The following is a 55344-nucleotide window of genomic DNA, read 5'->3' on the forward strand; positions in this document are numbered from 1 at the left end:
AATAAAAAAAATCTAAAATCTAAAATCTAAAATCTAAAATTTAGAAATTATGTTACAACCAAAAAGAACCAAATTCCGTAGAGTTCATAAGATGAAGATGAAGGGGAATGCCCAGAGAGGTAGTCAACTTGCATACGGAACTTTTGGGATCAAAGCAACAGAAGGAGCTTGGATCACTGCAAGACAGATTGAAGCAGCTCGTATCGCTGCGACAAGATATATGAAGAGAGAAGGTCAACTATGGATCAAAATCTTCCCGGATAAGCCAATTACTAAAAAACCAGCGGAAGTACGTATGGGTAAAGGTAAGGGTGCTGTTGAATATTGGGTAGCTGTAGTAAAACCAGGTAAAATTATGTTCGAAGTTGGAGGAGTTCCTTACGAAATTGCGAAAGAAGCTCTTAGACTTGCTGCACAAAAATTACCAGTAGTTACTAAATTCATCGTTGCTAACGATTTTGTTAAACCTCTTTAATCTTTGAATACAATGAAAAAAGCTGATATTAAAAATTTAAGCGCGGGTGATATTCAAGCTCAATTAACTGAAGCAAAAGCTCAATATTCTAAATTGAAATTGGCTCATGCAATCAGCCCAATTGAAAACCCGATTCAAATCAGAGATTTGAGAAAAACAATCGCTAGACTAAATACTGAGTTAACTAACAAACAATAATTTCATTTTACAATGGATAGAAATTTAAGAAAAGAAAGAATCGGAGTGGTTTCCAGCAATAAAATGGAAAAAACTATTGTTGTTAGCGAAACTACAAGAGTAAAGCACCCGATGTACGGTAAATTCGTTTTGAAAACGAAAAAATATACTGCACACGACGAGAACAACGAATGCACAGAAGGTGATACAGTTTTGATCCAAGAAACTAGACCTTTGAGCAAGAGCAAGAGATGGAGATTAGTAAGAATCATTGAAAAAGCTAAGTAATAATGTTACAAACAGAATCAAGATTAAAAGTTGCTGATAACACAGGTGCTAAAGAAGTACTAGTGATCAGAGTTCTGGGAGGAACCAGAAGAAGATATGCTTCAGTTGGTGATAAAATCGTTGTTACGATCAAGGATTCTACACCATCTGGAAACGCTAAAAAAGGTCAGGTATCTAAAGCTGTAGTAGTAAGAACTAAAAAAGCTGTAAGAAGAAAAGATGGTTCATACATCAAATTCGACGACAATGCTTGTGTATTACTAAACGCAGCGGGAGAAATGAGAGGAACGCGTGTTTTCGGACCAGTTGCTCGTGAGTTGAGAGACAAAGAATATATGAAAATCATTTCATTAGCTCCTGAAGTACTTTAATTTTAAAAATTTTTAAAAGAAATGTCAAAGTTAAAAATAAAAAGAGGAGATAACGTAATCATTACTACTGGTAAGAAAGATATCAAGGGTAAGACTGGTGAAGTTATTGAAGTGATCAAGAAAGAAGGTAGAGACCCAAGAGTAATCGTTGCAGGACTTAACATCGTTAAAAAACACGTTAAGCCTTCAGCTTCTAATCCTCAGGGAGGAATTACTGAAAAGGAAGCTTCTATTCATATCTCAAACGTAGCTTTAGTTGGTAAAGACGGAAAAGCTATCAAAATCGGTTACAAAATCGAAGGAGATAAGAAAGTAAGAATTAACAAAAAAACGGGTGAAACTTTATAATTTGAATTAACATGGAATATATAGCAAGACCCAAAAAAGCATATAAAGAGACAATTGTTCCTGCAATGATGGAAGAATTCGGGTATAAGTCAGTAATGCAAGTACCTAAATTAGAGAAAATCGTTGTATCACAAGGTTTAGGTGATGCTACTGCAGACAAAAAAATCATTGATTATGCTGTAGAAGAGCTTACAAATATCACAGGTCAAAAAGCTGTTGGTACAATCTCTAAGAAAGACGAAGCTGCTTTCAAATTGAGAAAAGGTATGCCTGTAGGTGCAAAAGTTACTTTAAGAGGAAATCAGATGTATGAATTCTTAGACAGACTTACTGCTTCTGCTTTACCACGTATCAGAGATTTCTCTGGTATCAAAGCTGATGGTTTCGATGGTAGAGGTAACTACAACTTAGGTATTACTGAGCAGATTATCTTCCCTGAAATCGTAATTGACAAAGTGAAAAAAATCCAGGGGATGGACATCACTTTCGTTACTACTGCGAAAACAGATAAAGAAGCTAAAGCATTATTAACTCACTTCGGTTTACCATTTAAAAAGAACTAAGAAATGGCTAAAGAATCAATGAAAGCGCGTGAGCGCAAAAGAGAAGCACTAGTTGCTAAATACGCTGCTAAAAGACAAGCTCTTAAAGAAGCTGGTGATTACGAAGGACTTCAAAAATTGCCTAAAAATGCTTCTCCTGTAAGATTACACAACAGATGTAAACTAACAGGTAGACCAAGAGGATACATGAGAACGTTCGGTATTTCCAGAGTAACTTTCAGAGAAATGGCAAACAACGGTCTTATCCCAGGGGTAAGAAAAGCTAGTTGGTAATAATTACTAATTAAAAATCGGGACAATTAAGTTGTCAGGATACTAAAGAATAAAAATATCAGACCGAAGATTTCTGAAGTCTGATATTTTACTCTTCAAGTCTTTTCAATACTGATTGTTCTTTAACCAATAATTTATAAAAGAAAAATGGTAACAGATCCAATTTCAGATTTCCTAACAAGAGTAAGGAACGCACAAAGCGCAGGCCACAAAGTGGTGGAAATTCCTGCATCGAAAATCAAAAAGGAGATTACTAAGATCTTATTTGATCAAGGGTATATCTTAAACTACAAGTTTGAAGATAACGCTGTTCAAGGAGTGATCAAAATCGCTTTAAAGTATGATAAGCAAACTAACAAACCGGCTATCAAGTCTATCCAAAGAGCTTCTAGACCAGGTTTGAGACAGTACAAAGGTTCAGCTGAGCTTCCAAGAGTACTAAACGGTTTGGGTATTTCTATCATCTCTACTTCTAAAGGAGTAATGACTGACAAGAAAGCTAGAGAAGAGAAAGTAGGCGGTGAAGTAATCTGCTATGTTTATTAATTTTTAATCACAGGAAAATGTCAAGAATTGGTAAAGCAATTATAACAATTCCAGCAGGAGTTACAATCACTGAAAACAACGGTGTAGTAACTGTAAAAGGAGCTAAAGGAGAACTTTCTCAGGAGCTTACAGCAGGAATTACTTTAGAACAAAAAGATGGTGAACTTAACGTAAACAGACCATCTGATTCTAAACAACACAAAGCGCTTCACGGTTTATACAGAGCGTTGATCGCTAACATGATCGTTGGTGTATCAGAAGGTTTCGAAAAGAAACTAGAACTAGTAGGGGTAGGATACAGAGCTTCTCACTCAGGTCAAAAACTTGAGTTAGCTTTAGGATTCTCTCACGGTATTGTATTAGAACTTCCAAGTGAAGTAAAAGTTGATACATTGACTGAAAAAGGTAAAAACCCAATTATTACTTTAGCGTCTCACGACAAGCAACTTCTAGGAATGGTTACTGCAAAGATCCGTTCTTTCAGAAAGCCTGAGCCATACAAAGGAAAAGGTGTAAGATTCGTAGGAGAAATTGTTAGACGTAAAGCTGGTAAATCTGCTTAATAAATTATAAGTATTATGGCATTAAGTAAATTAGAAAAAAGAATAAGAATCAAAAGAAGAGTAAGAGGGAAAATCTCTGGATCTTCTGAATTGCCAAGATTATCTGTATATAAAAGTAATAAGGAAATTTACGCTCAGTTAATCGACGATAAAAATGGTAAAACTTTAGCATCAGCTTCTTCTAGAGAAAAAGGTGTAGAAGCTAAAGGTACTAAGACTGAAATTTCTGCTGCTGTTGGTAAAGCTATTGCTGCTAAAGCTATCGCTGCAGGAATCGAAAGTATTGTATTTGACAGAAACGGATTCGTTTACCATGGTAGAGTGAAAGCTCTTGCTGATGGAGCGAGAGAAGGTGGACTTAAATTCTAATCATTAAATTTCGGAAAATATGTTAGGACTAGATAATATAGAAAGAGTAAAACCGGGAGGATTAGAATTAAAAGATCGTCTCGTAGCTGTTAACAGAGTAACAAAAGTAACAAAAGGAGGTAGAGCTTTCGGATTTTCTGCTATTGTTGTAGTAGGAAACGAAGAAGGTGTTATCGGTTTCGGTTTAGGAAAATCTAAAGAGGTAGCTTCTGCAATTGCTAAAGCAGTTGAAGACGCTAAGAAAAACCTTGTGAAAGTTCCTGTAATGAACCATACCATCCCTCACCAAACTACTGCTAGATACGGTGGTGCAGATATCTTCTTAAGACCTGCTTCTCACGGTACAGGATTGATCGCCGGAGGTGCGGTAAGAGCGGTATTGGAATCTGCTGGTATTCACGATATCCTTTCAAAATCTAAAGGATCTTCTAACCCTCACAACGTGGTGAAAGCTACTTTCAAAGCGTTATTAGATATCAGAAGACCTGAAGAAATCGCTAGAATGAGAGGAATTTCTCTAAGTAAAGTGTTTAACGGTTAATAATTAAAGCAATGGCAACAATTAAAGTAAAGCAAGTAAGAAGCGCTATTGGTAGAACAAAAACCCAAAAGAGAACGCTTGAAGCATTAGGATTAAAAAAACTTCACCAAGTTGTAGAGCACGAAGCTACTCCTTCAATCTTAGGAATGATCGCTGCAGTAAGCCACTTACTTGAAGTTCAAAAATAATTTTATAAAAGAGAAATTAAAATGAATTTAAATAACATACAACCTGCTGCAGGATCTACTTTCAACTCAAAGAGAATTGGTAGAGGTCAGGGTAGCGGAAAAGGAGGTACTTCAACAAAAGGACACAAAGGTCAGAAAGCTAGAGCTGGTTATTCTCAAAAAATCGGTTTCGAAGGTGGACAGATGCCTTTACAAAGAAGATTACCTAAATTCGGATTCAAAAACGTAAACAGAAAAGAGTTTAGAGGAGTTAACCTTGATACTATTCAAACTTTAATCGAGAACAAATCCATCACTGGAGATATCACGAAAGAAGTTTTAGTAGCAAACGGGATAGTTTCTAAAAACGAATTAGTGAAAATTATGGGTAGAGGAGAATTGAAATCTGCGGTTTCAATCTCTGCTGACAAATTCACTAAATCTGCTGAAGAGCTTATTGCTAAGGCAGGTGGAAAAGCAATTACCTTATAATACTTACTAATGAAAGAATTTATACAAACACTTAAAAATATTTGGAGTCTTAAAGAACTTAGAGATAAAATTCTCTTTACTTTAGGTATTATCCTTGTGTATAGATTCGCATCTTATATCTCGCTTCCTGCAATTAACCTTGCAGAGGTGGGAGATCTCTTAGAGCATTATAAAAATCAAGGCGGTAACAAGCAAGGAGCAGGTCTCCTTGGCTTGCTTTCGTCGTTTACGGGGGGAGCTTTCAGCCACGCTTCCGTAATGGCGTTGGGAATCATGCCTTATATTTCTGCTTCTATTATTGTTCAGTTGATGGGGATGGCTATTCCTTATCTTCAGAAGCTTCAGAAAGATGGAGAGTCAGGTAGAAATACATTGAACCAAATTACAAGATGGTTAACAATTGGAGTTTGTCTGGTACAGGCACCTTCTTACTTAACTTCTATTACTCAATTATTCTTACCATATGCTCAGTTCCAGTCTGCATACTATGTAGAGCCAAATTCAATCATGTTCTGGTTGCCAAGTATTGTTATTTTGGTTGCCGGTTCAGTATTCGCAATGTGGCTGGGTGAAAAGATTACCGATAAAGGAATCGGAAATGGTATCTCTATCCTTATTATGGTGGGGATTCTTTCAAGATTACCTGAGGCATTCGTACAGGAGATGGCCGTGCAGAACGGAAAAGGAGGAATGGGATCTATCATGATCCTTATTGAAGTATTATTCTGGATGTTGGTAGTTCTTTTAGCAGTAATCTTATCAGTAGCTGTTAGAAAAATTCCAATTCAGTATGTAAGCAGAGCTCAAGCAAGAGGAGGTGTAAACAGAAATCTTATGCAGGGAGCAAGACAATGGATTCCATTGAAAGTAAATGCTGCTGGTGTAATGCCGATTATCTTTGCTCAGGCACTGATGTTCGTACCAGGACTATTAACAAAATTCGATGAGTCTAATACTTTTCTTGCAGGTTTCAAGAATGTTTTTAGCTGGCAGTACAACGTATTGTTTGCGCTATTAATTATTATCTTCTCGTTTTTCTATACTGCAATTACAATCCCGGTAAACCAAATGGCTGATGATTTGAAGAGAAATGGAGGTTTAGTACCGAAAGTAAGACCAGGAAAAGAGACGGCTGATTATTTAGATGATATTTTATCAAAAATTACCTTGCCAGGTGCAATATTTTTATCTATCTTTGCAATCCTTCCGGCAATTGTGCACGGAACCTTTGTTCAGACAGATGCGTTTGCCCTATTTTTCGGGGGAACGTCACTATTAATTATGGTGGGTGTAATTTTAGATACAGTTCAACAGATTAATACATATCTGCTGAACCATCATTATGATGGCTTAATGCAGTCTAAATTATCAAGAACGACTGGATATTAATTTATGGCAAAACAAAAACATATTGAACAAGACGGCGTTATAACGGAAGCACTTTCGAACGCTCAGTTCCGTGTAGAACTAGAAAATGGGCATATTCTTATCGCTCATATTTCTGGTAAAATGAGAATGCATTATATTAAACTTTTACCTGGTGATAAGGTGAAACTAGAAATGTCTCCTTATGATTTATCAAAAGGGAGAATCACATTTAGATATTAAACAAATGCCAAATGGAGTCTTAGGATTTCCATTTGGCTATTGTTAAAAAATAAATACTATCAAAATGAAAGTAAGAGCATCAATTAAAAAAAGAAGCGCTGATTGCAAAATCGTACGCAGAAAAGGTGTACTATTCGTAATCAACAAGAAGAACCCAAAATTTAAACAAAGACAAGGTTAATTAAATTATGGCGAGAATTGCAGGTATTGATTTACCAAAAAACAAAAGAGGAGTTATCGGTTTAACTTACATCTATGGAGTTGGAAGAAGTACTTCTTCTGAAATCCTTAAAGCTGCCGGTATCAGCGAAGACAAAAAAGTCAACGAATGGAATGACGATGAATTGGCTGCAATCAGAACTTATATCTCAGAAAACGTAAAAGTAGAAGGAGAATTAAGATCTGAAGTGCAATTGAACATTAAGAGATTAATGGACATAGGATGCCAACGAGGAATACGTCACAGACTTGGATTACCTTTAAGAGGCCAGAGAACGAAAAACAACTCTAGAACCCGAAAAGGAAAGAGAAAAACTGTTGCTAACAAGAAAAAAGCTAGTAAATAATCGTTAGGAATTATGGCAAAACAAACTAAAGTAGTTAAGAAAAGAAAAGTAAAAGTTGAAGCTATTGGTGAAGCTCATATTCAGGCTTCTTTCAATAACATCATCATTTCTTTAACAAATAAAAACGGAGAGGTTATCTCTTGGGCTTCTGCCGGTAAAATGGGTTTCAGAGGTTCTAAAAAGAATACTCCATTTGCTGCTCAGATGGCAGCTGAAAATTGCTCTGCTGTAGCTCACGAAGCTGGTTTAAGAAGAGTAAAGGTGTTTGTGAAAGGACCAGGTGCAGGTAGAGAATCTGCTATCAGATCTATCCACAATTCAGGAATTGAAGTTAGCGAAATCATTGATGTGACTCCTATGCCACACAATGGATGTAGACCACCAAAAAGAAGAAGAGTTTAATTTTTAGAATTTACCCATTATGGCAAGATATATTGGACCTAAAACTAAGATTGCTAGAAAGTTTGGTGCTGCAATCTACGGAGATGATAAAAACTTCGAAAAAAGAAAAAACCAACCGCCAGGACAACACGGTCCTAACAAAAGAAGAGGTGCTAAAAAATCAGAATATGCAGTTCAGTTGGCAGAAAAACAAAAAGCTAAATATACTTACGGTATTTTAGAAAGACAGTTTGCTAACTTATTTGACAAAGCACACAGAAGTAAAGGTGTAACAGGGGAAGTTCTATTACAACTTTGTGAATCAAGATTGGATAACGTAGTATACAGATTAGGTTTTGCTAAAACAAGATCTGGAGCTAGACAATTGGTTTCTCACAGACACATCACTGTGAACGGAGAGATTCTTAACATCCCTTCTTACTTGGTAAAAGCTGGTGATGTAATCACTGTAAGAGAAAAGTCTAAGTCTCTTGAAGTTGTTACCAATGCATTGGCTTCTAAGTCAAACTATGAGTGGTTACAATTCAACGATGAGAAGAAAGAAGGAACTTTCATTTCTGCTCCTGAAAGAATCCAGATTCCGGAGGACATTAAGGAAAACCTTATCGTCGAACTTTACTCTAAATAATTTTTTAATCAAATTTTTGCTCAACCCAATAATATGGCAATTTTACAATTCATAAAACCCGATAAAGTAATTTTACTTAACTCTGATGAATTTAAAGGTCAATTTGAATTCAGACCTTTAGAACCAGGTTTCGGGCTTACAATCGGTAATGCTTTGAGAAGAGTGTTGCTTTCTTCTCTGGAAGGATACGCTATTTCATCTATCAAAATAGAAGGTGTAGAGCACGAATTTTCAACTATTCCAGGAGTAATCGAAGACGTTACCGAAATTATTCTAAACCTTAAGCAGGTAAGATTAAAAGCTGCAGCAGAAGGCCAGGCTAACGAGCAGGTTGTTGCTAAAGTTTCAGGTCAAACGGTTATTACTGCTGGTGATTTAGGAAAGTCTATCAACGGATTTGAGGTTTTAAACCCGGATTTGGTGATCTGCAACCTAAACAGTGATGTAACTTTCGAAATTACTTTCAATATTGAAAAAGGTAGAGGGTATGTTCCTTCTGAACAAAATAAATCAAACAATGCTCCTGTAGGAACTATTGCAATTGACTCTATTTTTACGCCGATCAAGAAAGTACAATATAGCATTGAAAATTATCGTGTAGAGCAAAAAACAGACTACGAAAAACTTGTATTAGATATAGAAACTGACGGGTCTATCAGCCCTCAGAATGCTTTAACTGAAGCTTCCAAGATATTAATTTATCACTTCATGTTATTCTCTGATGAGAGAATCACGCTTGAAACTGAAGCTGTAAAAGCATCTATCCAGTACGATGAAGAAACTCTTCACACAAGACAACTTCTTAAGTCTAAATTAGCAGATATGGATCTTTCTGTAAGAGCCCTTAACTGTCTGAAAGCAGCTGAAGTAGAAACTCTTGGAGAATTGGTTTCTTACAGTAAGTCTGATTTGATGAAATTCAGAAATTTTGGTAAAAAATCTTTGACAGAACTAGAAGAATTAGTGCATTCAAAAGGTCTTAACTTCGGTTTCGACGTTGCAAAATATAAGTTAGACGCTGATAAATAATTAATAATGAGACACGGTAAAAAATTCAATCACTTAGGAAGAACAGCTTCTCACAGAAGTGCTTTACTTTCTAATATGGCTTGTTCTCTAATTGAGCATAAAAGAATCAACACTACTGTAGCTAAAGCTAAAGCTTTAAGAGTATATGTTGAGCCTCTATTAACAAAAGCAAAAGAAGATACTACACACAACAGAAGAGTAGTATTCTCTTACCTTCAAAATAAATTTGCGGTTGCTGAATTATTCAGAACTGTAGCTCCTAAAATCGCTGAAAGAAACGGTGGTTATACAAGAATCATCAAGACAGGATTCAGACCAGGTGATGCTGCTGATACTGCTCTTATCGAATTAGTAGATTTCAACGAGCTTTACAACCCGAATGCAGAGGAGAAAAAAGCTACAAGAAGAAGCAGAAGATCATCTGCTGCACCTAAAAAAGCTGAAGCAGTAGTTGCTGAAGCTCCTGCAGTAGAAGAGAAAGTAGAAGAAGCTAAAGCTGATACTACTGAAGAAAAAACTGAAGAGTAATATTCATTCAGATATACATAAAAACCATCCGTTTTCGGATGGTTTTTTTATTTTCCATAATATGGATAAAAGCTATATTGAGAAACAATGAGGATGGTACCTGATAAAATGTCCCTCAATATTGAAGGACATTTTTATTTAGATTTTTGTTCTTTTCAGCTCAATAATATTATTACCCTGTTCAAGGTGAAGACTGTCTCCTTTTACCCTTGCAGTCATATCATCTTTTTTGTAAATCGTTTCATCACCTTTAGTTTCTGATTTAGGTAATGTAAATGTTTTCTTATTGCTGGTAATGGCTACTGTACTTTCCTTCGGATCATTTTTGAATACTACCTTTACTAACGTTCCGTCTGTAGCTTTATAAACAAAATCTGTTTTCTCAGTCTTCTGACCGTTGATATCTACTGTCGAGGAGCTTTGGGTTACAGAATCTATTTTTCCGTTATGGTCTGTAACCACAGTTTCTGAACTTTCTGTTTTGATCACACTTTTGTTTCCGCTTTCACTTTTTTTACAGCTCACTACCGCTAGTGCCAGTACAGCACTTAGTGCTAAAAGACTTTTTTTCATGATTATATTATTTGATATTCAATATGATTTTATACTTTAATTTTACAAAAATCATGCCTTACAATATGAGAAATTTTAACCGATATTCATGCTATTTCTTTTGTTTTTCTCTTTGAATACTAGGCTTAGCAAAAAGAAAATTTTTAAATTAAAGAGAGGCAGTTCTTCTTATCCAATGAAAAAAATTCGGAAGATATTGGAATATTACAGCAGGTCATCAGTAAGCACTTTACATTCCTGGAATATGGTTTAAGAAAGGTAAGAACCGGATTCAGATCTTTGAGTGGATCAAATTCCATAATACAATAAGCCGTATTAATTAGTAAATTTTTAATCATATTGTGAAATAATTGTTAATTTAAAGCGATTTATTGTTTCTTATTCGTTTTTATTTTTAATTTATTGTGAAATATTTAGATTAATCTTGTTTTTAAAGTGAAAAAATGATTAAATTTAGTAAAAACTAAAAGACTGAACCATAACTTCAAACTCAAACTCTAATATTACACAAAGGTGTAATTGATTTCAAATTGTTTTCTGTTGAAATTTGCTTCAAACAAACAAAGTCATGAGCATTTCCATAGCCATAGTAGAAGACGAAAAAAACTACAACAATGCGTTGAAGAAGGTAATCAATTATCAGAAGGATATGAAAGTAATTGCTCAGTTCTTTGATGGCAATGATGCCATAACGAATTTGCCTGATATTTCTCCTGATGTTGTGATGATGGATATCCAGTTACAGGATATGCTCGGAATCGAAATCATAGAAAAATTACGAAAAGAAATGCCCGATACACAGTTTATTATGTGTACCAGCTTTGATGATGATGAAAAGATCTTTAATTCTTTAAAAGCTGGGGCTATGGGATATCTTGTAAAAGGTGAAAGTATGGATAAAATTCTTTCTTCCATACGGGATGTATATCATGGTGGTGCACCTATGAGTTTTTCCATTGCAAGAAGAGTATTGAACCATTTCGAAAAAAAACTTCCGGAAATAAAAGGCTTTGATGAACTTACCGAACGTGAAAAGGAAATTCTTGAGCTTCTTTCACAGGGACTTCTCTACAAAGAGATCGCAGATCAGAAATTCATCAGCATTGATACCGTGAAAAAACACGTAGGAAATATTTACAGAAAACTTCACGTAAACAACAAAGTGGAGGCAGTCAATAAATTTAATCAATCAAAAAACTAAGAAATTATGGGAAAAAATGAAAATCAGTTAGAAATTCTAAGTATTGCATCTCAAAAATTATTTGGAGAAGATTTTTTTTCTCCTAATAAAGAATTGACAGAAGAGGAGATAATCGTTAGAGATTTCATAGAAAGGCATCGAGATAAAAATCGATATAAAATTAGAGTTCAAGAGCCAATACCTGATTATATAGTATTTGAAGACAATATGAATTTCCTTTCTAAATTGCCTAACGATGTATGTGATCTCTATTTAGACTTCCCTGTATTTAGCCAAAAGGTGAAATATTATGAAGCTTTAGGATTTGATGAAATATATTTTTCATTTGTAGAATTAAATGATACTTTATTAAGCAATATATCTAATTCTGATGACAAAGACGCTCTTGCTAAATTTAAAAACGAACTTTATATCATTGTAAAATTTAAGAAAACATCCAATAATACTGTGATAAATTATTTTTTATTTAATGTTCGTTATGCAGAACGTGATTCAAAACTTATCTCAGACAAAATGATAAATGATTTCGGCAAAACAACAACTGCTCTTAAGCTTAAAAATATTTCGAAGAATAATTACCTTACTTGTGAAATTAAATATGATTTGGTAAAAGTTTCAAGATATATGGACACGTTAAATAAATATTGCCATGATTTTAATACAGATATTATTAAGATTGGATTTACATATTGCCTAGGAGAAAAACCATCTGCAAAAGATACTAAGGAAGCATTTTACTTAGTTTCCCTCCCGATAGATCATAGAGGATCTCTAAGCTTTTTTCCATATTATGATCAAGGAAGTCTAGAGCCATAAAATGCTTATTACAGCCTACTATATAATTTCTTTTATTGTTTTGATAAAAGGAATCATAGTTTTGAGAGGAAGAAAATTGTCCTCTCAAGACTATTTTTTGTTGTATTTAATAGTCAATTTTGCTGTAGATTTTTTTTCAGAAATTAATCTTATTTCAACTAAATCAATTCAGTATAATTATCTGAATTTTTTCAATAGCTTTTATTTTATCATCTTTTATTTCAGGTACATTAAAAATAAGAAGATAGCGGTTGTAGTATCCATAGTAGTTGTAATAGCTATACTCCTGAATATTGAGCTTTTTTATGTTGATAAGTATAATCTGAATATTGCGATTACCTATTGTGTTATCAATATACTACAGGTATTATATTGGTGCAGTTATAAACTAAACAATATCAGTGAATCAAAAATTACGGAAGATCCCGTCTTTTGGATTTCAACTTCGATACTTTTATGGAGCTGTTTTTTTCTTTTCAGAATTATTCCGATGTATCTTTTGGATGAAATTGATAAACCGTTTTTAAAACTGCTGAAACAGATATTAAATATAATCAATATGGTATGCTGTGTCTTATTCTTTATTGCATTACACAAATATAAATCGATGAATAAAAAATGAAGTCTTTACCTTCAGAAATAAAACTTATTTTTTTAATAGCATTACTCCTGGTTGTGCTTTTGGTTGCTTTTACCATTTTCATTGTATTAATGTACAACAGAAAGCAGCTTTTATACCTGAAAGAACAGCAGCTCAAAGAATCAGAACACCAAAACCAGCTTCTTCAGAAAGAACTGGAAAAACAAAAAGTGCTGGAACAGGAGCGGGAACGTATCTCCCACGATATGCATGATGACCTTGGAGCCGGAATTTCTGCATTGAAACTACAGGCAGAATTTCTGAAACAGAAAGCAGAAGACGATGATCTGCAAAAAGACATCGATGAGCTTCTGAAAACCTCTGAAGAAATGAACATCTCCATGAGAGAAATGCTTTGGAGTCTGAATTCAGGAAATGATACTCTGGGAAGCTTTGTAGACTATGCTATCCTTTACACCGGAAACTTTTTGAAGAAAACAAAAATAGTGGTGCAGTCAGAATATGAAGGTATCATAGCAGAAAAGCCTATTTCCACAGAAATGAGACGTAATCTTTTTCTCTGCTTAAAAGAAGCTGTCAATAACGTGTACAAACATAGTCATGCAAATATTTTGAAACTTTCATTTTCACAGGAAGGAAATAATTTCTCTATGAAAATATCAGATAATGGAATCGGGATTTCTGAGGTACATAAGCAAGGAAACGGCCTTCGGAATATGAAACGAAGAATGAGCGAATTATCCGGTGAATGTGACATCATAACCGAAAACCCCGGAACTAGTATGGTTTTCAAAATAACAGTATAAATTACCCTTTTGTGTAATTGATAGATCTGGTTTTTAGATGGAAATTTGATATATAAAATTAAAAGCCATGAAAACTCTTATTAACGACAGTATCGGAGATTTGGAAGCTGCTTTAAAAAACAACAGTGATCTTCAGGAGAAATTTAAAACCAACCCTGTAGAAGCTATAAAAAATGTAGAGATAAGAAATCCGAAGGACACCGATTATTGGATCTACAGAATTATTGTTCTTATGCTGGGGCTGGCGGTGATCGCCATTATTGCAGGACTTATTATTCTTTCCGTTCATAGTAAAGAAAAGCCGGATAGTCAGCTGGTAACAATCTTTGCTACTATTTCATCAGGAGCAATAGGTGCGCTGGCCGGTCTTTTATCTCCTTCTCCCAGAAAATAATAGTAACTTATGTAACGTATGATAAAGCTCACTTTTTAAGGTGAGTTTTATTTATATTGCCCCATTTTAAATTCCTGATCTATTGGCTTTAAAATAGGGAATTATCATAATATAAATTAACTAAAATTTAACTCGGATTTATCTCAAAAAAATCCCGTGAAATACCCCTGAAAGTTAAATTTTGATTAAATTTGTCTAAACTAAAAAAAAATAAAAAATGAGTGCAATTTCTTACATAGAAGCAAGACAGATTTTAGACTCCAGAGGAAATCCTACCATTGAAGTAGATGTATTCACAGAAAGTGGGGCAATGGGCCGTGCAGCTGTACCTTCAGGAGCATCTACAGGAGAACACGAGGCGGTAGAATTACGTGACGGTGGTTCAGAATATCAAGGGAAAGGAGTTCTGAAAGCTGTTGAAAATGTAAAAGAAGTAATTGCAGAGAATTTAGTAGGACAGCCGGTTTTTGAACAAAACTATATCGATCAGATTATGATTGATCTTGACGGAACGTCTAACAAAGGAAATCTTGGTGCTAATGCTATTCTTGGTGTTTCTTTGGCGGTAGCCAGAGCTGCTGCTGCTGAATTGGGAATGCCTCTTTATAAATATGTTGGCGGAGTGAACGCAAACACTCTTCCTGTTCCAATGATGAATGTAATTAACGGTGGATCTCACTCAGATGCTCCTATTGCATTCCAGGAATTCATGATTATGCCGGTAAAAGCAGATTCTTTCTCTCACGCATTGAGAAAAGGAACCGAAATTTTCCACAACCTGAAATCGATCCTTAAAGGAAGAGGTCTTTCTACAGCAGTAGGGGATGAAGGAGGTTTTGCGCCTACTTTCAACGGAACTGAAGATGCTTTGGATACCTTACTTCAGGCGATCGAAAAAGCAGGTTATAAGCCAGGTGATGACATCATGCTGGCATTAGACTGTGCTGCTTCAGAATTCTATAAAGACGGAACGTACGATTACAGAAAATTTGAAGGAGACAAAGGAGCTCACAGATCAAGAGAAGAGCAGGTTTCTTACCTTGCAGAATTGGCTGCTAAATATCCAATTATCTCTATCGAAGACGGAATGCAGGAAGATGACTGGGAAGGATGGAAAATGTTAACTGATAAAATCGGTGACAGAGTACAGCTGGTAGGAGATGATTTATTTGTAACCAACGTAGACAGATTATCAAGAGGAGTAACCGAAGGTATTGCTAACTCAATCCTTGTAAAAGTAAACCAGATTGGTTCCCTTTCTGAAACAATGGCCGCTGTACAAATGGCTCAGAATAACAAATTCACTTCAGTAATGTCTCACAGATCAGGAGAAACTGAAGACTCTACAATTGCTGATTTAGCAGTAGCAATGAACTGTGGACAGATCAAGACAGGTTCAGCTTCAAGATCAGACAGAATGGCAAAATATAACCAGCTGTTAAGAATTGAAGAAGCACTTGGTGAAACTGCAATTTTCCCGGGTTTAGGAGCATTTAAAATTAAAAGATAATCGAATTTATAAATAACGGCAAGCGATAATTTTTGTTTGCCGTATTTTATGGAAAGTAGTATATTTAAAAAAAATAAATAAATAATGTCAGACAACAAAGTAATATTGAATTACGACGGTAATTCATATGAATATCCAATTGTGGATAGTACTATCGGAGACAGAGGGATTGATATTTCAAAATTAAGAGACCAGACAGGTTTGATCACTCTGGATTTAGGTTACAAAAATACAGGGGCTACTATTAGCGACATCACTTACTTAGACGGAGATAAAGGAGAATTATTCTACAGAGGTTATCCAATCGAACAGATTGCTGAGAAATCTAACTTCACTGAAGTAATGTATCTTTTATTACATGGAGAATTACCTACTCAGGACCAGTTTACTTCATTCGACAACAATATTAAAAAATATAACTTCATCGCAGACGAAATGAAAAAAATCATTGATGTTTTTCCTCGTTCTGCTCACCCTATGGGAGTTTTATCTTCTTTAACTTCTGCTTTGACAGCTTTCAACCCGAAAGCCGTTAACGTAAACTCTAAAGAAGAAATGGATCATGCTGCTGAGCTTATGATCGCTAAGTTCTCTCACCTTTGTGCCTGGACTTACAGAAAAACTCAAGGTTTACCATTAAACCACGGTGATAACAACCTGAACTACGTAGAGAACTTTTACAAAATGGCATTCAGATTACCAAACGCTGATTTCGAAATCGATCCGGTAGTGGTAAATGCTTTAGATAAATTATTAATCCTTCACGCAGACCACGAACAAAACTGTTCTACTTCCACAGTAAGAATGGTAGGTTCTGCTCACACAGGTCTTTTCGCTTCTATCTCTGCCGGAGTATCTGCACTTTGGGGACCACTTCACGGTGGTGCTAACCAGGCGGTAATCGAAATGCTTGAACTAATCGAAAAAGATGGTGGTGACGTATCTAAATATGTTGCTAAGGCTAAAGATAAGAATGATAACTTCCGTTTGATGGGATTCGGACACAGAGTTTACAAAAACTTCGACCCAAGAGCGAAAATCATCAAGAAAGCTGCTGACGATATCCTTACTGCATTAGGTATTCAGGATAAAGCTCTTGACATTGCAATGCAGTTAGAAAGAGTTGCCCTTGAAGACGAGTACTTCGTAGAAAGAAAACTATATCCAAACGTAGACTTCTACTCAGGCATCATCTACAGAGCATTAGGAATTCCTACAGAAATGTTTACTGTAATGTTTGCATTGGGAAGACTTCCGGGATGGATTTCTCAGTGGAAAGAAATGAGACTGAAAGGAGACCCGATTGGAAGACCAAGACAGGTTTACCAAGGTGCTCAGGAAAGAAACTACATCGACATCGCAAGCAGATAATATTTGCTTACAATATAAAAGAATCCCAAAGCTTGCTTTGGGATTCTTTATTTTTACAACTTATTCAGTAATAGCTAAAGCCGTAATAAGATCGTTCTTCGTTCGGAAATGAAAATTCAGTATTACCGGACTTCCATCAAAAGAACCGGAAATATTAATTCTTAAAACGGTTGTATTATCCTTCACCGAAAAATCTTTTACCTCAAACAAGGTTTTGTATTCATTATTGGATTTTTCATTCCATTGTCTTATTTCCTCTTTTCCGGTGTATATTTTTCCTTCATCAAATACGGATGCCTGTTCAGAAAAACAGTTAGAGAAAGAAATACTGTCAAAAAGTTCCTGCGCCTTCAAGAATTCCTGTAAAATGTTAGGTAAGTTCATATTGTTATTTTTAAATGATTAAACAGTTGGAATAGTGCCGCCATCTATTACATATTCGGTCCCGGTTAGATATTGTGCCCGTGGAGAAACTAAAAATCCAACAAACTCTGCAATATCTTCTGGCTGGGCAGGTTTACCAATGGGAATTCCACCCAACGCATCCATGACACTTTGAGTAGCCTCTTCTATTGAAGTTTCTGAACTTTCAGCAATGCGTTCCATCATTCGGATGGCAGATGAGGTCATGATCCAGCCTGGAGAAACGGTAAGAACACGAACTCCCTTTGGAGAAACTTCTTTTGATAAACCTTTACTATAATTGATCAATCCGGCTTTGGCAGCAGCATAGGGTAATGTTGAATCAAATAAAGGTAGCCTTCCCTGAATGGAGGCAATATGAATGATCACTCCCGTTTTTCGTTCCAGCATTTGCGGCAGAAATCCTCTGTCTAAACGAACGGGTGCCAATAAATTGGTCTGAATTGTATTTTCCCAGTCTTCATCACTTAAAACAGAGAAGCCACCACCTGGCGTTTCTGAACCACCCAATGTATTAATTAAAATATCAAGCTTGCCAAAAGTAGACAACACTTCTCTTACCAGCTTTTCAGTACCTTTTGCCAGGCTGAGATCTCCTGAAATAAAATGAAGTTGATTATTCATCTCTTCAGGCTGATTTCTTGCAGTGACAATTACAGTAGCACCAGCAGTGAGTAATCTTTCGGCAATAGATTTTCCGGTTCCTCTTGTTCCTCCGGTCACCAAAGCAATTTTACCTGACAATTCGTTGTTGAAATGAAATGATTCTGTCATGATTTCTTTTTTGTACAAATTTCATGAGTATGACGGGCTCTTACAAGTACGGTCTTACGAATCGCATAGGGATAAATTAATCCCCTATTGTGATCTCATCTCATTGTGTTACATTTGTTTTATGTACGAAAGAAAAATCCCACCCAATCTGAATTGCGGTCTTGATCTGATTGCTGAAGTGCTCTATGGCAAATGGAAGATCCGTTTGCTATGGTTTATTAATGAAGGATTTCAAAGGCCAAGTGAATTACAACGGAAAATTCCTGATGCTTCCCGCAGAATATTGAATGTTCAGTTAAAAGAACTGGAAGAGCATGATCTTGTCACCAAGAAAATTTATCCTGTTGTGCCACCAAAAGTAGAATACAGGCTTACGGAATTCGGACAGACATTGATTCCGGTAATTGCCACATTAGGGAAATGGGGTGATGATCATGAAGAACGCTTACGGATATTGATATTGAGAAGGCTTGAAAACTTCTCACAAAGTGAGAGAAACAATATCTGATATTAGCTTTTTTGATTTAATATCAGGTGAAAAAATCTATAAAATAGTAGAAGAAAACCTGCTTTTTCAAGCAGGTTTCCGTTTTTTATTATGGACATTGGCATCTGTCACATGTCCAGATATAGCAGTTTCCTGCATCATCCCATTCACAGCATCTTCTGCCAGTGGAAATCGGAGCGCCTCCCATTACAGATTTTTGTTGATCTCTTCCTAATTTTTGTGCGTTTTTCAGCACCAGATTGTTCTTGTTCATGACTTTGATTTTTTGGTGTTAATAGTTACGTTTTATTGTTTATAATTTCGCGAAAATTATATCACTAATATAGGAAATTAAATAATATAATTATCTTTTTTTTGGTTTTTATGTAGATGGAAAATAGTAAGTTGTAGATGTTTTTGGGACTATTCACTACAGTTGGCCGGATATACAAGGAAATTTTATTGAAGAGTGCTGATTTTAGAAATTAAAATTAATACATAAAATAATCCAAAAGTTTTCTAGGTAGAGACCTTTACTTATATTTGTAGTATTGCATAAATCTTTATGAGACTAAATATTAAAAACGAAACAGGTAGGCTGAAGTCAGTAGTTCTAGGCCAGCCTAATTCATTGGGACCAGTTCCTACATTAGAGGAAAGTTATGACGCGAAGTCATATTACTCTATAGAACACAACATTTATCCTAAAGAAGAGGATATTATCAATGAAATGAACGCTTTTGAAGCGGTTTTAAAAAAGTATGGCGTTGAAGTTCTACGTCCTAGTATCATCAAAGATTACAATCAGGTTTTTTCAAGAGATGTAGCCTTTGTGATTGATGACAAGATGATCATTTCCAATGTGATTGCAGACAGAGCAGATGAGCAGGAAGCCTACAAAAGCGTTTTTGAAAAAGTAGCATGGAGAAAGATCATCAACCTTCCGGAAACCGCACACATTGAAGGAGGAGATGTAATTGTATGGAATGATTTTCTTTTCATAGGAACCTGCTTCAGTGAAGATTACAGAAATTATAAAACGGCAAGAACCAACGAGTATGCTATCGAAATCCTGAAAGAATATTTTCCAAAGAAAAGAATCATAGATCTGGAACTGAAGAAAAATGATAAAGTTCCTTTTGAAGGCATTCTGCATCTGGATTGTACATTTAATCCGGTAGGTGAAGACAAATGTATTATTTATAAAAACGGATTTGTAGATGAAAGCGACTACCGTTTAATCATTGATATTTTTGGAGAAGAAAACTGTTTCCATATCAATGATGAAGAAATGTTTGAAATGTTCCCGAATATTTTCTCCATTTCTCCTGATGTTGTCGTTTCGGACAAAGCATTCACCAGAATGAATGACCACCTGAGAAACGAGTGGGGAATGACTGTTGAAGAAATTCCTTACAGAGAAATCTCTAAAATGGGAGGCTTGCTGAGATGCTCTACAATGCCGCTTGTGAGAGAGTAATTGGGTAGGAGTGTTTTAGGGTTTGAGAGTGGAAGTGTTTTAAGGTCTGGAAGTTATAGTGTTGGTGGGTTTAAATATTTTTTTAATTTTAAAAAAATATTAGGGTATGTCAACAATTAAATTTCATCAGGACTTAAAAGTGTATCAAAAATCATTTGAAACAGCACAAGTGATTTATGAACTCTCAAAATCCTTTCCAAAAGAAGAACTTTATTCACTTACAGATCAGATAAGAAGATCATCAAGATCTGTAACGGCAAATATTAGTGAGGCCTGGGGAAAAAGAAAATATGAAAAATCCTTTATTGCCAAGCTTACAGATTCAGAGGGAGAAGCAAGAGAAACCCAAACATGGCTTCAGTTTGCTTTTGCCTGCCATTATATGAATGAAGAGCAATATATTAATTCGCACAACAAGTATAACCAAATAATAGGGATGTTAGTTAATATGATGAGTCAGTCAGAAAAGTGGTGCTCATTTTCTTCGATTAATAAAGAAGACAATAATTTGTAAACCGCTGTTCAGACCCTCAAACTCTTATACACTAACACCCTCAAACTTAAAAAAAATGCAAACAACAGATACAGTATTAATGATAGAGCCGATTGCATTCGGTTACAACGCTGAAACAGCGAAAAATAATTACTTTCAGGTAGAACAGACGGGTTCTGATATCCAGTCAAAAGCATTGGCGGAGTTCAATACCTTTGTTGGAAAGCTGAGAGAAAAAGGAATTAATGTAATTACTATAAAAGATACTTTAGATCCCCATACTCCGGATTCTATTTTTCCGAATAACTGGGTAAGTTTTCACAAGGATGGAAAAGTGGTTTTATATCCCATGTTCGCTTCCAACAGAAGAGTGGAAAGAAGAGAGGATATTATTGAAAGCATCAAAGAGCAGGGCTTTGAAGTTGCTGAAATTGATGACTGGTCTTTTCCTGAAACTCAGGGGCATTTTCTGGAAGGAACAGGAAGTATGATTTTTGATCATGATAACAAAATTGCTTACGGTTCGGTTTCCTTGAGACTGGATGAAAAACTGTTCAGAGAATTCTGTACAAAATATGGATTTACTCCCGTTGTTTTCCATTCTTTTCAGACCGTAGGAACAGAAAGACTTCCAATCTATCACACCAATGTCATGATGTGTGTGGCAGACAAGTTTGTCGTAATCTGCCTTGACTGTATTGATGATGAGCTGGAAAGAGAAAAAGTAGTGGAAACGATTAAAGGTTCAGGAAAAGAAATCATCGAAATTTCTGAAGAACAGATGCAGCAGTTTGCAGGAAATATGCTCCAGGTTCAGAATAAAGACGGTAATAAATTCCTTGTGATGAGCCAGACCGCTTACAAGTCCTTGTCTTCAGAACAGGTAGCTGCTATTGAAAAATACTGCGAAATTATCTATTCAGACCTGAATACCATTGAAGTAAATGGTGGAGGAAGCGCAAGATGTATGCTTGCAGAGGTTTTTCTTCCAAAAAAATAATATATTTACGAAAAAATTAATTGAAACCATTATCAAGTAAAGGTTTACATATTCTTCTGACTTTGGAAACTGAGTCAGAAGATTTGTTATTAGACAGCAAAGGATTTCTGGCATTTACAGAAGAAATTCTGAAAACCAAAGAGGTGGAAATTGTAGGAGTAACCAATCATATTTTTGAAAATGACAGCTTTACTTCCGCCGTGATCCTTAAAGAGTCTCACCTTTGTATCCACACGTGGCCGGAATTTAAACAGCTTACCTTTGATGTTTTTCTCTGTAATTATACACAGGATAACACTACAAAAGTAGAGCAGATTGCAGATGAAGTGGTTCAGTATTTTAAAGCTAATACCATTCAGAAACACAAAATTTACAGATAAAAATGCACTATGTCTGCCCAGCATGCGAAGCCGAAAATAAATTAGATCTTACCTTTCCTGTTGAAGAATACGTTTGTATGACCTGTTCCCATCTCATTGATGTAGCCGGGAACAAAAAGACTAAACATTTGAAAATACCTACAGAAAACGTTGTGTTAGATGTCGGACAGAAAGGAAAAATTGACGGCGTAGAATATACGGTTGTTGCGATTATTGTCAAAAAATACGGAAACAGTATTTTCTGGCGGGAATATTCTTTAAAAGACAGCAAAGGAAATGATGCTTTCCTGAGTGAAAGCGATGGGCATTGGATATTCCTGATCCCAATGCATCCTGATGATTTTAAAGGTAAAAATTTGAAATTACCAACCTATGCCGGGCGAACTTATCGCTGGTACGAAAATACTCCATGCAGTATTTATGCTGCTTCCGGTTTTTTTGATGAACACCTTGATTTCAGCGTTGCGACCTACAAAGAATATGTCAATGGAACCCGTATGATCTCTCAGGAGAAGACCGGTAGGAAAAGCCAGTATTTTTATGGAGTTCACATTTCAAAATATGAGGTAAAAAGAGCTTTTAAAATAGCTCACATGCCCTATTATACAGGAGTCGGGATCGTTCAGCCTTATTATTTTGATATGAAACAGGCTGTGAACATCTTTTGTGTGGCTGCATTAATGATTTGCCTGCTTCAACTGTATGTTTATATCTCAAGAACAAACGAAACTGTTTTTGAACAGTCGGTCAACTTTGCTGATGTAAAGGATAAAGAACTTGTAAGCAAAAGTTTTACTCTTTCCGGAGGCTCAGCACCATTAAAAGTCAATGCCTTTTCAGCAGTAGACAATTCGTGGGCCAATGTTCAGCTAAGCCTTGTGAATGAAAATACCAACGAAATAGTATATACCTCCAAAGATATTGAACAATACCACGGCTATGAAGACGGCGAAAGCTGGTCAGAAGGAAATCAGTCTGAAGAATTCAACCTTTGCGGGGTAAGCTCAGGCAAATATCATTTCCTGATTTCTGCAGAAAAAGAAGGATCTTTATTACCTGCATTTTCCGGCCTTCAGTCACCAGATTCAAAGGTATTAATTTCCAGAGATAAATCCGGGATTTTGGATGTTACTGACATCTATAAAGCACAATCTACCACTTTCATAGACGGAAAGACTTTAGAAAAAGATACAACAGAATTGGGTAAACTGGTGAAAGCATCCTTCGGAACTTCCAAAATAGACTCTCTGATCAATGCTGAAGGGCTAAAACTTTCAACAGATGTTATTGCATCCAATAACGATGTGAAGATCAAGGCAACCTGGCTTCCCGTTTCATTCTGGAACTTCGGATTTATTTTATTCATAATGGTTGCTCTCTTTATAGCTATGTGGATAGGAAGACATTTCTTTAATGTGAATAAATGGAAGAATAGTTCAAACACCCCTTATGCTGCATCATGATGACTACTATTTTACATTACATAAGACAAAACTGGATACTCTGTTTAATCGGAGGCTTTTTCATGATCTGGTTTGTATACCTTACTTATCAGGGAAATCAGGTATGCGATTGTGCCAAGACGGAAACATACCGGGACGGAACTACCAGGAGCCATTCCAGAGCAGGATTCTACAGATATTATCACAAATAAAAATATAAAAACTATGGACAACATCAATTTCTTACCCATATTAAACTCGGTTCTTTACTCATTCTTAGGAATCGCAATTCTTCTCGTTTGCTATTTCATCATCGAAAAACTTACACCGGAAAAAACATGGCATGAGATCTCTCAGAACAAAAACATAGCATTGGCTATTGTATTCGGGGCATTTATCATCGGAATTTCAATGATTATAAGCGCGGCAATTCATGGATAAGAAGAGGATTCCTCTTGAGCTGCTTTTATTGTTTTCAGTATTCGTCATTGCTACATGTGGATTGATTTATGAGTTGGTGGCCGGAGCCCTGGCGAGCTATCTTTTAGGAGACTCTGTAAAGCAGTTTTCCTTCATTATCGGGGTGTATCTATTTTCAATGGGAGTAGGTTCCTATCTTGCGAAATTCATCAAAGGAAATCTTATTGATAAATTCATTGAGATCGAAATCCTCGTAGGAATCGTTGGCGGAATAAGCTCTGTGGTGCTGTTTATTCTGTTTAATACACTCGCACACTTTGAAAGTGTTCTCTATCTCTTTGTCTTTTTCACAGGCTGTCTCGTCGGAGTGGAAATACCGCTTCTGATGAATATTCTGAAAGATAGAGTACAGTTTAAAGATTTAGTTTCAAACGTCTTTGCATTCGATTATATCGGGGCTTTACTGGCATCGATTCTTTTTCCGTTGGTTTTAATTCCAAAGCTGGGCATTGTAAAAACACCTTTGTTTTTTGGACTGATTAATATCTCTATCGCGATATTTCTATGCTATTACCTTACAAAAGAATTATCAAAACCTTTATCACTCAAAGTAAAATCTATTGCAGCATTTACATTTCTGTTAGGTCTTTTCTTTTTCTCAGATACGATTTTATCTTACTCTGAAGAAAAACTGTACGGAGAAAATGTAGTGTACACCAAAAGTTCACCCTATCAAAGAATTGTTTTAACGAGAAATACCCACGAGTTCCGTTTATATTTAAATAACAACTTACAGTTTTCATCCACGGATGAATACCGTTATCATGAAGCTTTGGTACATCCCGCAATGTCTATGGCAAAAAATATTGATAATGTTCTGATCCTTGGAGGAGGTGATGGCTTTGCAGCCAGAGAAGTCTTGAAATACAAGGACGTTAAAAAAGTAACCCTTGTAGATTTGGATGGTGAAATGACTCAGTTTTTCAAAACCAATGAAACCATGCGCAGGCTGAACCAAAGTTCTTTTTCCAATCCGAAAGTGGAAATCATCAATAAAGACGCTTACATTTGGGTAAAAGACAGCAAAAAGAAATTTGACGTCATTATCATCGACTTTCCGGATCCGTCCAATTACAGCTTAGGAAAATTATATTCCCTACAGTTTTATAAAGAACTGGAGAAGCTGACAACGCTTGATACGAAAATTGTGGTTCAGACTACCTCTCCGTATTTTGCCCCGAAATCTTTCTGGTGTATTGAAAAAACGATCAATCAGATTTTTCCTTTCACAGCGGCATATCACACCTATGTTCCTTCTTTTGGGGAATGGGGATTTTCTATGGCTTCCTTTGAACCCATCAACAACAGGATCTATAGAAAACTCCCTGGCTTGAAATACTATGATTACAACTTTTCACAGATGTCTTATTTCAATAAAGATATGAAAGTGAAAGACGTAGAAGTTAACCGTCTGGATAACCAGATATTAGTCCGTTATTTCGATGAAGAGTGGGGGAAAGTACAGTAGAAAGGATTTTCTTACAACTATATTTTTAGGTAGCCTTATGCTTCCCTTTTTGCAGTATTGTGGAAAGAAAGTGAAATCATTGCTGCTGAAGATCACCGGAACTAATCATGTTCTCGGTCATAAACTGTGGGCCAAAGATTTTCCACAGTTTTCAGAAGTTATCCACATCCGATATCTTATTGTGGGCGGTGGAATTTCCGGACTATCGGCATGCAGATTCTTCAGTCAGAATAATGAACAGGATTATCTTCTCCTTGAAATGGAAAACCATCTGGGAGGAAATTCTTCCAATGGACAGAATTCATTTTCAAAATTCCCTTTGGGAGCACATTATCTGCCATTACCCAATAAAGAGAATACAGAAATCATCGAATTTCTAAAAGAATGTGGAATCTGTTTAGGAACCGAAGATAATGGAGAGCCTATTCTTGATGAATACCAAATGACTTTTCCACAGCAGGAAAGACTTTTCTATAAAAACTCCTGGCAGAGCGATATTGTTCCCCAAAGAGGTATTTCAAGAGAAGCTCAGAAAGAGCTTAACCGCTTTTTTAAGCTGATGGATGAATTGCGTGTAAAGAAAGACCCACAGGGGAAATACTGGTTTGCCATTCCCGTTCATGATTCAAGTAGGGAAGATGAGGTTTTAAAACTTGAAAAAATCATTTTCAAAGACTGGCTTACGGAAAATAATTATCAATCTGAAGAACTTCTCTGGCTGCTGGATTATTCCTGCAGAGACGATTTCGGGTTAGGAATTGATTATGTTTCAGCATGGGCAGGAATTCATTATTTTGCAGGCAGAAAAAATAACTGGAGCACGAAATATAAAGATCAGGTATTCACATGGCCGGAAGGAAATGCCCGATTGGCAAAGCATCTTTCAAAATATACAGAAGGAAAATATAGGTCCGGAAATCTGGTTTTTGATGTGAAAATCAATGATAAGGTTGAGGTCCTGAGTTTTGATAATACCCAAAAGAAAACAAAGAAAATCATTGCGGATAAAGTACTTTTTGCAACCCCTCAATTTGTGAATGAAAGAATTTTTAATCTTCAGAAAGCATCATCATTTCACTACGTGCCCTGGCTTTTAACAACCATTACGTTAAAGAATGAATTTGGTGGAGATGAAGAACTGGCCTGGGATAATGTAATCTATGGTACTTCCGGATTAGGATATATTTTTGACCAACACCAGAATCTGAACCAGATCATAGGCGAAAAAGTGATTACCCACTACAAAAGTTTTTCAACGGCAGACTGCAAAAAAGCGAGGAAAAAACTTTATGCCATGAAAGAATCTGAACTTAAAACTTTAGTTTTGGATGATCTGAAGAAAGCCCATCCATTAATAGAAGATTTCATTCTGGAAATGCAGTTTCATAAAATAGGACATGCCATGATTGCTCCTGTTCCCAATCAGATTTTTGGAGAAGAAACCCGAACATCAAAAGAACCTGTAGAAGGAAAAATTTTCTTTGCCCATTCTGATCTTTCCGGAATATCTATTTTTGAAGAAGCCTTTTATCAGGGAATCCGGACTGCAGGACAAATGATACAATAATACAATGAAACAGCCGTGGATACATAATGCAAAAACAGACTGGTGGTTTATTTTATCACCACCTTTTCTGGTGCTGCTGATTATTTTTCTTTTTCAGAAACAGATTCAGGGACTGGAAAATCATTATTCCTTTTATACATGGCTGTTCCTGATCGTTTTTGTAGATGTGGCTCATGTATATTCCACACTGTTCAAAACTTACTTTGTAAAAGGAGAGGTACAGAAAAATAAGCTGCTGTATCTGGGAATTCCTGTTCTAAGCTGGATATTGGGAGTGATCCTGTTCCAGTTTGGAAGTCTGACGTTCTGGTCGGTTTTGGCTTTGATTGCTGTTTTTCATTTTATACGACAACAATACGGCTTTATGAGGATCTACGCCCGCTTTGAACCCAATAACTGGAACAAAAAAATAGATGAGGTTGCTGTTTACTCCGCAACTATTTTTCCCATGCTGTACTGGTTTAAAACCCCTCGTGCCTTTACATGGTTCGTCAACAATGAGTTTGAATGGCTTCAAAATCTTCCGGATTATCTTCCTCTGATTACCGTACTATATTTTACAATCCTAAGCATCTGGATTATTAAAACTGTTGTTGAAGCTTTTAAAACAAAAAATATTAATATTCCGAAAACGGCATTGATCACCGGAACTTTCCTTTCCTGGTATTTTGGAATTATCTACTTTAACAACGATCTTCTTTTTACTTTTCTCAATGTCGTCTCCCACGGAATTCCCTATGTTGCACTGATCTATATCCGGGAAATCAAACAAAAAGAAAATCCCCAGCTGAACTGGATGTCTATTTTTAAATCCGCTTCAGGAATATTTTTGTTTGTAGGAGTTATTTTAGGTTTTGCCTTTTTGGAAGAACTTTTATGGGAAACTTTAGTGTGGAATGAACATTTTTCCTTGAATGTGATTATTTCAGAAAAATTATTACAGTTCCTTGTTCCGTTGTTAGTTGTTCCGCAGCTTACCCATTATCTTCTGGATGGCTTTATTTGGAGAAAACCCAAAAAAGTTGCCTAACTTTGTCTTAATCTTTAAAATCTAAAAATGAGACAATATTTTCTGTCACTGGCAATTTTTCTAGGAATGATTGTAGGTGCTCAGCAGAAAACATTCTGCAATCCCATCAATATTGATTATGGGTATACTCCGTTTGAAGTCTTTTCAAAACAAGGGAAACATCGTGCTACAGCAGATCCGGTAATTGTTAATTTTAAAAATAAACTGTTTCTTTTTTCTACCAACCAGGAAGGATACTGGTATAGTGATGATATGCTGGACTGGAAGTTTGTGAAAAGGAAATTTTTAAGAGATAATAAATACATTCATGACCTTAATGCTCCTGCGGTATGGGCAATGAAAGACACTCTATATGTATATGGTTCCACCTGGGAACAGGATTTTCCGATCTGGAAAAGTACAAACCCCACCAAGGATGATTGGAAAATTGCAGTGGATACTTTAAAAGTGGGAGCTTGGGATCCGGCGTTCCATTATGATGAAGATAAAAATAAACTCTATCTGTACTGGGGTTCAAGTAATGAATGGCCATTGCTGGGCACAGAAGTGAAAGTAAAAAATCTTCAGTCCGAAGGTTTCGTTAAACCTATTATCAAATTAAAACCGGAAGACCATGGATGGGAACGTTTCGGGGAATACAATGACAACGTTTTTCTTCAGCCTTTTGTAGAAGGAGCGTGGATGACAAAGCATAACGGGAAATATTATATGCAGTATGGTGCTCCGGCAACTGAGTTCAGCGGATATTCTGACGGGGTGTATGTAAGCAAAAGTCCTTTGGAAGGTTTCGAATATCAGCAGCATAATCCGTTCTCTTATAAACCGGGCGGTTTTGCCAGAGGTGCGGGGCACGGAGCAACATTTGAAGACAATTACAAAAACTGGTGGCATGTTTCGACCATCTTTATTTCAACTAAAAATAATTTTGAAAGGAGGTTGGGAATCTGGCCTGCTGGGTTTGATAAAGATGATGTAATGTACTGTAATACAGCTTATGGCGATTATCCGACATACCTTCCTCAGTATGCACAGGGAAAAGATTTTACTAAAGGTCTTTTTGCCGGATGGATGCTGTTGAATTATAATAAACCCGTTCAGGTTTCATCCGTTTTGGGAGGTTATCAGCCCAATAATGCCGTTGATGAAGATATCAAGACTTACTGGAGTGCTAAAACAGGGAATTCCGGAGAGTGGTTTCAAACGGATTTAGGGGAAGTTTCCACCATCAATGCCATTCAGATCAATTATGCGGATCAGGATGCTGAGTTCATGGGGAAAACCTTAGGGAAAATGCATCAGTACAAGATCTACGGTTCCAATGATGGAAAGAAATGGAATGTAATTGTGGATAAAAGCAAAAATACAAAGGACGTTCCTCATGATTATGTAGAACTTGAACAGCCTGCAAAAGCCCGTTTCCTGAAAATGGAAAACCTGAAAATGCCTACCGGGAAATTCGCATTAAGCGGTTTCAGAGTGTTTGGAAAAGGAGCCGGGAAACAGCCTGCTAAAGTGGAAGGTTTTGTGCCTTTAAGAGCGGATCCAAAAAAATATGGTGAGAGAAGAAGCATTTGGATGAAATGGCAGCAGAACCCTGATGCAGATGGCTATGTAATCTATTTCGGAAAAACTCCGGATAAATTGTACGGAAGCATTATGGTATACGGAAAGAATGAATATTTCTTTACAGGAGCAGACAGAACAGATGCCTACTATTTCCAGATTGAAGCCTTCAATGCCAACGGTGTTTCAGACAGAACAGCTGTCGCAAAATCTGAATAAATCAATTTAAAAGATAAGAAAATGACACGTTTTGAAAAATCAGAACGTGTTATTTTTTATCTGAAGTTTATATAAAAAATCCGCTGAAAAGAATCAGCGGATACCGTAAGAATAATTAAATATGAAGAAAGATAAATTCTTTATCTGGTTCTGCTTTTGATGGCATCTGACGCCCCTTCAATGTCTCTTACCTTTTTCACTTTCTGGTTTCCGAAATTGTAAGTAAGGCTTACCGTTAAACTTCTGTTGTAGCGATTTTGATGGATGTAATTGTAATTCCCGTTCTCCTGGAAATCTTCAATTTTAACAATGTTGGTGTTCAGTACATCATTTACATTCACTGCAAAAGTCCAGTCGTTCCACATTTTCTTAAGACTAAGGTCTAAACTCATTAAGTTTTTCAAAGAACCAAGCTCAATCTGCTGCTTGTCTACAAAGAAGTAATTAACTCCGAAGAACCATGTTTTCTTTTTATCAAGACGAATAGTATTGTTGGTCTGGATCAGCAGACTGGTAGAATTTGTTTTATTGGTATAGGTAATAAATTTCCCTTCAGGTCCTTTGTCATCTTTGAAACGGTCTCCTGTAGTAGGATCAGTATCAAGACTTCCATTGTTAATATTATGCTGTACCCCAATATTAAAGTTGGTTGTCCAGTATTGTTTGAAAAACGATTTCTGAATACCTACCATCGCAGACATTTCCTGCTTATTTCCAAAGTTGGTTCTGATATACCTTAAAGCAGGATTTTCTCCTGTTTTACCTTCAGGTGATACAGGATAACCCTGCAGCGGAACCTGTGTGATAGCATCCTGAATATAAGAATGATTTAAAATCAGGAAATATGAATTTCTGTACATATAGGTAAGCTCCTGATTATAGGTGGAAGACGCCTTTACAAATGGGTCATTCTGAGTATAATTATCATCTGTAAGAATGTTCCTTACCGGATTAAGTTCCCAGAAACTGGGTCTTCTCATTCGGCTTGAGAAGGAATAAGAGATATTGTTTTTATCATTAATTGCATAATTCAGGCTTAGATAGGGAAGAAGGTTTTTGTAATTTCTTTCAATTCTTCTAAGAGCTTCTGTAGGAGCGTTGTCTGAAGTTCCAAGACTGTTGGTAATTTCGTATCTGGCACCTACTTTTCCGGAAAGTTTGTCAGAAATTTTTTTCTCTACAGTAATATACATTCCGTAGATGTTTTCATCATAGATAAAATGGTTCGGCCTTGAATCCGGAGCTTTTACGGGATTAAAAGAATAAGTGATGTTTTTAGAATCGTTATCTGTTTTGGTCTTGTTGTAATTTCCACCTATAGATACTGTCAGATCATTTTTAAACTTTTGATTATAATCCACCATTCCGGAGAAGTTATTAATGATCTGTGGAAGGTCCTGAATGACTTGTCTTGTTCTTGTCCCTACAACTCTGTCAATACCCGAAGCAAAGGTTTGGTTATCCGTGAACTGGAATCTTCGGTAATTGAGGTAAGCTGCATTTACATTCAGTTTACTACCTAGAGAATCTGTTTTTAATTCATAATTTAAATTCACGGAATTGTTATAAGATCTTGCATCTTCTTGGTTTTTGGACCATGTATATTCCGGGTTTTCTGCGTTTTCTTTTTTTATGGTATTAAATAACGCTACCGTTGAATTATAACTTTTATTGGCCCATGTATTCCATGATAAAGCCACATTACTTTTGTCGTTCAGCTGGTAATCAATATTCAGATAACCTCCGATGTTTTTGTTCGGATCATCAATATCTCCTGTAGATTCATTAGAAGTCTTGGCAGTTCCGTTTCTTAACGTATACGTTTGTGCCTCTATATTTTCGCCACCGCTAAGACTGGCGCTTATTCCCAGTTTGTTTTTTCTGTAGTTGGCTGAGAAACTCGCCTGGCTTCCGTTATATTTATTGGTAGTGTTAGACATTCTCATGTTTCCGTTGAGACCATCACTCATTTTTTTCTTTAAAACGATATTGATGATTCCATCAGATGATTCCACCTGATATTCACTTCCTGGAACTGTAATGACTTCAATTTTCTGGATATTTTCAGCCGGAGTATTTTTCAGGAACTGAGCCAGAGATTCGGAATCCATATTGCTTTTTCTTCCGTTGATATAGATCAGCGCATTATTTTTTCCGGCAATTTTCAATGTTTTATCATCTGTGGAAGATAATAATGGAGTCTGTTTAAGGAGATCAAAAGTAGTATTTCCTTTCGCTACGGGAGAAGCTGCCACATCATATACAAAACGGTCGCTTTGTTTTTTGAAAACCTGTTTTGTAATGGTAACTCCTTCTATATTTTTTGTTTTTGCCGTGTCGGATTTTTTCTCCTGAGCGAGTGCGCAAGTACCGAATATGATGGCCATTGACAAAATTATACGTTTCATGTTTGTTTTATTTAAGAGTGGATAGTGATATAAGTTTTTATAGATTAGGTTCTTGATTTTACAGCATCATTAGCTGATTTCATTTCCCTTGCTTTTTTAAGTTTCTGATTTCCGAAATTGTAAGTAACCCCGATGCTCATTAACCTTGGATAATTGAAGTTGGTAATATTGTTAAATTTTCCATTAGGCTGTACTCCTTTAATGCTGTAGAAACTTTGATTAAATAAGTCACTCACTTCCGCTACAATAGTCCAGTCTCCTGCAATTTTTTTCAAACTGAAATCGAAGCTTTGTCTTGCTCGGATCATACCTCCTTCCATGGCAGTCTGGCTGGCAAAGAAGTAATTCACTCCCAGAAACCAGTCTTTTTTAGAAGACAGTCTGATGACATTATTGAAGGTTGCAGACATATTATAGTTTTTAACATCAATGATATAAGGATCTACAACTTCAGTTTCTCCCGGAACCGGCATGGAAGTAGGATCTTCAAATACTCCGCCTTTGTAGGTAACATATCCTAAATTGACAGAATAGTTGGTTGTCCATATATCTTTGAACCAGGATTTGTTCATTCCAAGAGTAAGAGCAATTTCTCTGTTTTTACCATAATTAGTTCTGATATATCTTAAGAATCTTGTAGTTTCCATAATTGGATTTCCTTTGATATCCTTGATGATTTTCCCCTTAGCATCCTTTTTGGGAGCTGTTACCGTTCCCTGTAATGGAATCAGGTCTGAAGCTGCTGCATCTTCCACCATATTAAAACTAAGATTGGCATAGAATGCATTCTTGTACATATAATTTAACTCCTGATTATAATATTTGGAAGCCAGTATAAATGGATTGTTCTGCGTATAATTGGTAGGAGTGAAGTAGGTTCTCGAAGGATTCAGCTCCCAGAATCTCGGTCTTCTGATTCTGCTGGAAAAAGTATAGCTCAAATTATGGTCTGAACTGATGGCGTAATTTAAATTCAGGTAAGGCAGAAGGTTGTTGTAATTTCTTTCGAATCCTGTTTTATCCACAATATCACCTGTACTTCTGGTCATTTCGTAGCGGGCACCAATTTTTCCGGATATCTTCTCAGTCAGTTTTCTTTCATAGTTCAGATAAATTCCCAATATATTTTCTTTATAAATGAAGTGATTGGTTTGGTTGGGATCAATGATAAATTCTCCTTTTGTCAATTTATCCTGTTTGGTATCGTTATCTGTATTGGTGTGATTGTAACTGATTCCCATTAACCACGTTGCGCCTTTAGCCGTCTTTTTCAGATAATCGATATTGGCAGCATAGTTGTTGATGATCTGGGGGACAGCCTGATGCAATGCAGAATATTTGTTAATCGTATCATTTGTTAGAGGAAAACTTTCATTGAAACTTACTTTATCCCTGTTGAACCACAGGTAAGAAACGTTTGACGTAAGCTTACTTCCAAGTGAATCCGTTTTCATCTCATAATTTAAATTAAAAGAATGATTTCTGGTTTGTGCATCCTCGTTATTCACTGTTCTGTTATTTAATACTCCGTTTTGCCAGTTGGTAATATCCAGTACAGAATTGAAACTTTTATTGTATCTCATGTTGTAGGAGAATCCAAGACTGTGTTTTTTATTGATCTCGTAATCAACATTGAAACCTCCTCCAAAGTTTTTGTTAGGATCATCATTAAATCCAAATGATTCATTTTTGAAAGTAGAATCTCCATTGGAAAGTGTATATCTTTGTCTGTCCGTCCAGCTTCCCATTCTGAAATTGGAATTACCAGACCATTTACCTTGTCTGAAGTTAAAAGAAGCTCCTGCATTAGGGTTATTGTAATACGCCTGCTCATTCTGCATTTTCAACGTTCCGTTGTAACCGTTATTCTTGCTTTTTTTCATTACAATATTGATGACACCTTCTTTTGATTCAACCTGGAATTCACTTCCCGGAACTGTAATCACTTCAATTTTCTGGATGTCCTCAGATGGAGTAGACTTCAGCATTTCAATCAACGCCTCAGAATCCATGTTGGTTTTCTTATTGTTGATGTAGATGATTGCATCATTTTTCCCCAAAATCTTCAGCGTTTTTCCGTCAATACTGGAAATCATCGGTGTTTGTTTCAAAAGATTAAAAGTGTTTGTTCCTTTAGCAATAGATGAAGAAGCTACATCATATACCAAACGGTCACCTTGTTTTTTGAAAACCTGCTTCTTGAGAGTCACTGCATCAATAGCATTTACTTTCAAACTGTCTTTTTTCTGCTGGGCAGTGATAAGTCCACCGAAAAATAGTGCTGCAATAAGAATTTGAGTTTTCATGATTATTCTTTTTTAATTAATAGCTTGTATGGTTTGTTATTTAACATTACAAAGATATGTAATAAATTTAGTATTATGCAATACAAAGTACTTAAAAATATTTTTAAATTATTGTAATCATTTGATTATCAGTTAATAAAAATTTACATTAAAATATTGATTGCTTTACCTTTCTGTGTAATAAGACAAATGAAAGATGTTAAATGTTACATTTGTTAAAAAAATAATGAAGATTTTTTTAAAAATATAACCTGTAATAGAACGTATTCCCTTAGTTCAGGAATTATGCTTCACACAAAAACACATGCGAAACGGGATTGTAATAACCGTAAAAATAAAAAGGACCAAAAAGGTCCTTCATAATATTGTTTATTCTCTGTCGAATCTGGCGAGCTTTTTATCTACCCAAACCGTTGCAAAGGGGAAGAATGCAGATAATAAGGCAAAAACAAAATCTTCATCATCCCAATTATAAATTTTTCTGGCAGGAAGGCAGAGTAAAAGGTAAAGCGTAAAAAATAATCCGTGTAAACTGCCAATAACACTGATGAAGATGATAGAATATAAATTTTCATCATATCGGATCCAGATCATCGCAACACCATATAATAAAAGACATGAAATGGCTTCTGCAAGGCAAATCTGCTTAAACCATCTGATGATTTTTTCCTGAGAATATTTTGAGAAAAATTTTTCGATGAAATCCATTTCTTAAAGTATGATGTGAGAGTTAAAAGTAAGAGTCTTTCTCTGGCTTTTTAAGTTTTGCCTCTCATTTCTGAACTGCAAAATTACTTATAAAAACTACTACCATCCAAATATTCAAAAACTTCTGGTGGCAACATAGGTCTTACATTTTTGCCATCTTTGATCATAGTACGGATTTCAGTGGCCGAAAGTTCTATTACCGGAGCCTTGATCAGGGATATATTTTCGTGCTGTAAATATTCCGAATCTTTTTTCTCACCTTCAAATACTCTCGGATAAACAATAATATGATGATTTTTGATCAGAATATCAGAATTTTTCCATTTATGAAGACTCTTCAGATTATCTTCTCCCATGATCAGGCTGAAAGAATAATCGGGATATTTCTCGTGAAGATAAGTGAGTGTATCAATGGTATAGCTTGGTTTCGGAAGAGAAAACTCTACATTGGAAGCCCTCATATTGGGATAATTCTTTACTGCCAGCTGTACCATATCAAGTCTGTTATGGTCATTCAGTAAAGACTTTTTGTCCTTAAACGGGTTTTGCGGGCTCACCACAAACCAAAGCTCATCCATATCAGAGTTTTCCAGAATATAATTAGCCAGAATAAGATGTCCGATATGAATTGGATTAAATGATCCGAAAAATAAACCGATTTTTTTCATTGTTATAAGGAACTAGGTAGCAGGAATTAGGTTTTAGGGGTGTGAAGCTTTGTAATTATTGCATTCAGCATTTTTGATATTTCAGATGTTTTTTTAATTAAAATTTGAAACTCTTCAGGATTCAAATAATGTAAGTTTTTTGAAATAATCAATTGGGTTTCTAGTTCAGCACAACTACCTCTTGCAATTTTTAAAAACTGGAGGTAGTCATTGGTAGACCTTCTGGAATGGCCTTCAGCAATATTAGATGGAATTGAAATTGATGATCTTCGGATCTGGTTTGTAAGTCCGTAAAGTTCCTCTTTTGGGAAGGCTGTCGTCGAGGTATAGATTTCTGTAACGAGATCTACAGACTTTTGCCATACAATTAATTCCTTATAATTTCCCATATGATTCTCCTATTCCCTTATTGCTAAATCCTAATCCCTGAATTTTACGTCCTTGATATTAAGATAATGAGTGACATTGCCTTTCCAGTGGTTTTCTTCCAGGGTAAAAGCCAGGTCGAAATTTTTATTCTTAAAATCATCAACAAACTGCCCCAATTTAAACCCTACACATTCAATATTTCGTCCCGTAGATTCCTGTTTGATATAAAACTTAAGATGATTATTATCTTTTCCCATCGTTTTTACGTATCCCGACAATTTCTGATTCGTTAATGTGAAAATAGGCTTCATATTATGAGGTCCAAATGGAGCCAGTTTTCTGTGGAAATTGATAAACTCTCTGTTGATTTCATCCACTTTAATTTCAGTATCAATAGTAATAGATGGCTCTTTCTGGTGATCCTTGATTTTTTCAGAAACTATTTTTTCAAATTTCTCTTTGAAAGCATCAAACTTATCCTTTTCCATTGAAAGTCCCGCTGCTGCGTGATGACCTCCGAATTTAAGGAAATATTCAGAACACAGATCAAGAGCTTCATGTACATCAAAATCAGAAACGGATCTTGCAGAAGCTACCATCTCACCATTATTACCATCGGTAAATACCAGTGTAGGTTTATAATACGTTTCAATAAGTCTTGAGGCAACAATCCCGATTACTCCTTTATTCCATTCAGGATGATAAACAATAGTTGTATGCTTGGTTTCCTGTTGGGATTCTATAATCTGATTCAGGGCGGAAAGGGTGGAATTCATATCCAGCTCACGCCTTTCATCGTTGAGGTTCATAATATCATTCACAATCTGGTTCGCATGTTTCAGATTGTCAGAAACCATAAGCTCCACCGCTGCTTTACCATGGGAAATTCTTCCGGCAGCATTAATTTTTGGAGCGATTTCAAAAACGATATTGGAAATTTCAAAATGAGAAAGCTTATCCTCAGGAATCAATAATCTTAAACCAAGATTTCTGGTCTTTCTGAGGGTTTTTAATCCCATTTTAGCCAGAACCCTGTTTTCTCCTGTCATGGAAACAATATCGGCAGCAATGGAGATCGCCAGAAGATCTGTCAATTCAAATAATTCTGCTTCCGGTAATTTATAAATGGTATTAAGTCCCTGGCAGAGCTTAAAACCAACACCACATCCTGAAAGTTCTTTGAAAGGATATCGGCAGTCACTTCTTTTAGGGTCAAGCACAGCCGCTGCGTTAGGAATTTCATCACCTGGAAGGTGGTGATCACAGATAATAAAATCTATCCCAAGATTGCTGGCATAGTTGATCATATCAAGTGCCTTGATTCCACAGTCCAGAGCGATAATTAATGAAAAACCATTTTCTTTGGCAAAATCAATTCCTTCAGTAGAAATTCCATACCCTTCAGAATTCCTGTCCGGGATATAATAGTCCAGATATTTTTTCTCAACAATCTTGCTGAGGTAAAGATACATCAGGGCAACCGCTGTGGTTCCGTCCACATCATAGTCACCATATACCAATATTTTTTCACCATTTTCAATGGCGGTGGCAATACGCTCTACAGCTTTTTGCATATCTGCCATTAAAAACGGGTTGTGGATATCGTTGAGGTTTGGTTTGAAGAATTCTCTGGCCTTTTGATAATTGTCAATTCCCCTTAGAACGAGGATTTTAGATTCAAAAGTACCAAAACCAAGTGACGAACTTAGTCTGTCCACAACTTCCTCATCGGGTTCAGGCTTGTAAATCCATTTTTGACTCATTTCACAAAAATAAGGAAAAAAAATAGCATTCTATGAAGAACTGAAACGAAGTTTTGACATAATCACTGTTAAAATAGGACTGCCTTCGTGTTCCAAATTTTAAATGACTATGAAATGAGTTACTCTATGCCTTCTTTACTGGAGGCTGTGTATTCAATCAATATAAAGAAAATTAACCTCGGAAAAGCAGCAGGAATGGTTCCAAATGGTGTGGGAGATTTTACATTTACCAACGAAGATGACAATTAAATTATCCAGAGAATCATTAGACTGTATGGGTAAAAATAATTCTGTAGCAGGAACTAAAGATCGATACGATGTAAGACTGAACAAACTGTTCGGAAAACACCAATTTCAGGATGGTCCAAATTTGAATTATCAAGTTAAAAAATAAAGATATCAATACGTTATCTGCATTAATGGATATGATCACTAATAATGAATTGCTTGCTGTAATCAGGCGTGAAATCTGGTACGTAAAGATCCGGGAAAATTTACTCTGCCTACAGCAAAATTGACGAAATAATTATTTTATTTATTTACACGAAAAAACCTCAATACATTGTTTTGAGGTTTTTTATATAAATTTTAATGTTGTTCAGATTAAGAATACATTTTTTCTCTTAATTCTTTTACCTTTTTATCAGCAAGGTATTCGTCATAAGTCATTTCTCTATCGATGATTCCGGAAGGAGTCAGTTCAATAATTCTGTTACAGACTGTTGAAAGCATTTCGTGGTCATGGGATGCCAGTAAAAGATTTCCTTTGAAGTTAGATAAAGAGTTGTTCAAAGTAGTGATACTCTCAAGGTCTAAGTGGTTGGTAGGTTCATCTAATAAAAGAACATTTGCTTTTTGAAGCATCATTCTACTGAACATACATCTCATTTTTTCACCTCCTGAAAGTACTTTACAGGATTTCAGCGCTTCATCCCCTGAGAATAGCATTCTTCCCAGGAATCCTCTTACGAATTCTTCGTGACGTTCTTCGTCGTTCTTTGTAAACTGTCTCAACCAGTCAACCAAACTCAGGTCTTCCTGGAAGAAATTGGTGTTATCCAATGGCATGTGAGACTGGTTGGTCGTTACTCCCCATGCAACCGTACCTTTGTCCGCTTCTACATTTCCGGCAAGAATTTCGAAGAATTCTGTGATGGCTAAAGAGTTTTTGGAAAGTACAGCTACTTTATCTCCTTTTTTAAGATTTAAATCAATATTAGAGAATAATAATTCTCCGTCTTTTGTTTTCTCAAGACCTTTTACATCTAAAATCTGATCTCCAGCTTCTCTCTCCATCTCGAAAATAATAGCAGGATATCTTCTGGAAGAAGGCTTAATATCGTCAATATTTAATTTGTCGATCATCTTCTTTCTTGCAGTTGCCTGTTTTGCCTTAGCAACGTTAGAACTGAATCTTGCAATGAAGTCCTGAAGTTCTTTTTTCTTCTCTTCAGCTTTCTTGTTGGCCTGAGCTCTTTGTCTTGTTGCCAATTGAGAAGCCTGATACCAGAAAGAGTAGTTCCCTGTATATAGGTTAAGCTTAGAATAATCCAGGTCACCGATGTGTGTACAAACCGTGTCAAGGAAGTGACGGTCGTGAGATACAACGATTACTGTGTTTTCATAGTCAGCAAGGAAGTCTTCAAGCCATGAGATGGTGTCAATATCAAGGTCGTTGGTAGGCTCATCCAGAATCAATACATCAGGATTTCCGAAAAGTGCCTGAGCCAAAAGAACTTTTACTTTGTCTTTGTTCTCAAGTTCACTCATTAACTGCCAGTGCATGTCATCCGTAATTCCTACGTTAGAAAGCATGGTCTGAGCATCAGATTCTGCAGTCCATCCACCCATTTCGTCATAAATTACACCTAGTTCCCCGGCTTTAATACCGTCTTCGTCAGAGAAATCTTCTTTTGCGTATAACGCATCCATTTCCTCTTTTATCTCAAATAATTTCTTATTACCTCTTAAAACAGCTTCAAGAACAGTAAACTGATCGTAAGCAAAGTGATCCTGTTCCAAAACTGACATTCTTTTCCCTGGTTCCAGAGATACATGTCCTGTTGTAGGATCCTGCTTTCCTGTTAGTATTTTCAGGAATGTAGACTTTCCCGCACCGTTTGCTCCGATGATTCCGTAGCAGTTTCCTTTGGTAAACATAATATTTACCTCGTCAAAAAGAACTCTTTTCCCGAATTGTAAAGATAAGTTAGATACTGTTAACATATAGTTTTGTAAATTTGGCGCAAAAATACGAAAAGAATTTGGGTATTTTGTAATAATATAATAGTCAAGTTTTTAAATGTATGGTATTTTTTATATATTTCATTAACGAAATTTTAAAATGATGAAGATTGAGAAAACAGTTAGTATATTAAATAAAAGAGCCCGTTTTGAATATGAAATTCTGGAAGAATATGAAGCCGGAATGGTTTTGACGGGTACAGAAATAAAATCTTTACGTTCTTCCAAAGCATCTATCACAGAATCCTTCTGTCAGTTTATTGATGGGGAATTGTACATCATCAACATGATGATTGATGAGTATAAATTGGGAACTTTTTACAATCATAAAACAAAAAGGGAACGGAAATTGCTCTTGCACAAAAAAGAATTACAAAAACTTGAAAAAAAGTTAAAGGATGCCGGGAATACCATAGTACCTTTAAAATTATATATCACTGATCGAGGTAAAGCAAAGGTGCTGATAGCGCTTGGTAGAGGGAAAAAACTTTTCGATAAAAGAGAGGCGATAAAAGATAGAGAAAATAAACGGAACCTCGACAGAATATTAAAGAAAAGTTAAAAATCATTTGAAAAACTTTGTATATAAAGAAAAATTATATTTATTTTGCATTATCAATTATTTAATCATTTAATTCTATGAAAAATCTAAAATTAGGAATTTCAGCATTGGCGCTTACTGTTGCCTCTACTGTTTTCGCACAGACTACCAACAATCCGTGGTTAATCGGAGTTGGTGCTCATGCTGAAAACCACGTAGCAGCAAGAAGTAACTTCAGTAATACGTTCTCTGCTAACAATTTGACAAAAAGTATGTTCAATGTGAACAACTTTTCTATTACACCTCCACTATCTAAGCTAACTGTTGCTAGAAATATTGGTAAAGGTTTAGTAATTGACTGGCAAACTTCTGTTGGAAATGTTGAAAACAAAAGATTCAACATGGGGAAAGAATTTTTCCTAATGACAGGTCTTGGTTTCCAGGCTCACGCTGCAGGTCTTTTATGGAACGAAGAATCTTGGTTTGATCCATATTTAAGAGTTGGTGCTAACTACTTAAGACATGACTATACAGCTCTTACTTTCCCTAGAACATCTGTTGATGCTAACGGTAACCCGATTGAAAACGTTGTTAACGGTAAGGATGGTAACGAAAATGGTAAAGCTAACCACTTTACTGTGGCTACAGGTGCTGGTGCTAACTTCTGGGTAACTAAAAACTTTGGTCTTGGTGTTCAGGGTGATTATGTATCAACTCCAGGTGACCACTCTACAGTGGCTAATTTCTGGCAAGCTTCTGCTTCTATCTTATTCAGATTCGGAAACAGAGACAGAGATAAGGATGGTATCCTAGATAAAGATGACCTTTGTCCAGATACTCCAGGTTTACCAGAATTCCAAGGATGTCCTGATACTGACGGTGACGGAGTTCCAGATAAAGACGATCAATGTCCAGAAGTGGCTGGTCCGGTTGAAAACAACGGATGCCCTTGGCCAGATACTGACGGTGACGGTGTAATCGATAAAGATGATGCTTGTCCTACTGTAGCAGGTCCAAAAGAAAACAACGGTTGTCCTTGGCCGGATACAGATAATGACGGTATCTTAGATAAAGATGACGCTTGTCCTACTGTTCCAGGTCTTCCAGAATACAACGGATGTCCTAAACCAAAAGAAGTAACAGCTACTGATGTTGAGAAAAACCTTAAGAGCGTATACTTCGATTTCAACAAAGCTACAATCAAACCTGAATCTAAAGGAGCTTTAGATACTGCTTCTGAAATCATTAAGAAAGATGGAGGTAGATTCCTATTAGTTGGTGAAACTGACAAAAAAGGAAGCGATGCTTACAACTTGAAATTATCTAAAGAAAGAGCTGCTTCTGTAGTTGCTGCTTTAGATGCAAGAGGTGTAGATATCAACGTATTAAAATCAGTTGGTATTGGAGAGCAAAATGCTAAAGTTGCAGAATCTGCATCTGATGCTGAAAGACAAGCTGATAGAAAAGTAACTGTTAGATACATTGGTGATGACAGCGAATGGAACAAATATCAGAAATCTGATGTTGTTGCTCCAGCGAAAAAAGCTACCAAAAAAGCTACTAAAAAAGCTCCAGCTAAGAAAAAAGCTGCTGCTAAAAAGAAAAAATAATTAATTTTTCTAAATAATGAATACCTCCAATTTGATTGGAGGTATTTTTTTTTTGTTGACTTTTGAGTAATTTTGTTGGAAATTTAAAAATTAAAATGGGAAGAGCATTTGAATATAGAAAAGCTTCTAAAATGGCCAGATGGGATAAGATGGCCAAGACATTCTCTAAAATAGGAAAAGATATTGCACTGGCTGTAAAAGCGGGTGGTACGGATCCGGAATCCAATCCTGCGTTGAGAAGATGTATCCAAAACGCGAAAGGAGCTAATATGCCTAAGGATAATGTTGAAAGAGCTATTAAGAAAGCGAGTGGTGCAGACGCAGAAAACTATGAAGAAATCACTTATGAAGGTTATGGGCAAGGTGGTGTTGCCTTTTTTGTAGAATGTACTACAAACAATACCACAAGAACTGTAGCCAACGTAAGAGCTATTTTCAATAAGTTTGACGGAAATTTGGGTAAGAATGGTGAACTGGCATTTATCTTCGACAGAAAGGGAATTTTCACAATAGATTTAGCTCAAATCAAAATGGATTGGGATGATTTTGAAATGGAAATGATTGACGGAGGAGCAGAAGATGTAGAAAAAGATGAAGAAGAAGTGATGATTACCACTGCGTTTGAAGATTTCGGTTCTTTATCTCACAAATTGGATGCGCTGGGAATTGAAGCAAAAAGTGCGGAACTTCAAAGAATTCCAAATAATACAAAAGAAGTAAATGCAGAACAGTTCAAAGCGAATATGAAAATGCTTGAGCGTTTCGAAGAGGATGATGATGTGCAGAACGTTTATCACAATATGGAAATTACTGAAGAGCTGATGGACTCTTTATAAAAAATAATATAGCATTCATATACAGTTAATTTTCAATTAGTTTCTTTGTACAAAACTATGAAAAGAAACGTTGAATTAGTTGTAATATCGGATGTTCATTTGGGAACTTATGGATGTAAGGCTAAAGAATTGTTGAGATATCTCAATTCTATCCAGCCTAAAACTTTAGTTTTAAACGGTGATATTATTGATATCTGGCAGTTTAAAAAGTCTTACTTCCCTAAACCTCATTTGAAGGTAATCAGAAAGATACTTTCGTTGGCTACCAAAAACACAGATGTCTATTACATTACAGGCAATCATGATGAAATGTTCCGTAAGTTTACAGATTTTGAACTGGGAAAACTTAAAGTCTGTAATAAAATCTGTCTGAATATTGATCAGAAAAAAACCTGGATTTTTCACGGTGATGTTTTCGATGCATCCGTCCAGCATTCCAAATGGATCGCCAAACTCGGCGGAAAGGGTTATGATCTCCTTATTATTATCAATAATGTTGTAAATTGGTTTCTGGAAAAAATGGGTAAAGAGAAATACTCATTTTCCAAAAAGATCAAAAACAATGTGAAAAAAGCGGTAAAATATATCGGAGATTTTGAACTTACAGCTTCTGAGCTGGCCATTGACAACCAATATGATTATGTCGTTTGCGGACATATCCATCAACCACAGATTCGTGAGGTTGTTAATAAAAAAGGATCCTGTACTTATCTGAATTCAGGTGATTGGATAGAAAATCTTTCTGCTTTGGAATATCATGATAAACAATGGAGTATTTTTTATTATGATGAGCATAAACATTTACTGAAAGATGATGAAGCAGAAGAGATCCAGGAGATGGATAATTCAGCTCTTTTAAAAATTGTAACCAACTTTTCCTAAATGAAGATTTTGTATGCATTCCAGGGGACTGGAAACGGGCATGTCGCCAGAGCACAGGAAATTATTCCTCTTCTCAAAAAACATGCATCTGTGGATACCCTGATCAGTGGTCATCAATCGCAATTGAAGGCCGATTTTGATATTAATTTTCAATACAAAGGTATTTCTCTTCTCTATAATAAGACAGGAGGCTTATCTTACCGAAAAACATTTACCGAAAATAAATTCTTTGAAGCAGCTAAAACAATCAGAGAACTGGAATTGTCACAGTATGATTTAATTATTAATGATTATGAACCTCTGACAGGTTGGGCTTCCAAACTCAAAAAGCTGCCAATGATAGAACTCAGCCACCAGGCTTCCATGAGTTTTCCTGAAACACCCAAACCAAAGGAAAAAGATTTTCTGGGGGAAATGATTCTTAAATATTATGTTCCCAGCGAAAGAAAAATAGGATTCCATTTTGAAAATTATCATCCACAGATCAAAAAACCTGTCATCAGAAGAAAGATCAGAAATCTTACCCCTTACAAACAGGGATATTACCTTGTTTATCTTCCCAGTTTTGCAGATGAGAATATTATTAAGGTTTTGAGAAAAATTCCTGTAGAATGGAAGGTGTTTTCAAAATACAGCAAAGTACAGGTAAGGGTAAAAAATGTGGAAGTATTTCCTATTGATGAAACTCAGTATTTGAAATACTTTGAGGGCTGCGATGGGATTTTATGCAATGCAGGTTTTGAAAGTCCGGCAGAAGCATTGTTTATGGATAAGAAATTATTTGTGATTCCTATCCACAATCAATATGAACAGGAATGTAATGCATGTGCTCTGGATAAAATGGGAATTCCCAATTCAAAGGTGTTAAATCTTCATGAAATTATGGAGTGGGTAGCTTCCGATCATCATCTGAAAGTAGATTATCCGGATGATATTGAAGATATCCTGCTCAACGAAGTTTTAATTCTTTAAAAATATATCATCCACATCACTCATTCTCATCATGACAGATCTTGCATAAGAACAGTGAGGATATACTTTCCAATTGTTTTCTCTGGCAAATTTGATGGCTTCTTCCACTAAAAATTTTCCCATTCCTCTCCCTTCGAATTCAGGGTGTACCAATACAAAAGAGATAATGAATTTATGATCTTCAGGGAAAATTGTATAGGTAAGTCTCCCCACTTCTTTTGTTTCATTGTTTAAAGTAAGAACTCCGCCGTTTCCGGATTTATTGTTTTCAAATTTCATTGCAGTAAAAATTTATTATTATTGTTTTTCCAATATTTTTATACGCTTTGTAAGTTCCTGAATTTCTTTTTTCAGAAGGTTAATATATTCCTGCTGGTTTTGAAGAAGAAAATCTGGAACATTATATAAATAATTATTACTTCCAAAATAACTTCCTTCATTATTGTCAAAGTTATTAATAACCTGACTTGAAGAATCCTCTTCTTTTATATCTTCTACAGAGGTATCCAGCGCTTTAGCTATACGTTGCCATTCTTCATCTGAAATCTTAATTTCTCCCTTTTCCCTCCTTTGGTATTGTGATTGCGTCATATGCAGTATTTTGGCCATACTTTCCTGCGTGTATTCTTTGTCCTTTCGGGCTTTGATGAGTTTGTTTTTGATCATGCTTGTGTTTTTATGTTGATACAAATATAGTATTTTACGGATTAGATAGATATAAAAACAGTCATCCCTATATCGTTTTTATAGCTCGTGAGCGTTTGGTTTTTATTACTAAAAAATTATTATTTAATAATTATAATTAGTATTTATTGTCTGAAATCACATAAAATTCACATAAAAATCTGGTCTATAATTCAAACTTGCTTGATATATTTGAGATGTTAATAGTAACACAAAACAATCAAAAAAAATTATTATGAGAAAAATTAAATTACAAAAGGTGCATCTGCATGATGCAAAACCATTATCCAGAACAGAATTGAAAAACGTTTTTGGAGGTAATACTCCGACATCCCCAGGAAAGGATTGTGTTCTTAATTGGATTAAATGCCCCGGACAAGGACTTGCTAGGGTAGGTACTGCTCAACAAGGCTTAGTGTGTTGCTAATGTACTAGTATGAAAAAAATGTTAAAATACATTTTATTATTTTTTTCAACAGTCGTATTTTCTCAAAATACAACTGTCTTGTATGAATTGAAAAAGAAATGTAATGACATTTCTATAGGAGCTGTTGTTGACAAGAAGTATTACAAGGGATATACTACTTTAGTAGAAAATAAAGGAAAATATCCTCTTCAGGGTAAACTGAATTTAAAAGTTAACAATAAATTTCCGTTACCTTATTCTTTTATTTGTGGTAATAGCGACCAAAGTTTTAAGCCATCTGCTTTGTTTACTGTTTCTAAAGAAAAATTGAGATTCAAGCTAGATAGTATAGAGATGTTTATTCCGGTGTTGCCTTTAAGGGATAAAAGTTCAGTTTTACTTGATGATCAATATAAATTTAATGCTGCTTTTTCAAAATTATTGAATATTTTTTATAATAAAGAAGAGGACAATTTGAAATTTGAGTCGTTGTTAGTGAATTATTCTAAAGAGAATTCTACTAGCTATATGCTTTTTTGGACGTTAGTACAGCATTTTCAAATTAAAGGTTTCAGGGAAGCTTATATGAAATCGTTTAAGAATCTATCTTCTAAAATCAGAAATTCAGAGTACGGAAAAATGTTTTATAATGATTTGCTAAATTCTCTTAGTTTGTCTGAAAATTCTAGATTTCCTGATTTAAAATTTCAAAACAAAGCAATATTATCTTCTTTAGGAAAAAGTTATACCCTTGTGGAGTTTTGGTTTTCATATTGCGAACCATGTTTAGAAGAAATTCCTGTTTATAAAAAAATATATTCAAAATATAAAGATAAAGGCTTCGAAATACTTAGTGTTTCCACAGACAGGACTAAGGACATAGAAAAGTGGAAAAAAGTTATCAGGGAAGAAGAAATGAATTGGCCGCAATTATTAGATGAGAATGGGATTGAGTCAAAAAAAATTAGTATAACTACATTTCCCACTACATTTATTTTAGACTCCAATGGATACATTATTAAAAAAAATATCTCTTCTGAAGAACTGGAAAAGTTTTTAGAAATGAATCTGAAATAATTTTACCTTCGGCTTCCATTTTATTTAGATAGCTAATACTAAGTATTCCTTCCTATTTACATTAGACTTTGTTTTATGCTAAACAGTCTTACGATGAATATTTTATGATAAAATTTTCTCTAATATATTTTCGTTGGAATACTTATAATGGTGGCTTTTTATGTAATCTTATAACCTGGTTTTTAATGAAAAAAAACAAATTTTCTTTATTCTGATCATGTTTTATGTATGTCCATCTATAAAAGCACAATATATTCGTTTTATGTACGAATATAGATCAGTTCCTGATACTCTTCAGAAAGATAGTATCATTAAAGAAGTTATGTTTTTAGATGTGCTACCCAATAAAAAATCCATTTTCTATAATGGAAAAAGATTTATTTCAGATTCAATAATGAAAGCTGATGCTAAAAAAGGAGTGATTACAATGCCTGATAAAACTATCAGCACATACTATATAATCAAAAAAAATTACGCAGATTCAAAAACAACTATGGTTATTGACGATCTTTCGACAAACTTAAAATTTCTTGTTGATGAGAATATCAAATTGGACTGGAAAATCCTTACCGATAAGCAACTTATTAATGGATATACTTGTCAAAAAGCCACTGTAGCTTTTGGAGGAAGGTTTTGGTATGCTTGGTTTACCAACTATTTTCCATTTAACGATGGACCCTATAAATTTCAGGGGTTGCCTGGCTTAATCATAAAAATAGAGGAGTCTCAAAAATACCACAATTTTCAATTAGAAGGGGTAAAAAAAAATACTCAAAATTCACTGTATGAAGATAATATACAAGGTAATAAAAATATAAAAAGACTTAGCAAAGACAAATTCATAGCTTTCTACAGGGCATACCGAAAAGATCCTGCGAGAGAATTTAAACAAAAAGCAATGAATGGGATGATTTATTATGAATCTGATGAAAAAAGGCATGAGCATATTATAATGGTTGAAAAGCTAAGGGAAGAAAAAATTCTTCATGATAATAATATAATTGAAATAAATTGGATAAGATAAATGGTTGCAGATGAAATTTCTAGTAATACAAAATTGTAATGAGAAATCAGACAATAGTGTAGCACATGCGTAAATAATTCTATACCAGCATGTGTTGACGGAGCTTGACCAGTTCCATGTTAATTTGATAAATAGGTAAATGACCTGATTTTCCCCTTTCCTTTATACATTTCAAATAAATGAAAAATATTCTGTTTTTTCTCCTTATCATTATAAATATTAATGCTCAAAATAAGAGATTTATATATGACTATCAGTTTGTTTCCGATTCTACAAAGCACTCAGAAATAAAATCTGAAACCATGTATCTGGATATTGGGGCAAAAGGGTCTGTGTATTATAGCAGTAGTGCTTATGTGAATGATTCAACTATGATTGCTGATGCAAAACTGGGAAAAATGACTATGCCTGCTGAAGGAAAAATTAATGAGCGTGTATGCAAAAATTACCCTGATTATAAAACTTTTCTTTCTACAAAGTTCTATATAGAAAAATATAAAGTTTTAGACGAAAGGCAGCAAAATTGGAAAATACATAAAGAGAAGGATAAAATTAGCGGTTTTAATGTCCAAAAGGCCAGCCTGGATTTTGCGGGAAGAAAATGGATAGCTTGGTTTACCACAGAAATCCCAATTCAAGATGGACCTTATAAATTTCATGGATTACCTGGTTTAATATTGAAAATTGAAGATGAGACGAAAAGCCATTATTTTGTATTGAAGGGCATGAGGTCATTATCTAACAATACGGTTTATCCTAATATTGATCAATCGAAAAAAGAAATAGAAATTAATCAAAAAAAATATGTGAAGTTATTTAAAGAATACAGACAAGATCCTGTAAAAGATTTAAAACAGTTATTTAATGAAGGAAAAATGGTGAGTTATACTGACAGATCCGGAAATATAGTTACTCCTTCACAAATAATTAAAAATTTAGAATCTGAGCGCAAGAGGATGATTTTAAAGGACAATAATATTATAGAGCTTGACTTATTACAATAATTTTCTTTCAGTTATAGATAGGATAATTCAATCAGATTTTATTTTGAACAAACAGTAACAGTTGGAACTTAATATAATCCGATGGAGTTAGATGGTCGTTAAATACACAAAAAATGATATTCCTTTCGGCGCAACCAGATGACACTTACTTTATATGGCAGCTGGAAATACAACTGAGAAACTTTCGTTCCTTAGGAATTTTAAAAGAAAAAATTCATATTGTGATTGGTTACCATCCAATAGTAGGATTGAAGTCTGATTTTAAGGTGTTCATTCATAATAATAAGGATTTTGCTCTTTTTTTTCTTTATTCGGATACGAGGAAAAGGAAGAAATACCTTTCTTCCATAAGACCTCATTTGCTGAAAAAGCATTGGAAACAATTTCCATTTCTGGAAAATCATTATATTTTTTATCATGATTCTGATATTTTGTTAAGCAGGATTCCAGCTATTGATACAAATAATGCTATGAATTATGTTTCCGATACACGTTCTTACCTGAACTGCCAATATATCACCTCAAGAGCTGATACTGATCTTCTGTATAAAATGGCTGAGTTGGTAGGAATTACGGCAGAGGCAGTCTTTAGAAATGATGATCATGTGGGCGGGGCTCAATATGTTTTACACGATATATCCTCTGAATTTTGGGATAAGGTAGAGGAAGATTCTGAAAATATTTTTAATTTACTAACTGAGTATAATGCAAAAGAAAAGCAGAAAAAAATAGATCTTCCAGATTATCTGCCAAAAGAGATCCATGCATGGTATGCAGATATGTGGGCTGTACTATGGAATTTATGGTTTTTTAATAAAGTAGTCCGGATACATGAAGAAATGAATTTTTCATGGCCCACATATCCTATTGAATATTGGGAGATCAATCCAATTCTTCATTATGCAGGTGACCATGAAGATAAAAAACAATTTTTTTATAAGAGAGATTATGTACATTATGCTCCATGGTATGATGAAAACTTACATTTTATTCCTGATACAAACTGTAGTTTTCCCATTGTACAACTTATAAAACAAAGGAGAGAAGAGCTTGATAGTCAAAGATTAGAATTAAAGAATTTTGCATTTTATTTTATGGAAGATGTTGGAAAGAAATATTTTGATAAGTATTTTTTCACCAGAGAAAATCAGAATATCATTGAAATCTTCAATTCTATAATAATTCCTGAAAGTTTAGTAAAAGAGATAGATATTCTTTTAAAAGATGAAAGCTATACAGAAATACAATTTACTAAGGTTTATATGGTAGACGAACTCTTTACAGAAGCCTTTAAAAGAGTTCTGGATATTATGATTTTAGAACTAAATAAGGGGAAATTTTCCTTACATGATACAGGCTGGATTATAAAAGTTAAAGAAAGTTATAATACAACTCCTCTTACAATTACTAAGGAAATTTATCTTTTACAATGAATGTTGGTTTACTCAATGGCTTGTCAGGAGAAGCTCTCCGGCTATTTTTAAGTAAAGATAAAGCTTGTCATAAAAAAGGACAGGCGGTGCTGGACTTCATTGCTGAAAATATATTTTCTTGTGAAGATTATAGTTTTGAAAATGGGATTACAGGATTCGGCTGGCTAATCGCTTTTTTGCATCAGGAAAAATACTTACATATTAACAGTGATGAAATTTTAGAAGATGTGGATGATCAGATTTACAAAATGACACTTGCTGACCTTGGACAAGACGAACCAAGTATTGATCAGATATTAGGTTTAGTCAACTATTTTTTGATCAGATATAGGAATAACAATATAGGAGAAAATTATTACAGAAAATTTGCTCATTTGGAATGTTTAAATTTACTCTTCAATTATCTCATAAGTTATATTGAAAATTGTATTGGTGGTATCCATATCACTTTTTATGAATTTAACATTTGCTGTAAAATCTTACTGAAACTGGGATATAGTACTGAATATTTAAGCTTTAAAAATGTAAATGACCGGTTAATTGAATTTCATATTCATTTTATTCTTTTTTATGAAGCAAAAATCATAACATCCAATGACTTTGAAAAAGAAATATATATAGAAGGATTGCTGTACCTTCTTTTGTCTGCAGAACAAAAAAAATATGAAATTCTCGAGCAAAGACTCCTTTGTATAGGCAAAAAAGCAGGGGAATTATTCCTGCAGCATTTTATGTACAAAATATATTCTAAGAGAAAATTTGATTATTCTTTATTACAAAGTAAAAAATTATTCTTCATACTCACTAATTTAAAGATTCATTGTTGAATACCTGCTAATTATCTTTCCCCGTATAATAGTTATAATCTTTGATAATAACATTAATAAACTGCCTTTCCGTCATTTTAGTGGGATCTATTTCAAGCTTCAGAATGCTTTTAATTTTTTCAGACAGTTTACTGATGATCTGGCGGTCGTCTACTTTCAGAGCTTTGGTATAATTATCTTTGATGATTCTCATGTCGTTATCACTCAAAGCAATCACCTGAGGGAAAGAAGGAACATAATTTTCATGGATATTCTCCAGGATTGTATGAGAAATATTGATGTTGTTTTTTAGAGAAATAACAGCTGTTCCGGAAGCTATGTCGCCTAAACGCTGGTTGTTTTTAGAAACAATCATAGAAATAAGTCCTACTACTCCGGCAAATGAAACATCTACAATCCTGAAAACCCACCGGATCATATAATCGGCGAAGCTTGCCTGGTAACCGTCAATCTTCACAACTTTTATTTTCATGAGTTTTTTACCAGGAGTCTGACCTTCCATCAAGCTTTCCAATACAAGGGGATAAATATAAACAGGAAAGGTAAGGACAAGATATACAGCCTGTACTGACCAGCTGTCAAGCCCCTCTAAAAGATATCCCAAATCAAAAATATTGAAGAACAGATACAGGACAATTACCACGTAGGCAATCCTTATCAGAAGATCAATAATGAAGGCAAGCATCCTTTCTCCTACACCAGCAATATTAAAATTAATATTTACATTTTGTGAGGTATTTATCGCAATTTGAGACATATTTTTTATTATTTTAGCCTTAATAATTATGAGAGAAGTTTATTTTATTAAACAAAATAAAGAAAAATGGTTGGGAATCGAACAGGTTATTCAAGGGAAAATAAAAAAAAATCCTGATGACCTGTCTTCACTGTATATAAACCTGATCAACGATCTTTCTTTTGCCCAGACTTATTATCCCAAAAGCAATACTACCGTTTATCTGAACCATTTATCGGCCCAGATTTTTCAGAAAATTTATAAAACAAAAAGGGTAGAGGAGAACAGGCTGGTATACTTTTTCAAAACGGAAGTTCCGCTGCTGATGTATCAGTACCGGAGATATCTGATGTATGCGTTTCTCTTTTTCATTTTATTTACCTCAATAGGAGTACTTTCTGCTGTTTATGATAAAAGCTTTGTGAATATTATCCTGGGTGAAGGGTATGTTAATGAAACCGTTGAAAACATTAAAAACAATAACGCTGTAGGGGTTTATCAGAGCGGAAGTACCTGGGGAAGCACAATCGGGATTATTTTTAATAATATTCAGGTAGGAGCGAAGTTGTACATTTACGGTATTGCCGGAGGAGTGGGAACATTATTCGCTTTGCTTTCCAACAGTGTGATGCTGGGGGCTTTTCAATATTTTTTCTATGATTATGGTGCATTGAAAGAGAGTGCAAGAGGAATATGGCTTCATGGAGTCTTTGAAATTTTTGCCATGGTGGTGGAAGCAATGTGTGGATTGATTCTGGGAGCTTCTATCTTATTTCCGAGAACGTTTTCAAGATTCAATTCTTTTAAAAAAGGATTTAAAGATTCATTTAAAATATTTTTGAGTACGGTTCCTTTCACTATTTGTGCAGGGATTATAGAAGGATATGTCACCAGACACGCACTGAACATGCCTTTACTATTGAACCTTATCATTATTTTTGGCTCACTGGCAATTATTGGATACTACTATTTTGTGTATCCGTCTGTTGTTTACAAAAAAACTAATAAACACATCAATGATACAATTTTATAAAAAAAGAGATTTTGGAACTTTTATCAGTGATAGTTTCAATTTTTTCAAATTATACGGGAAGAATTATTTTAAAAACTATATTCTGATTAACGGCTTGCTTTTGATCTTAATGGTAACCGTTGTAATTTTCGGGTATAAAGAACTGTTTTCGCAGATATTCGGATCTAATCTTGGAGGAGAAACCTATTATTTTGAACAGTATTTTGCAGAAAATTCCGGAATGCTGATTACAGTAGGATTACTGACTTTCCTGCTTTTTATGATTCTGATGATTGTCAATTATCTGTATCCTGTTTTTTATTTAAAAAGAATTGCTCAGGGAGCAGAAAAGATAAAAGCGGATGAAATTCTTGGCGACTTTAAAAACAACGCTGGTAGAATTGTAAAGCTGTGCCTGGGAATGATCTTTATTGTTACTCCGGCAATTTTATTCGTGGTAGGTTTTTCTTATATCCTGATTTTTATTATTATCGGATTGTTTCTGATCCTGCTTCTCTACCCCACGATATTCAATTTTACTACATTTCTGATGTATGATTATTTTAATTCGGACCGAGGGTTCTGGGGAAGCTTGAGCTATGCTTTGCGTTCTCAGTTTTCTTACCCGAATGGAAGTGAAAAATCACCTTACTGGAAATATTGGGGATCTGCCTTTGTAATGTTTATTATCATTTACATGACAACATCTATATTCACATTCATTCCGATGATGTTTTTTTACGGATCACTTCTTACCTCTACACCGGACGGAAATTTTGAACAGAATCCTTTTACCGGAACTGCCGGAATCATTTTTTTTGTATTCTATGGAGTTTCCATGTTACTTTCATTTTTTCTATCCAACCTGATGTATGTGAATGCGGGATTAATGTATTATGACAGCAGAACAGATCTTCACCAGAAAGTAGAATTGGCAGAAATAGACACGATTGGAATCAATGAATAAAATTCTTTTTTTCATACTGCTTTTTTTCTCTCTTGGGCTGGTTCAGGCTCAGGATGATGCTCCGGTTTCTGATGATCTGGCAGATTCATTATATACAACCGGACATTACAGGAATATGCTGCGTGCAGATTCTGTACTGATGCAATATCCGGTATCGGAGAATGAGGTGTATCCCAAAACATTTAAAGAAAACATTCCGTCAAGATATAAAGGCAATGAGTTTGATTACTCCGTTTCAAAGCCGAGAGAATCTTTCTTTCAAAAACTGATGCGGAAGATCAATCAGATCATACAGGGAATCTTTGGAGATACAGCACTCACTAAGTCGGCGGAACTTACGACTGTTCTTATTCGTCTCTTTGCGATTATTCTTGTTGGGTTTCTGCTTTATTTCATCGTCAGATACATCATGGGAAAAGACGGGAAGTTTATTTTTGGTAAAAAGAATAAAAAGCTGGATCTTAATGTGCAGGAACTTCATGAGAATATCCATGAAATTAATTTTCCTGAAAGTATCGCGAAATTTGAACTTGCAGGGGATTACCGTTCTGCAGTCCGTTATCAGTTCCTGTTTATTCTTAAAAAGCTGAGTGATAAAAAACTGATCAACTGGAATCCGGAAAAAACCAATAAAGATTATACTGCAGAGTTAAAAGCTGCTCATCTGAAGAATGCTTTTTCTAACCTGTCTTATATTTTTGATTATGTCTGGTACGGAGAGTTCAATATTGATGAAGAGAACTATCGGAAATTTAAAAATCAGTATCTGGCATTTAAACCATAACAATAATAACCATGAATAAAACTTTCAAAACATATGCTGTAATTTTCGTCATTGTGATGATTGTTCTGGCA

Annotated in this window: 69 protein-coding genes (1 of these 69 cut by a window edge); 55 read left to right on the forward strand and 14 right to left on the reverse strand. The window is 35.2% G+C overall.

Annotation, left to right across the window (positions count from 1 at the left end; translation table 11 throughout):
• Positions 1-49: 49 nt before the first annotated feature.
• The 21 genes from rplP (at position 50) to rplQ (ending at position 9934) form a co-directional block, all read left to right on the forward strand.
• Entirely contained in the window at positions 50-475 is a 426-nt protein-coding gene (rplP, locus tag ACODR7_RS11525; protein ID WP_034694677.1) for a 50S ribosomal protein L16, read from the forward strand.
• A 12-nt stretch (positions 476-487) separates the two neighbouring features.
• On the forward strand, positions 488-673 hold the full coding sequence (gene rpmC / locus ACODR7_RS11530) for a 50S ribosomal protein L29 (protein WP_027381309.1): 186 nt from the start codon (positions 488-490) through the stop codon (positions 671-673).
• Between the two features lie 12 nt (positions 674-685).
• Positions 686-940, forward strand: a complete 255-nt coding sequence (gene rpsQ, locus ACODR7_RS11535) for a 30S ribosomal protein S17 (protein WP_027371715.1) — start codon at positions 686-688, stop codon at positions 938-940.
• A 2-nt stretch (positions 941-942) separates the two neighbouring features.
• The gene (rplN, locus tag ACODR7_RS11540) at positions 943-1311 is read left to right on the forward strand and encodes a 50S ribosomal protein L14 (RefSeq protein WP_002983226.1); all 369 of its coding nucleotides are present in this window, start codon (positions 943-945) and stop codon (positions 1309-1311) included.
• Positions 1312-1332: 21 nt separating this feature from the next.
• Positions 1333-1659, forward strand: coding sequence for a 50S ribosomal protein L24 (rplX, locus tag ACODR7_RS11545; RefSeq protein ID WP_047427597.1), 327 nt, complete (start codon positions 1333-1335; stop codon positions 1657-1659).
• Positions 1660-1670: 11 nt separating this feature from the next.
• Positions 1671-2222 (forward strand): 50S ribosomal protein L5, encoded by a 552-nt coding sequence (gene rplE / locus ACODR7_RS11550; protein ID WP_034694682.1) that lies wholly within the window; start codon positions 1671-1673, stop codon positions 2220-2222.
• Positions 2223-2225: 3 nt separating this feature from the next.
• Positions 2226-2495, forward strand: a complete 270-nt coding sequence (gene rpsN / locus ACODR7_RS11555; protein WP_002983233.1) for a 30S ribosomal protein S14 — start codon at positions 2226-2228, stop codon at positions 2493-2495.
• Between the two features lie 147 nt (positions 2496-2642).
• The gene (rpsH, locus tag ACODR7_RS11560; RefSeq protein WP_002983236.1) at positions 2643-3041 is read left to right on the forward strand and encodes a 30S ribosomal protein S8; all 399 of its coding nucleotides are present in this window, start codon (positions 2643-2645) and stop codon (positions 3039-3041) included.
• A gap of 17 nt (positions 3042-3058) precedes the next feature.
• Positions 3059-3604, forward strand: a complete 546-nt coding sequence (gene rplF, locus ACODR7_RS11565; protein ID WP_076596995.1) for a 50S ribosomal protein L6 — start codon at positions 3059-3061, stop codon at positions 3602-3604.
• 15 nt (positions 3605-3619) lie between these two features.
• On the forward strand, positions 3620-3973 hold the full coding sequence (gene rplR / locus ACODR7_RS11570) for a 50S ribosomal protein L18 (protein WP_488839124.1): 354 nt from the start codon (positions 3620-3622) through the stop codon (positions 3971-3973).
• Between the two features lie 19 nt (positions 3974-3992).
• Positions 3993-4514: a 30S ribosomal protein S5 gene (gene rpsE, locus ACODR7_RS11575; RefSeq protein ID WP_002983245.1), complete on the forward strand. Its 522-nt coding sequence runs from the start codon at positions 3993-3995 to the stop codon at positions 4512-4514.
• A gap of 11 nt (positions 4515-4525) precedes the next feature.
• The gene (rpmD, locus tag ACODR7_RS11580; RefSeq protein WP_029297759.1) at positions 4526-4702 is read left to right on the forward strand and encodes a 50S ribosomal protein L30; all 177 of its coding nucleotides are present in this window, start codon (positions 4526-4528) and stop codon (positions 4700-4702) included.
• A 21-nt stretch (positions 4703-4723) separates the two neighbouring features.
• Complete coding sequence (gene rplO, locus ACODR7_RS11585; protein WP_034694692.1) at positions 4724-5173, forward strand: 50S ribosomal protein L15; 450 nt, start codon at positions 4724-4726, stop codon at positions 5171-5173.
• Between the two features lie 9 nt (positions 5174-5182).
• Positions 5183-6562, forward strand: a complete 1380-nt coding sequence (gene secY / locus ACODR7_RS11590; protein WP_062673613.1) for a preprotein translocase subunit SecY — start codon at positions 5183-5185, stop codon at positions 6560-6562.
• 3 nt (positions 6563-6565) lie between these two features.
• Positions 6566-6781, forward strand: coding sequence for a translation initiation factor IF-1 (gene infA / locus ACODR7_RS11595; RefSeq protein WP_027381317.1), 216 nt, complete (start codon positions 6566-6568; stop codon positions 6779-6781).
• A gap of 64 nt (positions 6782-6845) precedes the next feature.
• On the forward strand, positions 6846-6962 hold the full coding sequence (rpmJ, locus tag ACODR7_RS11600; RefSeq protein ID WP_007839480.1) for a 50S ribosomal protein L36: 117 nt from the start codon (positions 6846-6848) through the stop codon (positions 6960-6962).
• A gap of 7 nt (positions 6963-6969) precedes the next feature.
• The gene (gene rpsM / locus ACODR7_RS11605; protein WP_002983260.1) at positions 6970-7347 is read left to right on the forward strand and encodes a 30S ribosomal protein S13; all 378 of its coding nucleotides are present in this window, start codon (positions 6970-6972) and stop codon (positions 7345-7347) included.
• A gap of 12 nt (positions 7348-7359) precedes the next feature.
• On the forward strand, positions 7360-7749 hold the full coding sequence (gene rpsK, locus ACODR7_RS11610) for a 30S ribosomal protein S11 (protein WP_002983263.1): 390 nt from the start codon (positions 7360-7362) through the stop codon (positions 7747-7749).
• A 19-nt stretch (positions 7750-7768) separates the two neighbouring features.
• On the forward strand, positions 7769-8377 hold the full coding sequence (rpsD, locus tag ACODR7_RS11615; protein WP_076596994.1) for a 30S ribosomal protein S4: 609 nt from the start codon (positions 7769-7771) through the stop codon (positions 8375-8377).
• A gap of 33 nt (positions 8378-8410) precedes the next feature.
• Positions 8411-9406: a DNA-directed RNA polymerase subunit alpha gene (locus ACODR7_RS11620; protein ID WP_047376582.1), complete on the forward strand. Its 996-nt coding sequence runs from the start codon at positions 8411-8413 to the stop codon at positions 9404-9406.
• Positions 9407-9412: 6 nt separating this feature from the next.
• Positions 9413-9934, forward strand: coding sequence for a 50S ribosomal protein L17 (gene rplQ, locus ACODR7_RS11625; protein ID WP_066695984.1), 522 nt, complete (start codon positions 9413-9415; stop codon positions 9932-9934).
• A gap of 138 nt (positions 9935-10072) precedes the next feature.
• Here the strand turns inward: rplQ and ACODR7_RS11630 are convergent, their stop codons facing one another.
• Entirely contained in the window at positions 10073-10507 is a 435-nt protein-coding gene (locus ACODR7_RS11630) for a hypothetical protein (RefSeq protein ID WP_488839125.1), read from the reverse strand.
• Positions 10508-11075: 568 nt separating this feature from the next.
• On the opposite strand from ACODR7_RS11630, the gene ACODR7_RS11635 reads away from it, so the two are divergent.
• The 6 genes from ACODR7_RS11635 (at position 11076) to ACODR7_RS11660 (ending at position 17206) form a co-directional block, all read left to right on the forward strand.
• The gene (locus ACODR7_RS11635) at positions 11076-11708 is read left to right on the forward strand and encodes a response regulator (RefSeq protein WP_488839126.1); all 633 of its coding nucleotides are present in this window, start codon (positions 11076-11078) and stop codon (positions 11706-11708) included.
• Positions 11709-11714: 6 nt separating this feature from the next.
• Positions 11715-12524, forward strand: a complete 810-nt coding sequence (locus ACODR7_RS11640; protein ID WP_488839127.1) for a hypothetical protein — start codon at positions 11715-11717, stop codon at positions 12522-12524.
• Positions 12525-13142: 618 nt separating this feature from the next.
• On the forward strand, positions 13143-13931 hold the full coding sequence (locus tag ACODR7_RS11645; protein WP_488839128.1) for a sensor histidine kinase: 789 nt from the start codon (positions 13143-13145) through the stop codon (positions 13929-13931).
• Between the two features lie 67 nt (positions 13932-13998).
• On the forward strand, positions 13999-14325 hold the full coding sequence (locus tag ACODR7_RS11650) for a hypothetical protein (protein WP_488839129.1): 327 nt from the start codon (positions 13999-14001) through the stop codon (positions 14323-14325).
• Between the two features lie 217 nt (positions 14326-14542).
• A complete protein-coding gene (gene eno, locus ACODR7_RS11655; protein ID WP_488839130.1) occupies positions 14543-15835 on the forward strand; it encodes a phosphopyruvate hydratase in 1293 nt (430 codons plus the stop codon).
• An 84-nt stretch (positions 15836-15919) separates the two neighbouring features.
• Positions 15920-17206 (forward strand): citrate synthase, encoded by a 1287-nt coding sequence (locus tag ACODR7_RS11660; RefSeq protein WP_488839131.1) that lies wholly within the window; start codon positions 15920-15922, stop codon positions 17204-17206.
• A gap of 60 nt (positions 17207-17266) precedes the next feature.
• Here the strand turns inward: ACODR7_RS11660 and ACODR7_RS11665 are convergent, their stop codons facing one another.
• Positions 17267-17590, reverse strand: coding sequence for a nuclear transport factor 2-like protein (locus ACODR7_RS11665; protein WP_488839132.1), 324 nt, complete (start codon positions 17588-17590; stop codon positions 17267-17269).
• An 18-nt stretch (positions 17591-17608) separates the two neighbouring features.
• Positions 17609-18403 carry an SDR family oxidoreductase gene (locus ACODR7_RS11670; RefSeq protein ID WP_488839134.1) on the reverse strand — a complete coding sequence of 265 codons (795 nt, stop codon included), beginning with the start codon at positions 18401-18403 and terminating at the stop codon, positions 17609-17611.
• 121 nt (positions 18404-18524) lie between these two features.
• Here ACODR7_RS11670 and ACODR7_RS11675 point away from each other — a divergent pair, with 121 nt between their 5' ends.
• Positions 18525-18911: a winged helix-turn-helix transcriptional regulator gene (locus ACODR7_RS11675; RefSeq protein WP_488839136.1), complete on the forward strand. Its 387-nt coding sequence runs from the start codon at positions 18525-18527 to the stop codon at positions 18909-18911.
• Positions 18912-18999: 88 nt separating this feature from the next.
• Here ACODR7_RS11675 and ACODR7_RS11680 read toward each other — a convergent pair whose 3' ends face one another.
• Entirely contained in the window at positions 19000-19164 is a 165-nt protein-coding gene (locus ACODR7_RS11680) for a hypothetical protein (protein WP_488839137.1), read from the reverse strand.
• A gap of 291 nt (positions 19165-19455) precedes the next feature.
• On the opposite strand from ACODR7_RS11680, the gene ACODR7_RS11685 reads away from it, so the two are divergent.
• From ACODR7_RS11685 to ACODR7_RS11735, 11 genes are all read left to right on the forward strand, one after another.
• Positions 19456-20370 carry a dimethylarginine dimethylaminohydrolase family protein gene (locus ACODR7_RS11685; RefSeq protein ID WP_110008564.1) on the forward strand — a complete coding sequence of 305 codons (915 nt, stop codon included), beginning with the start codon at positions 19456-19458 and terminating at the stop codon, positions 20368-20370.
• A 106-nt stretch (positions 20371-20476) separates the two neighbouring features.
• Entirely contained in the window at positions 20477-20884 is a 408-nt protein-coding gene (locus tag ACODR7_RS11690) for a four helix bundle protein (RefSeq protein WP_488839140.1), read from the forward strand.
• A 55-nt stretch (positions 20885-20939) separates the two neighbouring features.
• On the forward strand, positions 20940-21863 hold the full coding sequence (ctlX, locus tag ACODR7_RS11695; protein WP_488839142.1) for a citrulline utilization hydrolase CtlX: 924 nt from the start codon (positions 20940-20942) through the stop codon (positions 21861-21863).
• A gap of 20 nt (positions 21864-21883) precedes the next feature.
• Positions 21884-22243, forward strand: coding sequence for an S-adenosylmethionine decarboxylase family protein (locus ACODR7_RS11700; RefSeq protein WP_110366415.1), 360 nt, complete (start codon positions 21884-21886; stop codon positions 22241-22243).
• Positions 22244-22245: 2 nt separating this feature from the next.
• Entirely contained in the window at positions 22246-23706 is a 1461-nt protein-coding gene (locus tag ACODR7_RS11705) for a DUF4178 domain-containing protein (protein ID WP_488839144.1), read from the forward strand.
• Entirely contained in the window at positions 23703-23897 is a 195-nt protein-coding gene (locus ACODR7_RS11710; RefSeq protein WP_488839146.1) for a hypothetical protein, read from the forward strand. The genes ACODR7_RS11705 and ACODR7_RS11710 overlap by 4 nt, the downstream gene beginning before the upstream one ends.
• 13 nt (positions 23898-23910) lie before the next feature.
• Positions 23911-24126, forward strand: a complete 216-nt coding sequence (locus ACODR7_RS11715; RefSeq protein WP_076596977.1) for a DUF350 domain-containing protein — start codon at positions 23911-23913, stop codon at positions 24124-24126.
• A complete protein-coding gene (locus ACODR7_RS11720; RefSeq protein WP_488839148.1) occupies positions 24119-25633 on the forward strand; it encodes a polyamine aminopropyltransferase in 1515 nt (504 codons plus the stop codon). The genes ACODR7_RS11715 and ACODR7_RS11720 overlap by 8 nt, the downstream gene beginning before the upstream one ends.
• A gap of 37 nt (positions 25634-25670) precedes the next feature.
• A complete protein-coding gene (locus ACODR7_RS11725; protein WP_488839150.1) occupies positions 25671-27200 on the forward strand; it encodes an NAD(P)-binding protein in 1530 nt (509 codons plus the stop codon).
• 4 nt (positions 27201-27204) lie between these two features.
• Positions 27205-28230, forward strand: coding sequence for a hypothetical protein (locus ACODR7_RS11730; protein WP_488839152.1), 1026 nt, complete (start codon positions 27205-27207; stop codon positions 28228-28230).
• Positions 28231-28257: 27 nt separating this feature from the next.
• Entirely contained in the window at positions 28258-30012 is a 1755-nt protein-coding gene (locus tag ACODR7_RS11735; protein WP_488839153.1) for a discoidin domain-containing protein, read from the forward strand.
• A 140-nt stretch (positions 30013-30152) separates the two neighbouring features.
• Here the strand turns inward: ACODR7_RS11735 and ACODR7_RS11740 are convergent, their stop codons facing one another.
• The 6 genes from ACODR7_RS11740 to recJ form a co-directional block, all read right to left on the reverse strand.
• Complete coding sequence (locus ACODR7_RS11740; RefSeq protein WP_488839155.1) at positions 30153-32420, reverse strand: TonB-dependent receptor domain-containing protein; 2268 nt, start codon at positions 32418-32420, stop codon at positions 30153-30155.
• Between the two features lie 44 nt (positions 32421-32464).
• Positions 32465-34726 (reverse strand): TonB-dependent receptor domain-containing protein, encoded by a 2262-nt coding sequence (locus ACODR7_RS11745; RefSeq protein ID WP_488839157.1) that lies wholly within the window; start codon positions 34724-34726, stop codon positions 32465-32467.
• A 369-nt stretch (positions 34727-35095) separates the two neighbouring features.
• The gene (locus ACODR7_RS11750; protein WP_488839159.1) at positions 35096-35434 is read right to left on the reverse strand and encodes a DUF3817 domain-containing protein; all 339 of its coding nucleotides are present in this window, start codon (positions 35432-35434) and stop codon (positions 35096-35098) included.
• Positions 35435-35517: 83 nt separating this feature from the next.
• Positions 35518-36102: a nicotinate (nicotinamide) nucleotide adenylyltransferase gene (nadD, locus tag ACODR7_RS11755; RefSeq protein WP_488839161.1), complete on the reverse strand. Its 585-nt coding sequence runs from the start codon at positions 36100-36102 to the stop codon at positions 35518-35520.
• A 26-nt stretch (positions 36103-36128) separates the two neighbouring features.
• A complete protein-coding gene (locus ACODR7_RS11760; RefSeq protein ID WP_488839163.1) occupies positions 36129-36491 on the reverse strand; it encodes a four helix bundle protein in 363 nt (120 codons plus the stop codon).
• 30 nt (positions 36492-36521) lie between these two features.
• Positions 36522-38234, reverse strand: coding sequence for a single-stranded-DNA-specific exonuclease RecJ (gene recJ, locus ACODR7_RS11765; RefSeq protein WP_488839165.1), 1713 nt, complete (start codon positions 38232-38234; stop codon positions 36522-36524).
• Between the two features lie 114 nt (positions 38235-38348).
• Here recJ and ACODR7_RS11770 point away from each other — a divergent pair, with 114 nt between their 5' ends.
• Both ACODR7_RS11770 and ACODR7_RS11775 read left to right on the forward strand, forming a co-directional pair.
• Positions 38349-38483, forward strand: coding sequence for a hypothetical protein (locus tag ACODR7_RS11770; RefSeq protein WP_488839167.1), 135 nt, complete (start codon positions 38349-38351; stop codon positions 38481-38483).
• Entirely contained in the window at positions 38473-38628 is a 156-nt protein-coding gene (locus ACODR7_RS11775) for a hypothetical protein (protein WP_488839169.1), read from the forward strand. The genes ACODR7_RS11770 and ACODR7_RS11775 overlap by 11 nt, the downstream gene beginning before the upstream one ends.
• A 209-nt stretch (positions 38629-38837) precedes the next feature.
• Here ACODR7_RS11775 and ACODR7_RS11780 read toward each other — a convergent pair whose 3' ends face one another.
• Entirely contained in the window at positions 38838-40460 is a 1623-nt protein-coding gene (locus ACODR7_RS11780) for an ABC-F family ATP-binding cassette domain-containing protein (RefSeq protein ID WP_488839171.1), read from the reverse strand.
• Positions 40461-40581: 121 nt separating this feature from the next.
• Between ACODR7_RS11780 and smpB the strand changes: the two genes are divergently transcribed.
• The 5 genes from smpB to ACODR7_RS11805 all read left to right on the forward strand — a co-directional run bounded on the left by smpB (position 40582) and on the right by ACODR7_RS11805 (position 45319).
• Positions 40582-41040: an SsrA-binding protein SmpB gene (smpB, locus tag ACODR7_RS11785; RefSeq protein WP_076597029.1), complete on the forward strand. Its 459-nt coding sequence runs from the start codon at positions 40582-40584 to the stop codon at positions 41038-41040.
• Between the two features lie 77 nt (positions 41041-41117).
• Entirely contained in the window at positions 41118-42629 is a 1512-nt protein-coding gene (locus ACODR7_RS11790) for an OmpA family protein (RefSeq protein ID WP_488839172.1), read from the forward strand.
• Between the two features lie 95 nt (positions 42630-42724).
• Positions 42725-43465 (forward strand): YebC/PmpR family DNA-binding transcriptional regulator, encoded by a 741-nt coding sequence (locus ACODR7_RS11795; protein ID WP_488839174.1) that lies wholly within the window; start codon positions 42725-42727, stop codon positions 43463-43465.
• A 57-nt stretch (positions 43466-43522) separates the two neighbouring features.
• Entirely contained in the window at positions 43523-44347 is an 825-nt protein-coding gene (locus ACODR7_RS11800; RefSeq protein ID WP_110366403.1) for a UDP-2,3-diacylglucosamine diphosphatase, read from the forward strand.
• Positions 44348-45319: a glycosyltransferase family protein gene (locus ACODR7_RS11805; RefSeq protein ID WP_488839176.1), complete on the forward strand. Its 972-nt coding sequence runs from the start codon at positions 44348-44350 to the stop codon at positions 45317-45319. It begins immediately after the preceding gene.
• On the opposite strand, the gene ACODR7_RS11810 is transcribed toward ACODR7_RS11805, so the two are convergent.
• Both ACODR7_RS11810 and ACODR7_RS11815 read right to left on the reverse strand, forming a co-directional pair.
• Positions 45308-45598: a GNAT family N-acetyltransferase gene (locus ACODR7_RS11810; protein WP_062673684.1), complete on the reverse strand. Its 291-nt coding sequence runs from the start codon at positions 45596-45598 to the stop codon at positions 45308-45310. The two genes, ACODR7_RS11805 and ACODR7_RS11810, sit on opposite strands and share 12 nt — an antisense overlap.
• Before the next feature lie 18 nt (positions 45599-45616).
• Positions 45617-45985, reverse strand: a complete 369-nt coding sequence (locus ACODR7_RS11815) for a helix-turn-helix transcriptional regulator (RefSeq protein WP_488839178.1) — start codon at positions 45983-45985, stop codon at positions 45617-45619.
• A 454-nt stretch (positions 45986-46439) separates the two neighbouring features.
• On the opposite strand from ACODR7_RS11815, the gene ACODR7_RS11820 reads away from it, so the two are divergent.
• The 5 genes from ACODR7_RS11820 to ACODR7_RS11840 all read left to right on the forward strand — a co-directional run bounded on the left by ACODR7_RS11820 (position 46440) and on the right by ACODR7_RS11840 (position 51774).
• Positions 46440-47486 carry a peroxiredoxin family protein gene (locus ACODR7_RS11820; RefSeq protein WP_488839180.1) on the forward strand — a complete coding sequence of 349 codons (1047 nt, stop codon included), beginning with the start codon at positions 46440-46442 and terminating at the stop codon, positions 47484-47486.
• Positions 47487-47685: 199 nt separating this feature from the next.
• Positions 47686-48510 (forward strand): GLPGLI family protein, encoded by an 825-nt coding sequence (locus ACODR7_RS11825; RefSeq protein WP_488839234.1) that lies wholly within the window; start codon positions 47686-47688, stop codon positions 48508-48510.
• Positions 48511-48689: 179 nt separating this feature from the next.
• On the forward strand, positions 48690-49514 hold the full coding sequence (locus ACODR7_RS11830) for a GLPGLI family protein (protein ID WP_488839182.1): 825 nt from the start codon (positions 48690-48692) through the stop codon (positions 49512-49514).
• A gap of 113 nt (positions 49515-49627) precedes the next feature.
• Positions 49628-50947 carry a hypothetical protein gene (locus ACODR7_RS11835; protein ID WP_488839184.1) on the forward strand — a complete coding sequence of 440 codons (1320 nt, stop codon included), beginning with the start codon at positions 49628-49630 and terminating at the stop codon, positions 50945-50947.
• Positions 50944-51774, forward strand: coding sequence for a glycoside hydrolase family protein (locus ACODR7_RS11840; RefSeq protein ID WP_488839186.1), 831 nt, complete (start codon positions 50944-50946; stop codon positions 51772-51774). Before ACODR7_RS11835 ends, ACODR7_RS11840 begins: the two co-directional genes overlap by 4 nt.
• Positions 51775-51781: 7 nt before the next feature.
• On the opposite strand, the gene ACODR7_RS11845 is transcribed toward ACODR7_RS11840, so the two are convergent.
• A complete protein-coding gene (locus ACODR7_RS11845; protein WP_488839188.1) occupies positions 51782-52531 on the reverse strand; it encodes an RDD family protein in 750 nt (249 codons plus the stop codon).
• A 28-nt stretch (positions 52532-52559) separates the two neighbouring features.
• Between ACODR7_RS11845 and ACODR7_RS11850 the strand changes: the two genes are divergently transcribed.
• The 4 genes in view from ACODR7_RS11850 to ACODR7_RS11865 are tightly spaced (at most 11 nt apart) and all read left to right on the forward strand, a layout consistent with a single transcriptional unit that may run on beyond the window.
• A complete protein-coding gene (locus ACODR7_RS11850) occupies positions 52560-53543 on the forward strand; it encodes a stage II sporulation protein M (RefSeq protein ID WP_488839190.1) in 984 nt (327 codons plus the stop codon).
• The gene (locus ACODR7_RS11855) at positions 53527-54489 is read left to right on the forward strand and encodes a DUF4013 domain-containing protein (RefSeq protein ID WP_488839191.1); all 963 of its coding nucleotides are present in this window, start codon (positions 53527-53529) and stop codon (positions 54487-54489) included. Before ACODR7_RS11850 ends, ACODR7_RS11855 begins: the two co-directional genes overlap by 17 nt.
• Positions 54482-55273 carry a DUF4129 domain-containing protein gene (locus ACODR7_RS11860; RefSeq protein WP_488839193.1) on the forward strand — a complete coding sequence of 264 codons (792 nt, stop codon included), beginning with the start codon at positions 54482-54484 and terminating at the stop codon, positions 55271-55273. The genes ACODR7_RS11855 and ACODR7_RS11860 overlap by 8 nt, the downstream gene beginning before the upstream one ends.
• Before the next feature lie 11 nt (positions 55274-55284).
• On the forward strand, positions 55285-55344 hold the 5' portion of the coding sequence (locus ACODR7_RS11865) for a hypothetical protein (protein ID WP_488839195.1). Its footprint extends 1098 nt past the window's final position; only the first 60 of its 1158 coding nucleotides appear in the window; it begins with the start codon at positions 55285-55287; the stop codon falls past the right edge of the window.

Source organism: Chryseobacterium sp. FG46, assembly GCF_057809135.1.

Excerpts from the sequence above, each read along its gene's own strand:
- rplP (WP_034694677.1), top strand. The coding sequence starts at position 50 with ATGTTACAACCAAAAAGAACCAAATTCCGTAGAGTTCATAAGATGAAG.
- rpmC (WP_027381309.1), top strand. The coding sequence starts at position 488 with ATGAAAAAAGCTGATATTAAAAATTTAAGCGCGGGTGATATTCAAGCT.
- rpsQ (WP_027371715.1), top strand. The coding sequence starts at position 686 with ATGGATAGAAATTTAAGAAAAGAAAGAATCGGAGTGGTTTCCAGCAAT.
- rplN (WP_002983226.1), top strand. The coding sequence starts at position 943 with ATGTTACAAACAGAATCAAGATTAAAAGTTGCTGATAACACAGGTGCT.
- rplX (WP_047427597.1), top strand. The coding sequence starts at position 1,333 with ATGTCAAAGTTAAAAATAAAAAGAGGAGATAACGTAATCATTACTACT.
- rplE (WP_034694682.1), top strand. The coding sequence starts at position 1,671 with ATGGAATATATAGCAAGACCCAAAAAAGCATATAAAGAGACAATTGTT.
- rpsN (WP_002983233.1), top strand. The coding sequence starts at position 2,226 with ATGGCTAAAGAATCAATGAAAGCGCGTGAGCGCAAAAGAGAAGCACTA.
- rpsH (WP_002983236.1), top strand. The coding sequence starts at position 2,643 with ATGGTAACAGATCCAATTTCAGATTTCCTAACAAGAGTAAGGAACGCA.
- rplF (WP_076596995.1), top strand. The coding sequence starts at position 3,059 with ATGTCAAGAATTGGTAAAGCAATTATAACAATTCCAGCAGGAGTTACA.
- rplR (WP_488839124.1), top strand. The coding sequence starts at position 3,620 with ATGGCATTAAGTAAATTAGAAAAAAGAATAAGAATCAAAAGAAGAGTA.
- rpsE (WP_002983245.1), top strand. The coding sequence starts at position 3,993 with ATGTTAGGACTAGATAATATAGAAAGAGTAAAACCGGGAGGATTAGAA.
- rpmD (WP_029297759.1), top strand. The coding sequence starts at position 4,526 with ATGGCAACAATTAAAGTAAAGCAAGTAAGAAGCGCTATTGGTAGAACA.
- rplO (WP_034694692.1), top strand. The coding sequence starts at position 4,724 with ATGAATTTAAATAACATACAACCTGCTGCAGGATCTACTTTCAACTCA.
- secY (WP_062673613.1), top strand. The coding sequence starts at position 5,183 with ATGAAAGAATTTATACAAACACTTAAAAATATTTGGAGTCTTAAAGAA.
- infA (WP_027381317.1), top strand. The coding sequence starts at position 6,566 with ATGGCAAAACAAAAACATATTGAACAAGACGGCGTTATAACGGAAGCA.
- rpmJ (WP_007839480.1), top strand. The coding sequence starts at position 6,846 with ATGAAAGTAAGAGCATCAATTAAAAAAAGAAGCGCTGATTGCAAAATC.
- rpsM (WP_002983260.1), top strand. The coding sequence starts at position 6,970 with ATGGCGAGAATTGCAGGTATTGATTTACCAAAAAACAAAAGAGGAGTT.
- rpsK (WP_002983263.1), top strand. The coding sequence starts at position 7,360 with ATGGCAAAACAAACTAAAGTAGTTAAGAAAAGAAAAGTAAAAGTTGAA.
- rpsD (WP_076596994.1), top strand. The coding sequence starts at position 7,769 with ATGGCAAGATATATTGGACCTAAAACTAAGATTGCTAGAAAGTTTGGT.
- ACODR7_RS11620 (WP_047376582.1), top strand. The coding sequence starts at position 8,411 with ATGGCAATTTTACAATTCATAAAACCCGATAAAGTAATTTTACTTAAC.
- rplQ (WP_066695984.1), top strand. The coding sequence starts at position 9,413 with ATGAGACACGGTAAAAAATTCAATCACTTAGGAAGAACAGCTTCTCAC.
- ACODR7_RS11630 (WP_488839125.1), bottom strand. The coding sequence starts at position 10,507 with ATGAAAAAAAGTCTTTTAGCACTAAGTGCTGTACTGGCACTAGCGGTA.
- ACODR7_RS11635 (WP_488839126.1), top strand. The coding sequence starts at position 11,076 with ATGAGCATTTCCATAGCCATAGTAGAAGACGAAAAAAACTACAACAAT.
- ACODR7_RS11640 (WP_488839127.1), top strand. The coding sequence starts at position 11,715 with ATGGGAAAAAATGAAAATCAGTTAGAAATTCTAAGTATTGCATCTCAA.
- ACODR7_RS11645 (WP_488839128.1), top strand. The coding sequence starts at position 13,143 with ATGAAGTCTTTACCTTCAGAAATAAAACTTATTTTTTTAATAGCATTA.
- ACODR7_RS11650 (WP_488839129.1), top strand. The coding sequence starts at position 13,999 with ATGAAAACTCTTATTAACGACAGTATCGGAGATTTGGAAGCTGCTTTA.
- eno (WP_488839130.1), top strand. The coding sequence starts at position 14,543 with ATGAGTGCAATTTCTTACATAGAAGCAAGACAGATTTTAGACTCCAGA.
- ACODR7_RS11660 (WP_488839131.1), top strand. The coding sequence starts at position 15,920 with ATGTCAGACAACAAAGTAATATTGAATTACGACGGTAATTCATATGAA.
- ACODR7_RS11665 (WP_488839132.1), bottom strand. The coding sequence starts at position 17,590 with ATGAACTTACCTAACATTTTACAGGAATTCTTGAAGGCGCAGGAACTT.
- ACODR7_RS11670 (WP_488839134.1), bottom strand. The coding sequence starts at position 18,403 with ATGACAGAATCATTTCATTTCAACAACGAATTGTCAGGTAAAATTGCT.
- ACODR7_RS11675 (WP_488839136.1), top strand. The coding sequence starts at position 18,525 with ATGTACGAAAGAAAAATCCCACCCAATCTGAATTGCGGTCTTGATCTG.
- ACODR7_RS11680 (WP_488839137.1), bottom strand. The coding sequence starts at position 19,164 with ATGAACAAGAACAATCTGGTGCTGAAAAACGCACAAAAATTAGGAAGA.
- ACODR7_RS11685 (WP_110008564.1), top strand. The coding sequence starts at position 19,456 with ATGAGACTAAATATTAAAAACGAAACAGGTAGGCTGAAGTCAGTAGTT.
- ACODR7_RS11690 (WP_488839140.1), top strand. The coding sequence starts at position 20,477 with ATGTCAACAATTAAATTTCATCAGGACTTAAAAGTGTATCAAAAATCA.
- ctlX (WP_488839142.1), top strand. The coding sequence starts at position 20,940 with ATGCAAACAACAGATACAGTATTAATGATAGAGCCGATTGCATTCGGT.
- ACODR7_RS11705 (WP_488839144.1), top strand. The coding sequence starts at position 22,246 with ATGCACTATGTCTGCCCAGCATGCGAAGCCGAAAATAAATTAGATCTT.
- ACODR7_RS11710 (WP_488839146.1), top strand. The coding sequence starts at position 23,703 with ATGATGACTACTATTTTACATTACATAAGACAAAACTGGATACTCTGT.
- ACODR7_RS11715 (WP_076596977.1), top strand. The coding sequence starts at position 23,911 with ATGGACAACATCAATTTCTTACCCATATTAAACTCGGTTCTTTACTCA.
- ACODR7_RS11720 (WP_488839148.1), top strand. The coding sequence starts at position 24,119 with ATGGATAAGAAGAGGATTCCTCTTGAGCTGCTTTTATTGTTTTCAGTA.
- ACODR7_RS11725 (WP_488839150.1), top strand. The coding sequence starts at position 25,671 with ATGCTTCCCTTTTTGCAGTATTGTGGAAAGAAAGTGAAATCATTGCTG.
- ACODR7_RS11730 (WP_488839152.1), top strand. The coding sequence starts at position 27,205 with ATGAAACAGCCGTGGATACATAATGCAAAAACAGACTGGTGGTTTATT.
- ACODR7_RS11735 (WP_488839153.1), top strand. The coding sequence starts at position 28,258 with ATGAGACAATATTTTCTGTCACTGGCAATTTTTCTAGGAATGATTGTA.
- ACODR7_RS11740 (WP_488839155.1), bottom strand. The coding sequence starts at position 32,420 with ATGAAACGTATAATTTTGTCAATGGCCATCATATTCGGTACTTGCGCA.
- ACODR7_RS11745 (WP_488839157.1), bottom strand. The coding sequence starts at position 34,726 with ATGAAAACTCAAATTCTTATTGCAGCACTATTTTTCGGTGGACTTATC.
- ACODR7_RS11750 (WP_488839159.1), bottom strand. The coding sequence starts at position 35,434 with ATGGATTTCATCGAAAAATTTTTCTCAAAATATTCTCAGGAAAAAATC.
- nadD (WP_488839161.1), bottom strand. The coding sequence starts at position 36,102 with ATGAAAAAAATCGGTTTATTTTTCGGATCATTTAATCCAATTCATATC.
- ACODR7_RS11760 (WP_488839163.1), bottom strand. The coding sequence starts at position 36,491 with ATGGGAAATTATAAGGAATTAATTGTATGGCAAAAGTCTGTAGATCTC.
- recJ (WP_488839165.1), bottom strand. The coding sequence starts at position 38,234 with ATGAGTCAAAAATGGATTTACAAGCCTGAACCCGATGAGGAAGTTGTG.
- ACODR7_RS11770 (WP_488839167.1), top strand. The coding sequence starts at position 38,349 with ATGAGTTACTCTATGCCTTCTTTACTGGAGGCTGTGTATTCAATCAAT.
- ACODR7_RS11775 (WP_488839169.1), top strand. The coding sequence starts at position 38,473 with ATGACAATTAAATTATCCAGAGAATCATTAGACTGTATGGGTAAAAAT.
- ACODR7_RS11780 (WP_488839171.1), bottom strand. The coding sequence starts at position 40,460 with ATGTTAACAGTATCTAACTTATCTTTACAATTCGGGAAAAGAGTTCTT.
- smpB (WP_076597029.1), top strand. The coding sequence starts at position 40,582 with ATGAAGATTGAGAAAACAGTTAGTATATTAAATAAAAGAGCCCGTTTT.
- ACODR7_RS11790 (WP_488839172.1), top strand. The coding sequence starts at position 41,118 with ATGAAAAATCTAAAATTAGGAATTTCAGCATTGGCGCTTACTGTTGCC.
- ACODR7_RS11795 (WP_488839174.1), top strand. The coding sequence starts at position 42,725 with ATGGGAAGAGCATTTGAATATAGAAAAGCTTCTAAAATGGCCAGATGG.
- ACODR7_RS11800 (WP_110366403.1), top strand. The coding sequence starts at position 43,523 with ATGAAAAGAAACGTTGAATTAGTTGTAATATCGGATGTTCATTTGGGA.
- ACODR7_RS11805 (WP_488839176.1), top strand. The coding sequence starts at position 44,348 with ATGAAGATTTTGTATGCATTCCAGGGGACTGGAAACGGGCATGTCGCC.
- ACODR7_RS11810 (WP_062673684.1), bottom strand. The coding sequence starts at position 45,598 with ATGAAATTTGAAAACAATAAATCCGGAAACGGCGGAGTTCTTACTTTA.
- ACODR7_RS11815 (WP_488839178.1), bottom strand. The coding sequence starts at position 45,985 with ATGATCAAAAACAAACTCATCAAAGCCCGAAAGGACAAAGAATACACG.
- ACODR7_RS11820 (WP_488839180.1), top strand. The coding sequence starts at position 46,440 with ATGAAAAAAATGTTAAAATACATTTTATTATTTTTTTCAACAGTCGTA.
- ACODR7_RS11830 (WP_488839182.1), top strand. The coding sequence starts at position 48,690 with ATGAAAAATATTCTGTTTTTTCTCCTTATCATTATAAATATTAATGCT.
- ACODR7_RS11835 (WP_488839184.1), top strand. The coding sequence starts at position 49,628 with ATGATATTCCTTTCGGCGCAACCAGATGACACTTACTTTATATGGCAG.
- ACODR7_RS11840 (WP_488839186.1), top strand. The coding sequence starts at position 50,944 with ATGAATGTTGGTTTACTCAATGGCTTGTCAGGAGAAGCTCTCCGGCTA.
- ACODR7_RS11845 (WP_488839188.1), bottom strand. The coding sequence starts at position 52,531 with ATGTCTCAAATTGCGATAAATACCTCACAAAATGTAAATATTAATTTT.
- ACODR7_RS11850 (WP_488839190.1), top strand. The coding sequence starts at position 52,560 with ATGAGAGAAGTTTATTTTATTAAACAAAATAAAGAAAAATGGTTGGGA.
- ACODR7_RS11855 (WP_488839191.1), top strand. The coding sequence starts at position 53,527 with ATGATACAATTTTATAAAAAAAGAGATTTTGGAACTTTTATCAGTGAT.
- ACODR7_RS11860 (WP_488839193.1), top strand. The coding sequence starts at position 54,482 with ATGAATAAAATTCTTTTTTTCATACTGCTTTTTTTCTCTCTTGGGCTG.